Annotated in this window: 54 protein-coding genes, 1 tRNA gene and 1 pseudogene (1 of these 56 cut by a window edge); 27 read left to right on the top strand and 29 right to left on the bottom strand. The window is 71.6% G+C overall.

Annotated elements, in window-relative coordinates; all coding sequences use genetic code 11:
• The 3 genes from ABD286_RS01255 to ABD286_RS01245 all read left to right on the top strand — a co-directional run.
• Nucleotides 1-108 carry the end of an alpha/beta fold hydrolase gene (locus ABD286_RS01255; RefSeq protein ID WP_344189484.1) on the top strand. 813 nt of this gene lie to the left of the window's left edge, so only the last 108 of its 921 coding nucleotides appear in the window; its start codon lies off the left edge, out of view; it ends in the stop codon at nt 106-108.
• Nucleotides 109-159: 51 nt separating this feature from the next.
• Complete coding sequence (locus ABD286_RS01250) at nt 160-795, top strand: peroxiredoxin (RefSeq protein WP_344189482.1); 636 nt, start codon at nt 160-162, stop codon at nt 793-795.
• A 169-nt stretch (nt 796-964) separates the two neighbouring features.
• On the top strand, nt 965-1636 hold the full coding sequence (locus ABD286_RS01245; protein ID WP_344189480.1) for a dienelactone hydrolase family protein: 672 nt from the start codon (nt 965-967) through the stop codon (nt 1634-1636).
• A gap of 79 nt (nt 1637-1715) precedes the next feature.
• On the opposite strand, the gene prcA is transcribed toward ABD286_RS01245, so the two are convergent.
• From prcA to dop, 4 genes are all read right to left on the bottom strand, one after another.
• Entirely contained in the window at nt 1716-2534 is an 819-nt protein-coding gene (gene prcA, locus ABD286_RS01240; RefSeq protein ID WP_344189478.1) for a proteasome subunit alpha, read from the bottom strand.
• The gene (gene prcB / locus ABD286_RS01235) at nt 2531-3358 is read right to left on the bottom strand and encodes a proteasome subunit beta (RefSeq protein ID WP_344189476.1); all 828 of its coding nucleotides are present in this window, start codon (nt 3356-3358) and stop codon (nt 2531-2533) included. The genes prcA and prcB overlap by 4 nt, the downstream gene beginning before the upstream one ends.
• Nucleotides 3355-3561: a ubiquitin-like protein Pup gene (locus ABD286_RS01230; RefSeq protein WP_344189474.1), complete on the bottom strand. Its 207-nt coding sequence runs from the start codon at nt 3559-3561 to the stop codon at nt 3355-3357. Before ABD286_RS01230 ends, prcB begins: the two co-directional genes overlap by 4 nt.
• A gap of 79 nt (nt 3562-3640) precedes the next feature.
• Nucleotides 3641-5158 (bottom strand): depupylase/deamidase Dop, encoded by a 1518-nt coding sequence (gene dop / locus ABD286_RS01225; protein ID WP_344189472.1) that lies wholly within the window; start codon nt 5156-5158, stop codon nt 3641-3643.
• Nucleotides 5159-5233: 75 nt separating this feature from the next.
• Here dop and ABD286_RS01220 point away from each other — a divergent pair, with 75 nt between their 5' ends.
• Genes ABD286_RS01220 through ABD286_RS18860 form a run of 4 tightly spaced genes read left to right on the top strand, consistent with a single transcriptional unit; the run spans nt 5234 to nt 10600 of the window.
• The gene (locus ABD286_RS01220; RefSeq protein ID WP_344189470.1) at nt 5234-6244 is read left to right on the top strand and encodes an alpha/beta hydrolase; all 1011 of its coding nucleotides are present in this window, start codon (nt 5234-5236) and stop codon (nt 6242-6244) included.
• A 36-nt stretch (nt 6245-6280) separates the two neighbouring features.
• A complete protein-coding gene (locus ABD286_RS01215; RefSeq protein ID WP_344189468.1) occupies nt 6281-7270 on the top strand; it encodes a ribose-phosphate diphosphokinase in 990 nt (329 codons plus the stop codon).
• Complete coding sequence (locus ABD286_RS01210) at nt 7267-7713, top strand: DUF3054 domain-containing protein (RefSeq protein WP_344189466.1); 447 nt, start codon at nt 7267-7269, stop codon at nt 7711-7713. The genes ABD286_RS01215 and ABD286_RS01210 overlap by 4 nt, the downstream gene beginning before the upstream one ends.
• Before the next feature lie 58 nt (nt 7714-7771).
• Nucleotides 7772-10600 carry an AMP-binding protein gene (locus ABD286_RS18860; RefSeq protein ID WP_425565299.1) on the top strand — a complete coding sequence of 943 codons (2829 nt, stop codon included), beginning with the start codon at nt 7772-7774 and terminating at the stop codon, nt 10598-10600.
• Between the two features lie 38 nt (nt 10601-10638).
• Here ABD286_RS18860 and ABD286_RS01200 read toward each other — a convergent pair.
• The 5 genes and pseudogenes from ABD286_RS01200 to ABD286_RS01180 all read right to left on the bottom strand — a co-directional run.
• Nucleotides 10639-11706: pseudogene (locus ABD286_RS01200) on the bottom strand (MFS transporter); the annotation flags it as partial.
• Between the two features lie 134 nt (nt 11707-11840).
• Nucleotides 11841-13586, bottom strand: a complete 1746-nt coding sequence (gene arc, locus ABD286_RS01195) for a proteasome ATPase (RefSeq protein WP_344189462.1) — start codon at nt 13584-13586, stop codon at nt 11841-11843.
• Nucleotides 13587-13657: 71 nt separating this feature from the next.
• Nucleotides 13658-14695 (bottom strand): tRNA (adenine-N1)-methyltransferase, encoded by a 1038-nt coding sequence (locus ABD286_RS01190; protein ID WP_344189460.1) that lies wholly within the window; start codon nt 14693-14695, stop codon nt 13658-13660.
• A gap of 45 nt (nt 14696-14740) precedes the next feature.
• A complete protein-coding gene (locus tag ABD286_RS01185; protein WP_344189458.1) occupies nt 14741-16186 on the bottom strand; it encodes an SGNH/GDSL hydrolase family protein in 1446 nt (481 codons plus the stop codon).
• Nucleotides 16187-16247: 61 nt separating this feature from the next.
• On the bottom strand, nt 16248-17375 hold the full coding sequence (locus ABD286_RS01180; protein WP_344189455.1) for a site-2 protease family protein: 1128 nt from the start codon (nt 17373-17375) through the stop codon (nt 16248-16250).
• A 134-nt stretch (nt 17376-17509) separates the two neighbouring features.
• Here ABD286_RS01180 and metH point away from each other — a divergent pair, with 134 nt between their 5' ends.
• Both metH and ABD286_RS01170 read left to right on the top strand, forming a co-directional pair.
• A complete protein-coding gene (gene metH, locus ABD286_RS01175; RefSeq protein WP_344193201.1) occupies nt 17510-21232 on the top strand; it encodes a methionine synthase in 3723 nt (1240 codons plus the stop codon).
• A gap of 119 nt (nt 21233-21351) precedes the next feature.
• Entirely contained in the window at nt 21352-22197 is an 846-nt protein-coding gene (locus ABD286_RS01170; protein WP_344189453.1) for a RecB family exonuclease, read from the top strand.
• Between the two features lie 4 nt (nt 22198-22201).
• Here the strand turns inward: ABD286_RS01170 and ABD286_RS01165 are convergent, their stop codons facing one another.
• The gene (locus ABD286_RS01165) at nt 22202-22900 is read right to left on the bottom strand and encodes an HAD family hydrolase (protein WP_344189451.1); all 699 of its coding nucleotides are present in this window, start codon (nt 22898-22900) and stop codon (nt 22202-22204) included.
• A 147-nt stretch (nt 22901-23047) separates the two neighbouring features.
• Between ABD286_RS01165 and ABD286_RS01160 the strand changes: the two genes are divergently transcribed.
• On the top strand, nt 23048-23899 hold the full coding sequence (locus ABD286_RS01160; RefSeq protein WP_344189449.1) for a PAC2 family protein: 852 nt from the start codon (nt 23048-23050) through the stop codon (nt 23897-23899).
• 9 nt (nt 23900-23908) lie between these two features.
• Here ABD286_RS01160 and mshC read toward each other — a convergent pair whose 3' ends face one another.
• From mshC to ABD286_RS01140, 4 genes are read right to left on the bottom strand one after another with little or no spacing between them, the layout of a single operon-like run.
• On the bottom strand, nt 23909-25156 hold the full coding sequence (mshC, locus tag ABD286_RS01155) for a cysteine--1-D-myo-inosityl 2-amino-2-deoxy-alpha-D-glucopyranoside ligase (protein ID WP_344189447.1): 1248 nt from the start codon (nt 25154-25156) through the stop codon (nt 23909-23911).
• Nucleotides 25157-25178: 22 nt separating this feature from the next.
• Nucleotides 25179-25946 carry an SCO1664 family protein gene (locus ABD286_RS01150; RefSeq protein WP_344193200.1) on the bottom strand — a complete coding sequence of 256 codons (768 nt, stop codon included), beginning with the start codon at nt 25944-25946 and terminating at the stop codon, nt 25179-25181.
• A 38-nt stretch (nt 25947-25984) separates the two neighbouring features.
• On the bottom strand, nt 25985-26521 hold the full coding sequence (locus ABD286_RS01145) for a DUF3090 domain-containing protein (RefSeq protein ID WP_344189445.1): 537 nt from the start codon (nt 26519-26521) through the stop codon (nt 25985-25987).
• 10 nt (nt 26522-26531) lie between these two features.
• Nucleotides 26532-27230 (bottom strand): MSMEG_4193 family putative phosphomutase, encoded by a 699-nt coding sequence (locus ABD286_RS01140; protein WP_344189443.1) that lies wholly within the window; start codon nt 27228-27230, stop codon nt 26532-26534.
• A 60-nt stretch (nt 27231-27290) separates the two neighbouring features.
• Between ABD286_RS01140 and corA the strand changes: the two genes are divergently transcribed.
• Nucleotides 27291-28271: a magnesium/cobalt transporter CorA gene (gene corA / locus ABD286_RS01135; RefSeq protein WP_344189441.1), complete on the top strand. Its 981-nt coding sequence runs from the start codon at nt 27291-27293 to the stop codon at nt 28269-28271.
• Between the two features lie 67 nt (nt 28272-28338).
• Here corA and ABD286_RS01130 read toward each other — a convergent pair whose 3' ends face one another.
• The gene (locus tag ABD286_RS01130; RefSeq protein ID WP_344189439.1) at nt 28339-29196 is read right to left on the bottom strand and encodes an undecaprenyl-diphosphate phosphatase; all 858 of its coding nucleotides are present in this window, start codon (nt 29194-29196) and stop codon (nt 28339-28341) included.
• A 90-nt stretch (nt 29197-29286) separates the two neighbouring features.
• Nucleotides 29287-30345, bottom strand: a complete 1059-nt coding sequence (locus ABD286_RS01125; RefSeq protein WP_344189436.1) for an LLM class F420-dependent oxidoreductase — start codon at nt 30343-30345, stop codon at nt 29287-29289.
• A gap of 77 nt (nt 30346-30422) precedes the next feature.
• Here ABD286_RS01125 and ABD286_RS01120 point away from each other — a divergent pair, with 77 nt between their 5' ends.
• Entirely contained in the window at nt 30423-31361 is a 939-nt protein-coding gene (locus ABD286_RS01120; protein ID WP_344189434.1) for an aldo/keto reductase, read from the top strand.
• A gap of 19 nt (nt 31362-31380) precedes the next feature.
• On the opposite strand, the gene ABD286_RS01115 is transcribed toward ABD286_RS01120, so the two are convergent.
• Nucleotides 31381-31716 carry a primosomal protein gene (locus ABD286_RS01115; protein ID WP_344189432.1) on the bottom strand — a complete coding sequence of 112 codons (336 nt, stop codon included), beginning with the start codon at nt 31714-31716 and terminating at the stop codon, nt 31381-31383.
• Between the two features lie 38 nt (nt 31717-31754).
• Here ABD286_RS01115 and ABD286_RS01110 point away from each other — a divergent pair, with 38 nt between their 5' ends.
• Nucleotides 31755-31940: a DUF5703 family protein gene (locus ABD286_RS01110; RefSeq protein ID WP_344189430.1), complete on the top strand. Its 186-nt coding sequence runs from the start codon at nt 31755-31757 to the stop codon at nt 31938-31940.
• On the opposite strand, the gene ABD286_RS01105 is transcribed toward ABD286_RS01110, so the two are convergent.
• The 3 genes from ABD286_RS01105 to ABD286_RS01095 form a co-directional block, all read right to left on the bottom strand.
• Nucleotides 31915-32868, bottom strand: a complete 954-nt coding sequence (locus ABD286_RS01105) for a hypothetical protein (RefSeq protein WP_344189428.1) — start codon at nt 32866-32868, stop codon at nt 31915-31917. The two genes, ABD286_RS01110 and ABD286_RS01105, sit on opposite strands and share 26 nt — an antisense overlap.
• A gap of 133 nt (nt 32869-33001) precedes the next feature.
• Entirely contained in the window at nt 33002-34357 is a 1356-nt protein-coding gene (locus ABD286_RS01100; protein ID WP_344189426.1) for a M20/M25/M40 family metallo-hydrolase, read from the bottom strand.
• Between the two features lie 182 nt (nt 34358-34539).
• Nucleotides 34540-34627, bottom strand: a tRNA-Leu gene (locus tag ABD286_RS01095).
• Nucleotides 34628-34928: 301 nt separating this feature from the next.
• Here ABD286_RS01095 and ABD286_RS01090 point away from each other — a divergent pair.
• The 3 genes from ABD286_RS01090 to ABD286_RS01080 all read left to right on the top strand — a co-directional run bounded on the left by ABD286_RS01090 (nt 34929) and on the right by ABD286_RS01080 (nt 38026).
• On the top strand, nt 34929-35114 hold the full coding sequence (locus ABD286_RS01090; RefSeq protein ID WP_344189424.1) for a hypothetical protein: 186 nt from the start codon (nt 34929-34931) through the stop codon (nt 35112-35114).
• A gap of 138 nt (nt 35115-35252) precedes the next feature.
• Complete coding sequence (gene ald / locus ABD286_RS01085; protein ID WP_344189421.1) at nt 35253-36371, top strand: alanine dehydrogenase; 1119 nt, start codon at nt 35253-35255, stop codon at nt 36369-36371.
• A gap of 122 nt (nt 36372-36493) precedes the next feature.
• A complete protein-coding gene (locus ABD286_RS01080) occupies nt 36494-38026 on the top strand; it encodes an ATP-dependent DNA ligase (RefSeq protein ID WP_344189419.1) in 1533 nt (510 codons plus the stop codon).
• Between the two features lie 35 nt (nt 38027-38061).
• Here ABD286_RS01080 and ABD286_RS01075 read toward each other — a convergent pair whose 3' ends face one another.
• Nucleotides 38062-38526: a peroxiredoxin gene (locus ABD286_RS01075; RefSeq protein WP_344189417.1), complete on the bottom strand. Its 465-nt coding sequence runs from the start codon at nt 38524-38526 to the stop codon at nt 38062-38064.
• Nucleotides 38527-38655: 129 nt separating this feature from the next.
• Between ABD286_RS01075 and ABD286_RS01070 the strand changes: the two genes are divergently transcribed.
• The 5 genes from ABD286_RS01070 to ABD286_RS01050 are packed head-to-tail and all read left to right on the top strand — an operon-like array spanning nt 38656 to nt 42110.
• Nucleotides 38656-39096 (top strand): MarR family winged helix-turn-helix transcriptional regulator, encoded by a 441-nt coding sequence (locus tag ABD286_RS01070; RefSeq protein WP_344189415.1) that lies wholly within the window; start codon nt 38656-38658, stop codon nt 39094-39096.
• Between the two features lie 16 nt (nt 39097-39112).
• Complete coding sequence (locus ABD286_RS01065) at nt 39113-40336, top strand: MFS transporter (RefSeq protein ID WP_344189413.1); 1224 nt, start codon at nt 39113-39115, stop codon at nt 40334-40336.
• A gap of 35 nt (nt 40337-40371) precedes the next feature.
• Nucleotides 40372-41139: a HipA family kinase gene (locus ABD286_RS01060; RefSeq protein ID WP_344189411.1), complete on the top strand. Its 768-nt coding sequence runs from the start codon at nt 40372-40374 to the stop codon at nt 41137-41139.
• Entirely contained in the window at nt 41136-41525 is a 390-nt protein-coding gene (locus ABD286_RS01055) for a DUF3037 domain-containing protein (RefSeq protein ID WP_344189409.1), read from the top strand. The genes ABD286_RS01060 and ABD286_RS01055 overlap by 4 nt, the downstream gene beginning before the upstream one ends.
• A 36-nt stretch (nt 41526-41561) precedes the next feature.
• Complete coding sequence (locus ABD286_RS01050; protein ID WP_344189406.1) at nt 41562-42110, top strand: YbhB/YbcL family Raf kinase inhibitor-like protein; 549 nt, start codon at nt 41562-41564, stop codon at nt 42108-42110.
• A 41-nt stretch (nt 42111-42151) separates the two neighbouring features.
• On the opposite strand, the gene ABD286_RS01045 is transcribed toward ABD286_RS01050, so the two are convergent.
• From ABD286_RS01045 to ABD286_RS01020, 6 genes are all read right to left on the bottom strand, one after another.
• The gene (locus tag ABD286_RS01045) at nt 42152-42961 is read right to left on the bottom strand and encodes a TrmH family RNA methyltransferase (protein WP_344189404.1); all 810 of its coding nucleotides are present in this window, start codon (nt 42959-42961) and stop codon (nt 42152-42154) included.
• A gap of 10 nt (nt 42962-42971) precedes the next feature.
• Entirely contained in the window at nt 42972-43691 is a 720-nt protein-coding gene (locus tag ABD286_RS01040; protein WP_344189402.1) for a sulfite exporter TauE/SafE family protein, read from the bottom strand.
• Nucleotides 43691-44467 (bottom strand): sulfite exporter TauE/SafE family protein, encoded by a 777-nt coding sequence (locus ABD286_RS01035; RefSeq protein WP_344189400.1) that lies wholly within the window; start codon nt 44465-44467, stop codon nt 43691-43693. Before ABD286_RS01035 ends, ABD286_RS01040 begins: the two co-directional genes overlap by 1 nt.
• 109 nt (nt 44468-44576) lie before the next feature.
• Nucleotides 44577-45791: an SPFH domain-containing protein gene (locus ABD286_RS01030; protein ID WP_344193199.1), complete on the bottom strand. Its 1215-nt coding sequence runs from the start codon at nt 45789-45791 to the stop codon at nt 44577-44579.
• A 9-nt stretch (nt 45792-45800) separates the two neighbouring features.
• The gene (locus ABD286_RS01025; protein WP_344189398.1) at nt 45801-46268 is read right to left on the bottom strand and encodes an NfeD family protein; all 468 of its coding nucleotides are present in this window, start codon (nt 46266-46268) and stop codon (nt 45801-45803) included.
• 29 nt (nt 46269-46297) lie between these two features.
• On the bottom strand, nt 46298-47116 hold the full coding sequence (locus tag ABD286_RS01020; protein ID WP_344189396.1) for an ABC transporter ATP-binding protein: 819 nt from the start codon (nt 47114-47116) through the stop codon (nt 46298-46300).
• A 32-nt stretch (nt 47117-47148) separates the two neighbouring features.
• Here ABD286_RS01020 and ABD286_RS01015 point away from each other — a divergent pair, with 32 nt between their 5' ends.
• Nucleotides 47149-47916, top strand: a complete 768-nt coding sequence (locus tag ABD286_RS01015; protein WP_344189394.1) for a hypothetical protein — start codon at nt 47149-47151, stop codon at nt 47914-47916.
• Between the two features lie 4 nt (nt 47917-47920).
• On the opposite strand, the gene ABD286_RS01010 is transcribed toward ABD286_RS01015, so the two are convergent.
• Together ABD286_RS01010 and glgA are read right to left on the bottom strand one after the other, a co-directional pair.
• Complete coding sequence (locus ABD286_RS01010; RefSeq protein ID WP_344189391.1) at nt 47921-48385, bottom strand: CYTH domain-containing protein; 465 nt, start codon at nt 48383-48385, stop codon at nt 47921-47923.
• A gap of 10 nt (nt 48386-48395) precedes the next feature.
• Entirely contained in the window at nt 48396-49607 is a 1212-nt protein-coding gene (glgA, locus tag ABD286_RS01005) for a glycogen synthase (protein ID WP_344189389.1), read from the bottom strand.
• Nucleotides 49608-49683: 76 nt separating this feature from the next.
• On the opposite strand from glgA, the gene glgC reads away from it, so the two are divergent.
• The 5 genes from glgC to cphA are packed head-to-tail and all read left to right on the top strand — an operon-like array spanning nt 49684 to nt 56820.
• Nucleotides 49684-50937, top strand: coding sequence for a glucose-1-phosphate adenylyltransferase (glgC, locus tag ABD286_RS01000; RefSeq protein ID WP_344189387.1), 1254 nt, complete (start codon nt 49684-49686; stop codon nt 50935-50937).
• Nucleotides 50934-51752, top strand: a complete 819-nt coding sequence (locus tag ABD286_RS00995; protein ID WP_344189385.1) for an LLM class F420-dependent oxidoreductase — start codon at nt 50934-50936, stop codon at nt 51750-51752. The genes glgC and ABD286_RS00995 overlap by 4 nt, the downstream gene beginning before the upstream one ends.
• Nucleotides 51753-51774: 22 nt before the next feature.
• On the top strand, nt 51775-52998 hold the full coding sequence (serB, locus tag ABD286_RS00990; RefSeq protein ID WP_425565296.1) for a phosphoserine phosphatase SerB: 1224 nt from the start codon (nt 51775-51777) through the stop codon (nt 52996-52998).
• A 16-nt stretch (nt 52999-53014) separates the two neighbouring features.
• Complete coding sequence (locus tag ABD286_RS00985) at nt 53015-53875, top strand: cyanophycinase (protein WP_344189383.1); 861 nt, start codon at nt 53015-53017, stop codon at nt 53873-53875.
• Between the two features lie 59 nt (nt 53876-53934).
• Nucleotides 53935-56820, top strand: coding sequence for a cyanophycin synthetase (gene cphA / locus ABD286_RS00980; RefSeq protein WP_344189381.1), 2886 nt, complete (start codon nt 53935-53937; stop codon nt 56818-56820).
• Nucleotides 56821-56915: the final 95 nt, after the last annotated feature.

Below are 56915 nucleotides of genomic sequence, written 5' to 3'. Positions count from 1 at the left end.
CACTACGGCGCGCTCCTCGACCCGGTCGCCGTCGACGCCGTCGCCGCTGCGCTCGTGCTCCCCGCAGGTCCAACATCCGGACGAGGGGTCCACACCTCGGTCAAGTAACGGCATGTTTGGTCTCGACAAACATCGCGTTACCTTCGAGAAGGAGCCGTCATGGCCACGCTGCGACTGGGCGACGACGCCCCTGACTTCACCGCCGAGACCACCGAGGGCGAGCTGTCCTTCCACGACTGGAAGGGCGACGGCTGGGCCGTGCTGTTCAGCCACCCGGCAGACTTCACGCCGGTCTGCACCACCGAGCTCGGTCGTGTCGCGCAGCTCAAGGACGAGTGGGCGCAGCGCAACACCAAGGTGCTCGCGGTGTCGGTCGACGGGCTCGACGACCACCAGTCATGGAAGGCCGACATCGAGGAGGTGTCCGGCGCCGCGGTGACCTACCCGATCGTCGCAGACAAGGACCGCAACGTCGCCGAGCTGTACGACATGATCCACCCCGGCGCGGGCGACACCTCCCCCGTCCGCTCGGTCTTCCTCATCGACCCGGCCGGCAAGGTGCGCCTCTCGCTGACCTACCCCAAGAGCGCCGGCCGCAACTTCGACGAGATCCTCCGGGCGCTGGATGCGCTGCAGGTCAACGACTCCGGCCCCTTCTCGACGCCTGCCGACTGGAAGGTCGGCGAGCGCGTCATCGTCGCCCCGACCGTCTCCACCGAGGACGCCCAGGAGCGCTTCCAGGGTGTCGAGGTCGTGAAGCCCTACCTCCGCTACGCCGACGCGCCCAGCGCCTGACCCTCACAGTCCCGTCCCGACCACCGAAGGGTGGGAGACGGCCCCTCGGCACCGGCTGAGTGGTCGTCCTCCCACCCTTCGCTGCGCTGCCGGCGGACTGCGCCTACGTTGGGTCCATGGCAGACCTGAGCACTTCGGAGTCGTGTCCATCCGCGTCGACGGGGCCACCATGCCCGCCGACCTCTACCTGCCCGAGTCCGGCGAAGGACCCGGCATGGTCGTCTACCAGGAGATCTTCGGGGTCACCGACTACATCTCCTCGCGGGCCAGGGACCTGGCGGCCCTCGGCTACGTCGTCCTCGTCCCGCACCTCTACCACCGCCTCGGTGACGAGGTCGTGCAGGAGGGTGGCGAGGGCCTGCCGCGGGCGATGGAGCTGATGAACGAGTTCGACTGGGAGCAGGGCGTCAAGGACGGTGTCGCGGCCCTCGCCGCGGTCCGCGCCCGCGACGAGGTGCGCGGACCGGCAGGGGTGATCGGCTTCTGCTTCGGTGGCGGTATGGCGTTCAACGTCGCCGCCGCGGCGAAGGCCGACCGTGCGGCGCCCGACGCGCTCGTCAGCTACTACGGCTCCGCCCTGCCGAACCTGCTGGAGCTGGCACCCGAGGTCACCTCGCCGAGCCTGCACCACTTCGGCACGGCGGACGACTACATCCCCATGGACAAGGTCGAGGAGATCGAGGCGGCGGTCACCGCCGGCAACGACGACGTCAGCTTCCTGACCTACGAGGGTGCCGGGCACGCGTTCGACAACCCGTCGCCGATGTTCCACCACGAAGCCGCCTCCAGCCAGGCCTGGGTGGCGACCGAGAGCTTCCTGCTCGAGAAGCTCCCCGTCTGAGCTGACGTCCGACCGCACGCAACAGGCCGCCCCGACCCGGGGCGGCCTGTCGCGTGACCGGGTCCGAGTCCGGGTCCGGCTACTCGGTGGGGCGCTGGGTCTGCGGGTTGGTCGACTCGTCGCGCGGGGACTCCCCGGTGAGGGTGTCGTGGCGACCCGGGGTGGGGTCGTCCTCGGCGGGAGCGTCGTGCATCGGGTCGTCGGTGCTCAGCAGGGCGTCGAGCAGGCCGCCACCGATCCGGCGGAACGTCCGCCGCGGACGCTCTCGGTCGAGAACGGCCACCTCGAGCTGCCCGGCACCCAGCGTCCTGGCCGGTCCCCCGGCAGGGTCCTTGGCCAGCAGTTCGACGGCCAGGCGCAGGGCGTCGGCCAGGGACAGGCCGGGCTCCCACCGCTCCTTGAGCCCGGTCTCGATCGGCTCGGCGGCACCACCCATGGCGACGAAGCCGCGCTCGTCGGCGACCGACCCGTCGTAGGTCAGCCGGTAGATCTGGTCGTCGTCGGCCGTGCTGCCCACCTCGGCGACGACGATCTCGACCTCGTAGGGCTTGGACTCCTGGGTGAAGACCGTGCCGAGCGTCTGGGCGTACGCGTTGGCCAGACCACGGGCCGTGACGTCGGTGCGGTCGTAGGAGTAGCCGCGAAGGTCGGCGTAGCGGACACCGGCGACGCGCAGGTTCTCGAACTCGTTGTACTTGCCCACCGCGGCGAACGCGATGCGGTCGTAGATCTCCGAGACCTTGTGCAGGGCCCGCGACGGGTTCTCCGCGACGAACGCGATGCCCTTGTCGTAGCCGAGGACGACGACCGAGCGACCGCGCGCAATTCCCTTGCGAGCGTAGTCAGCCCGGTCCTTCATCAGCTGCTCGGGCGAGACGTAGAACGGCATGCTGCTCATCGCGCACCTCCCGGGTTGCCCTGGCGGGCCGCGATGACGGCCTCCACGGTGGTCCGCAGCTCGTCGTCGGACCGGAACACCACACCGGCGTCCCCCACGACCGCGACGGTCGGCCAGATGCGGCGGCCCACGTCGGGACCGCCGGTCGCGGAGTCGTCGTCGGCCGCGTCGTAGAGGGCCTCGACGGCGACCGAGACGGCGCCGTCGGCCGACAGTCCGGGGCGCCAGAGCTTCTTCATCGCACCGCGCGCGAACAACGAGCCCGACCCCACGCTGTGGTGGTCGTGCTCCTCGTAGCAGCCGCCGGTCACGTCGTAGGAGAAGATCCGACCCGCGCGCTTGTCGAGGTCGTAGCCGGCGAACAGCGGCACGACGGCCAGTCCCTGCATCGCCATGCCGAGGTTGGCGCGGATCATCGAGGCGAGGCGGTTCGCCTTGCCCTCCAACGAGAGCAGCGTGCCCTCGATCTTCTCGTAGTGCTCGAGCTCGACCTGGAACAGCTTGACCAGCTCGATGGCGATGCCCGCCGTGCCGGCGATGCCGACCGCGGAGTACTCGTCACCGGCGAAGACCTTCTCCATGTCGCGGTTGGCGATGAGGTTGCCCATCGTCGCGCGCCGGTCGCCGGCCATGACCACACCGCCGTCGTAGGTGACCGTGACGATCGTCGTGCCGTGCGGTGCCTCCATGGTGCTCCCGACGGGCAGGGCCCTGCGGGAGGGCAGGAGGTGCGGGGCGTGCGCCCCGACGAAGTCGGTGAAGGACGAGGAGCCCGTGGACAGGTATGCCGCGGGGAGCCTCCCCGCGTCGGCGCCTGTGGTCACTGGCCACCCTTCTGGACGAACCCCCGGACGAACTCCTCGGCGTTCGACTCGAGGACGCCGTCGATCTCGTCGAGGACGCTGTCGATGTCGGAGTCGAGGTTCTCCTTGCGGACGGTGGCCTCCGGCGCGGCCGGGGTGGGCTCGGGCGCCTCGTCGGGCGCGTCGTCCCTGCGCTGTGGGCGGCTCTGCTCCTGGCTCGGCATGTCCGTGACCTCTCGCTCGGTGCTGCGTGTCGCGACGCGGGCGGCGGTGCGCCCGTCCTGCGTCGACCCTAGTCCGAACCTAACCCGATGCCGAGGCCAACTCGCGCAGCAGGGTGGCGGCGTCCGGACTCCGGTCGAGCAACGATCCGACGCTGGCCCTGGTGCCCCGCAACGGTTCCAGCATCGGCACCCGCTGCAGCGAGGCGTGGCCGGGGACGTCGAAGATGACCGAGTCCCACGACGCCGCCGCGATCTGGTCCGGGTACTTCTCGAGGCACTTGCCTCGGAAGTAGGCCCGGGTGTCCTCCGGGGGTTCGCGCACCGCCTCCAGGACAGCCGCGTCCGGCACGAGCTCCTCGAAGCGACCGGAGCGGCGCAGCCGGTGGAACAGCCCCTTGTCGGGACGCACGTCGGACCACTGGATGTCGATGGCGCGCAGCCGCGGGTCCGACCAGTCGAGGCCGTCGCGGTCGATGTACCCCTGGAGCACCTGCTGCTTGCCGACCCAGTCGACCTCGCGGGCCGCCTCGGACGGGTCGCGCTCGAGCTTGTCGAGCACCACCGCCCACCAGTGCATGACCTCGGTGGTGTCGCTGTCCCGCTCGGCGCCGTACCGGTCCTGGAGGTAGCGCTCGGCGGCGTCGTGGTAGCGCCACAGGAGCTGCACCGCGGTGAGCTTGGTGCCGTCGCGCAGCTCGACGAGCTGGCGGCAGGTGGGGTCGTGACTGACGGCCTGGAGGGTCGCGACGGGGCGTGCGACGGTGAGGTCCTCGCTGATCGCGCGGTCCTCGATCATGGCCAGCACCAGGGACGTGGTGCCGAGCTTGAGCAGGTTGGCGACGTCGCAGTGGTTCGCGTCGCCGAGGATGACGTGCAGCCGGCGGTACAGGTCGGCCACCGCGTGCGGCTCGTCGCGGGTGTTGATGATGGGCCGCTTGAGCGTCGTCTCGAGGCCGACCTCGACCTCGAAGAAGTCGGCGCGCTGGCTCAGCTGGAACCCGTCGCGGCGCGAGTCCACCCCGATGCCCACGCGGCCCGAGCCCGTGAACACCTGCCGGGCCACGAAGAAGGGGACGAGGTGGCGCACGATGTCGGAGAACGGCGTCTCGCGGCGCATGAGGTAGTTCTCGTGGGTGCCGTAGGACTGGCCCTTGCCGTCGGTGTTGTTCTTGTAGAGGTTGACCCCCGGCGGGACCTGTGAGAGGCGACGCACCGACTCGGCCATGATCAGCTCGCCGGCGCGGTCCCAGGCCACGGCGGCCCGCGGGGTCGTCACCTCGGGCGAGGAGTACTCCGGGTGCGCGTGGTCGACGTAGAGCCGCGCGCCGTTGGTGAGGACGACGTTGGCCAGCGTCGGGTCCTCCTCGTCGGTGAGCTGGCTGGGGTCGGCGACGCCGCGACCCATCTCGAACCCGCGGGCGTCGCGCAGCGGTGCCTCGTCGGCGTAGTCCCACGAGGCGTGCGCCGCCCGGATGCCCTGGGCGGACGCATACGCGTTGACCACCTGGCCGGACAGGATCATCGGGTTGGCCGCGGGGTCGCCCGGCACGGAGATGCCGTACTCCGTCTCGATCCCCATCACCCGGCGGACCGTCATGGACGTGACCCCGCGAGCTGTCCGTGCCCTGCGTGCTGACTCATGTCCTCACCCTAGGTGAGTTAGTTTCTGGTCATGCGTCACTCCCCCCGAGCGTTGTACCCGCGGACCGCCGCCCTGACCGCCCTGCTGGACAACGGGCTCCGGCCCCCGGTGGAGCGGCGCACCGTCGAGCAGATCCAGGCCGAGCGGGGCGCGGTCACCCCCGACCGCCCGCCGTTCTCGTGGATCACCGGTGCGGTGGACCGGTCCGTGGGCATCACCTACGGGACCGCCCCCGCTCGTGACGGCCACTCGATCCCCCTGCGGCTGTACCGCCCGCGGGCCGTGCGCGACACCCAGACCGACGTCCCGGTCATCGTCTTCCTCCACGGCGGCGGCTTCGTCCAGGGCAACGTCGTCATGTACGACCCCCTGTGCAGCCACCTCGCCGCCCGGGTGCGCGCCGTGGTCGTCAGCGTGGACTACCGCCTGGCCCCGGAGCACCGGGCGCCGACCGCCGCCCACGACTGCGTCGACGCGACGACCTGGGTGGCGGCGCAGGGCGACGTGCTGCGGGCCGACACCTCCCGCATCGGACTGTGCGGCGACAGCGCCGGCGGCAATCTCGCCGCGGTCACCGCCCAGGTGCTGCGCGACCGCGGCGACTCCCCGGTGCGGCACCAGGCGCTCATCTACCCCGCGACAGACATGACGCTCGCCTCCCCGTCGATCCACGAGCTCGCCGGTGCGCCGATGCTGACCCGGTCGAGCATCGTGGCCTTCCGGAACCACTACGCCCCCGAGGGCGCCGACCACCGTGACCCACTCATCTCCCCCCTGTTCGGCCGCCTCGACGGGCTGCCGCCGGCCCTCATCCAGACGGCCGACCGTGACCCGCTGCGCGACGACGGGTCCCGTTACGCGACCGCGCTGAGGGAGGCCGGGGTCCCCGTCCGGCTCACCAACTACGTGCGGGTGCCGCACGGGTTCGCCTCGATCCCCGGCGTCGTGCCGACGGCGGCCCAGCACCGGGCCGAGCTCGTGGGCGAGATGCAGTCCCACCTGTGGGACGGGGAGGTCCCACGAGTGCCCTCTGCCGGTTAGTCTCGACCTGCATCACCGGTCGACCGAGGAGCAGCAGTGCGGGACATCGTCGTTTTCTCCGGGAGCGCCCACCGCGACCTGGCCCGACGCATCTGCGACGCCCTGGGGGTCGACCTCTCCCCGGCCGACATCACGCGGTTCAGCAACGACTGCCTCCAGGCCCAGCTGCTGGCCAACTGCCGCCAGCGCGACGTCTACATCGTGCAGCCGCTCGTGCCGCCGACGCAGGAGCACCTCATGGAGCTGCTGCTCATGGTCGACGCGGCGAGGGGCGCCTCCGCGGCCCAGATCACTGCCGTCATCCCGCACTACGCCTACGCCCGCTCCGACAAGAAGGATGCCTCCCGCATCTCCCTCGGCGGGCGCCTCGTCGCCGACATGCTGGTCGCGGCTGGGGTCGACCGGGTGCTCACGATGACGCTGCACGCGCCGCAGGTGCACGGCTTCTTCTCGGTGCCGGTCGACCACCTCACCGCGATCGGGGTCCTGGCCGACCACTTCCGGGCCGGTGACCTCACGAACTCGGTGGTCGTCTCCCCCGACCTCGGCAACGCCAAGACGGCCACGCAGTTCGCCCGGCTCCTCGGCCTGCCGGTGGCGGCCGGCTCCAAGCAGCGCCTCGCCGACGACCGCGTCATCATCGACTCGATCGTCGGTGACGTCACCGGGAAGCGGGCCATCGTCCTCGACGACGAGATCGCCACGGGAGGCTCCATCGTCGAGCTCCTCGAGCGGCTGCGCGACCTCGGCTGCACCGGTGCCGACGTCGCGTGCACCCACGGCCTGTTCGCCGGCAAGGCGGTCGAGCGGTTGCGCGACCACCCGATGATCGGCGAGGTCGTCACCACCGACACCGTGCCCGCGCCCGCGCACTGGCCCGAGCTCCAGGTGCGGTCGGTGGCCCAGCTCTTCGCCGAGGCCATCAAGCGGATCCACGCCGGCGAGTCGGTGAGCAGCCTGTTCGACGGCGTCGACCCCACCCTGTCGCCGCCGCAGGCCACCCTCTTCGACAAGGTGCGCGCGTGAGGCGTGCCGTCGGCGCCTTCCTGGTCGACGTCGCGGGCGTCCTGCTGTTCGCCTCCTTGGGACGCGCCACCCACGCAGACGGCGTCACGGTGGGCGGGGTGCTGCTCGTCGCCTGGCCCTTCGTCGTCGCGCTGGCGCTGGGCTGGGGGCTGGCTCGCACCCGTGGCTCGTGGCCGGTCGGCGTCGCCGGCTCCCCCGTCGTGTGGCTGACCACCGTGGTGCTCGGCCTGGCCCTGCGGGTGGCCACGGGCGGAGGCTTCGCGTGGAGCTTCGCCGTGGTGACGCTCGTGGTGCTCGGCGTGTTCGTCGTCGGCTGGCGGTGCGCCCGCGAGGTCGTGCGGTTCGCGGTCGAGGGCCTGGCCCGGTGGTCCCACGACCGCGGAGCCGACCGCGCCCGTGCAGATCGCGCTCGGGCGGACCACCGCGAGCACTCGCCGCGGTAGCACCCCACCCCGGGCAGGGCATTTGAGTTTGGTAAGCCTTACCTAATACTCTCACCGGGTGGTCGTGTCCCCCGTCGTCTCCCCCGACCGCGAGTCCGTCGTTCCCGCGCCTGCGTCCGTGGCCTTCGTGACCTCGCTGCGGGCTCGTGGCGCTGCCACTGCCGTGCACACCGGGTCCGTGACCCTCACGTATGCCGCGCTGGCCGACCTCGTCGATGCCGCCGCGGCGTCGTTGGGCACTGGGCGTCGCCTCGTGCTGCTCGCCGCCGACAACTCCCTGGACTCCTTGGTCACCTACCTCGGCGCCTTGTCCGGCGGGCACGTGCCGCTGCTCGCGCCTGGCGACCGCGTGCAGCACCTCGACCGCCTCGTCGACGCCTACGACCCCGACGTCGTGGCCGGGGCCGGCGACGGAGGCTGGCAGGTCGTGGCCCGCCACGACGACCCGGCCCACCAGCTTCACCCCGACCTCGCCCTGCTGCTGCCCACCTCGGGCTCGACCGGCTCGCCCAAGGTCGTGCGCCTGTCGCACACCAACCTCGACAGCAACGCCAGGTCCATCGCCGAGGCCCTGTCGATCCGTTCCACCGACCGCGCCGTCACGAGTCTTCCCCTGCACTACTGCTACGGGCTGTCGGTCGTGCACAGCCACCTCGCCGTCGGCGCGAGCCTGGTCCTGACCGACCTCTCCGTGGTGGACCCCTGCTTCTGGGAGCTCTTCGACACCACGGCCGCCACCACGCTCGCAGGTGTCCCCCACAGCTTCGACCTGTTGGAGCGCAGTGGCTTCGCCGACCGTGACCACCCCTCGCTGCGCGTCGTCACGCAGGCGGGTGGGCGGCTGGACCCGGCGACCGTCCAGCGGTTCGCCGCCCTCGGGCGTGAGCGCGGGTGGGACCTGTTCGTCATGTACGGCCAGACCGAGGCGACGGCCCGGATGGCGGTCCTGGCCCCGGAACTCGTCGAGAGCCGCGCGAGCTCCGTCGGTGCCCCCGTGCCCGGCGGCACCTTCCGCATCGAGCCGCTCGGGGAGATCGACTGCGGTTTCGGCGAGCTCGTCTACTCCGGCCCCAACGTGATGCTCGGCTACGCCGAGCACGCCGCCGACCTGGCCCGGGGGCGCGACGTCCACGAGCTGCGCACCGGCGACCTCGCACGCTTCGGTGCGGACGGCCTGGTCGAGATCGTCGGCCGCCGCAGCAGGTTCGCCAAGGTCGTGGGCCTGCGGATCGACCTCGACCAGGTCGAGCGGGACCTGTGGCAGGCTGGGCACCCCTCGCACTGCGTCGACCTCGGCGACGCGGTGGGGGTCCTGACCGAGCGACCGGGAGCAGGCACCTCGGTGACCGACACGGTCCGCCGGCTGCACGGCATACCGGCCTCGGCGGTCGTGGTCCTCGACGGGCTGGAGGCACCGCGCCTGGCCACAGGGAAGCCCGACTACCCCGGGGTGAAGGAGATCCTCGGGGCGCACCGGGCGAGCCGTCCCGCAACGACGGGACAGATGGAGACCACAGCCGCCGGGGAGGGTGATCGCGTCGTGGCGGTCGTCGCGCTCTACCGCGAGCTGCTGGACGCTCCGCACGCCACCGCGGACACCAGCTTCGTCGACCTCGGCGGTGACTCGCTCTCCTACGTCGAGGTGTCGCTGCGCCTCGAGCGCGTCCTGGACGCCCTGCCCGGCGGCTGGCACCTGTTCCCACCGCGGGACCTCGTGGTGGCCCCCTCGGCCGCGCGTCCCTCGCGTTCGTGGCTGCAGCGGGTCGAGACGAGCGTCGTGCTGCGGGCCGTCGCGGTCCTGCTCATCCTGGCCAACCACACCCACCTGTCGTTCGTCCCCGGCGGCGCCCACACCCTGCTGGCCCTGGCCGGCTTCAACCTCGCGCGGTTCCAGCTGACGCACCGGTCGCGGGGCGACCGTGCGAAGGGGGTGGCCCGCAGCGCCCTGCGCATCTGGGCGCCCAGCGCGGCGTGGATCAGCGTGGTGGCCGTCGTCGCGGGCACCTACGACTGGCGCAACGTGCTCCTGCTCAACCAGGTGCTCGGCGACTGGGCCAGGTGGTCCGACCACTGGCACTACTGGTTCGTCGAGGCCGTCGTCGCGCTCCTGCTCGGCACCGCGGCCCTCATGGCGATCCCGGCCGTGGACCGCTGGGAGCGTCGGTGGCCGTTCGCGTTCCCGCTCGCCCTCGTGGGGTTCGGCCTGCTCACGAGGTATGCCGTCGTCGTCCCCGACGCGGGCCCCTACCGGGGCGCCAACGCCTACGTCCTCATCTGGCTGTTCGCGACCGGGTGGGCCGCAGCCCGGGCGACGACCACCGCGCAGCGGCTCCTGGTCTCGGCGATCCCGGTCCTCACCGTGCCGGGGTTCTGGCCGTCCATGCCGATGCGCGAGGTCACGATCATCGTCGGGCTGCTGGTGCTCATCTGGGTGCCCACGGTGGTGGTACCCGCCGTGCTCGGTCGGGCCGCGGCGGTCGTGGCCAGCGCGAGCCTCTTCGTCTACCTCACGCACTTCGTCGTCTACCCGCACCTCATGGCCACGAGCTCGGTGCTCGCCATGGCAGCCTCGGTCGCCGTCGGTGTCGCCTACTGGCGGCTGTGGCTGCGGGTCGAGTCGCTGTCCGCCACGGTGGCCGCCGGGGTGTCCGCTCGTGTGGCCGGTTCGTCGGTGGCCGCTTCGTCGCTGGCGGGTTCGTCGGCGACCGGGCTCCGGAGGTGGAGCAGGGCCAGGCCCGCGAGGAGCACCGCGCCCAGGCCGGTGGCGGACAGCGCGACGACGACCGCGATGTTCCACCCCGAGACGAGTGCAGCCGATCCGTCCCCGGAGCCCGCGTGCGTCGCGACCACGACGAACATCGTGATGCCGCAGGCGGCACCCAGGTAGCGCGCCGTCTGGTTGGCGCCGCTGCCCATCGCGGCGCGGGACGCCGGCACGCTGGCGACCGCCTCCCGACCGAGCAGCGCGTTGAGCAGCCCGGTGGCGACACCGCACACGACCATCGCCGGGGCGATCCGCCAGGGGGATGACCCGGCCTCGAGTCCGAGGGCGAGCGACAGTCCTCCCGTCACGACGACGAGGCAGGCGGCCAGCGGCCCCGGACCCGTCAACGGGCGGTGGACGAGCCGCAGGGCGAGCGAGGAGGCCACGCTCGCCCCGGACCAGCAGGTGATCAGCAGGCTGCCCGCCCAGAGGCCGTGCCCCAGCCCGGCCTGCACGACCGTGGGGACGAACGACGTCGTGCCGACCATGCCGATGCCCAGCACCATGGCGCCGAGCGTCGCGCCGAGGAACCGCGGCTCACGGAACAGCGCGGGCTCGAGCAGCGGCGACGAGACCTGGGTCTCCACCCACCCGAACACCGCCAGCAGCAGCACGGCGGCACCACCGATGGCCACGGTGGCACCGGTGACGCCCGACCGACCCTGCGTCAGGGCGCTGACGAGCAGGGTCAGCGCCGCACTGAGCAGGACCAGACCGGGCAGGTCGACGCGACGGCGCACGACGGGGCGGGTGGGGGCGACCCAGCGGGTCGTCGCCGGGACCAGGACCAGCGCGACGGCACCCACGACGCCATACACCTCGCGCCACCCGGTCCCGATGTCCAGGGCGGCTGCGAGCAACGCCCCGACCGAGATGCCCAGGGCGACGCTGGCGCCCCAGACCGCCGTGGCGTGCCCGCGTTCGCGGCCGGCAGGATAGGCCTCGGTGAGCAGGGCCAGCCCGCACGCGAGCACCGCCGCTCCCCCGGCTCCCTCGACGAGCCGCCCGGCGACGAAGACCGCGACGGAGGGAGCCGCTGCGCAGGCCAGCGAGCCGAGGCCCATCGCGGCGAGGCCCAGGACGTAGGCGCGTCGCCGCCCGAGGCTGTCGCCGAGGACCCCGGCCGCGAGCAGGACGGCCGCGAGGCCGACGCTCATCGAGCTGAGCACCCAGGCCCGGCCGACCGGGCCGACGTCGAGGTCGGCGGCGGTGGCCGGCACGCTCACCATCGGCGTGACGTAGGTGACGAGGACGAGCGCCGTCCCCCACGAGACCAGCTGGAGGGGACGGTGGCGGGCCCGCGCGAGCCCACCACCGCGGACGGGTGGAGGGCCCGGGAGGGGTCCGGGTGTCGACGGGCGGGTCAGAGGTACTGGCCCGTGTTGGCGACGTTGTCGATCGAGCGGCCCGGCTCCGTGCCGCTCTTGCCGGTGACGAGCGTGCGGATGTAGACGATCCGCTCGCCCTTCTTGCCGGAGATGCGGGCCCAGTCGTCGGGGTTGGTCGTGTTGGGCAGGTCCTCGTTCTCCTTGAACTCGTCGACGCAGCTCGCGAGCAGGTGGTCGACCCGGATGCCCTTGGCCCCGACGGTGAGGAAGTCCTTGATCGCCATCTTCTTCGCTCGGTCGACGATGTTCTGGATCATCGCGCCGGAGTTGAAGTCCTTGAAGTAGAGGACCTCCTTGTCGCCGTTGGCGTAGGTGACCTCGAGGAAGCGATTCTCCTCGATCTCGGAGTACATCCGCTCGACCGTGGCGGTGATCATCGCGTCGACCGTGGCCTGGGCCGAGCCGTCGTGCTCCGAGAGGTCGTGCGGGTGCAGCGGCAGGTCCGCGGTGAGGTACTTCGTGAAGATGTCGCGCGCGCTCTCGGCGTCGGGGCGCTCGATCTTGATCTTCACGTCGAGGCGACCCGGGCGCAGGATGGCCGGGTCGATCATGTCCTCACGGTTCGAGGCCCCGATGACGATGACGTTCTCGAGCCGCTCGACACCGTCGATCTCGGACAGCAGCTGCGGCACGATCGTCGTCTCGACGTCGGAGGAGACGCCGGAGCCGCGCGTGCGGAACAGGCTGTCCATCTCGTCGAAGAACACGACCACGGGCGTGCCGCCGGAGGCCTTCTCACGGGCCCGCTGGAAGATCAGGCGGATGTGGCGCTCGGTCTCGCCGACGTACTTGTTGAGCAGCTCCGGGCCCTTGATGTTGAGGAAGAACGACTTGCCGACGGGCTTGCCCTCCTTCTCCGCGACCTTGCGGGCCAGCGACGACGCCACCGCCTTGGCGATGAGTGTCTTGCCGCAGCCGGGCGGGCCGTAGAGCAGCACGCCCTTCGGGGGCTTGAGCTGGTGCTCGGTGAACAGGTCGGGGTGCAGGTAGGGCAGCTCGACGGCGTCGCGGATGGCCTCGATCTGGCCGGCCAGGCCGCCGATGTCCTCGTAGTCGATGTCGGGGACCTCTTCGAGGACCAGCTCGGACACCTCGGCCTTGGGGATCCGCTCGTAGACGAAGCCGGAGCGCGACTCGAGCATGAGGGCGTCGCCGACACGGATCGGCTCGCCCTCGAGGGAGTCGGCCATGCGGACGACGCGCTCCTCGTCGGCGTGCGAGACGACCAGGACCCGGCCCTCGCCGAGCAGCTCCTTGATCATGACGACCTCGCCGATGCGCTCGTAGCCGCAGGTGGCCACGACGTTCATCGCCTCGTTGAGCCGGACCTCGCGGCCGCTGGACAGCTCTGCCGGGTCGACCGCGGGGCTGACGGCGACGTGCATCTTGCGGCCACCGGTGAGGATGTCGACGGTCGCGTCGTCGTACGACTCGAGGATCACGCCGTACGCAGCAGGCGGCTGGGCCAGCCGGTCGACCTCGGACTTCAGCGTGACGATCTGCTCCCGCGCCTCCTTGAGGGTGCGCACGAGGCGCTCGTTCTGCGAGGAGATCGTGGCGAGGTTGGACTGCAGCTGCAGCACCTTGGTCTCGAGCTCACGCGAACGCACCGGGGCGTCGGCGAGGCGCTGCCGCAGGGCGGCGACCTCCTCGGCGAGGAGCTCGGCCTGGCGGCGCTCGTCACTGTTGTCGGGGCGGTGGGGCTGGCTGTGGTCGGTCATGTCGACTCCCTCGGTGGCGAACCTCGGTCATCGACCGTGCGGGACGGCCGATAAGCAAACCTAACCCCGAACTACTCCGCGGTCTCGGAGGTTTGGGTCACAGAACGGCGAACCCGCCGGATCTTCTTGTCTGATGGGACGCGCTCGCCGATGTCCTCGGGGGTGAACTCGCCCTCGCGGCCGAAGCCCGAGTCCTGCACGGGGGCGCCGTCCTCGTCGATCGAGCCCTTGCCGGGGCGGCGCTTGCGCAGCGGCGGGGTGACCCCGGGGGCGAGGCGGCGGGTGGTGATGAGGAAGCCGGTGTGGCCGTGCATCCGGTGCTGCGGACGCACTGCGAGGCCCTCGAGGTGCCAGCCGCGGACGAGCGACTCCCACGCCTCGGGCTCGGTGTAGCCGCCGTGCTCGCGGACGCCCTCGGCGACGCGCGACAGCTGGGTGGCGGTGGCGACGTAGCAGATGAGGACGCCACCGGGCAGGAGTGCGTCGGCGACGGCGTCGAGGCACTCCCAGGGAGCGAGCATGTCCAGCACGACGCGGTCGACGCTGCCGGGCTCGACGTGCTGCGGCAGCTCCTCGACGAGGTCACCGACGGTGACCTGCCAGGCCGGGTGGTCCTGGCCGAAGAAGGCGCGGGCGTTGCCCTTGGCGATGTCGGCGAAGTCCTCGCGGCGCTCGAACGAGTGCACGTGACCGGTCTCCCCCACGGCCCGCAGCAGGCTCATCGACAGGGCGCCGGAGCCGACGCCGGCCTCGACGACCCGGGCGCCCGGGAAGATGTCGGCCATGGTGACGATCTGGCCGGCGTCCTTGGGGTAGACCACCGCGGCACCGCGCGGCATCGACATGACGTAGTCGGACAGCAGCGGGCGGAGTGCGAGGTACTCGACGCCGGCGGTGTTCTTGACGACGGACCCGTCAGGGCTGCCGATGAGGTCGTCGTGGGCCAGGCGACCGCGGTGGGTGTGGAACTCGCGTCCCGCCTCGAGGGTGATGGTGTGCAGGCGCCCCTTCGGGTCGGTCAGCTGCACCCGCTCGCCCTCGGAGAAGGTGCCACGGCGCAGGTCTGCTCCCGTGGCGGCGGGCGGGGTCTGGTCGGGGGTGCTGCTCATGGCGGCGAAGTCTAGTTCTCCCGCGGGGGTGCCCCGGACCCGCCGTCAGCGCCCCGGGTTCCGCAGCAGGCGCAGGTCGACCGAGGCCGCCATCGCGGCATACCCCGCGTCGCTCGGGTGGAGGTGGTCGCCGCTGTCGTAGCCGGCGCGCAGGCGGGTGGGCCGGTCGGGGTCGCGCAGCACCGCGTCGAGGTCGAGGACGGCATCAGGCTCGCCGGACGTGCGGATCCACGCGTTGACGGCGACGCGGACCTGCTCGCGTTCCGGGGTCCACCGGGGCCAGCCCTCGAACGGTGCGAGCGTGCCCACGACCACCCGCAGCCCCCGCGCGTGCGAGCGCTCGAGGACCTGCCGGTAGCCGTCGATGATGGCGCGGGGGTCGTGCTCCGACGGGTCCTGCTGGATGTCGTTGATGCCCTCGAGCAGCACCACGGTCCGGACCCCGGTCTGGGTCAGCACGTCGCGGTTGAGGCGGTCGAGCGCCTTGGGGCCCTGTCCGGGGCCGGCGGCGTCGCGCAGCACCCGGTTGCCCCCGATGCCCGCGTTGAGCACCCCGAACCGCTGCGGCGTGGGCAGCGACCTGGCCCGGTCGGCGAGCAGGTCCGGCCAGCGGTGGTCGGCGTCCGTGGTCGAGCCGGACCCGTCGGTGATCGAGTCGCCGAGGAAGACCACGGATCCCCCGACGCGGGACCGCACGTCGAGCCCGTCGAGGAACCAGAACGACGTCGTCCGTCGCGGGAACGCCGCCACCGAGACGGCAGACGTCTGGTCGCCGTCGGCGACGAACCCCGTCGTGTGCGCCGCCCCGTGGTACGTCGCCGGGCCGGTCGGGCCGGGCACGTGCAGGCTCACGAGGAGGTCGCCGCCGTCCGGGACGGCCAGCGCCACAGGGTCGGACGCCAGCTCCGCGCCCACCGGTACGGCGACCTGCCGGCTCCCCGCGAACGTCACCGGGACGAGGGTGCCCGGGTCGACGTCCCCCGCGGCGGCGCCGGCGCGCGTGGAGGGCCGGGCGAGGGTGGCGGTCACGACGAGTGGCCTTGTGCCGTGGACGTTGGTGAGCCGCAGCCGGACCACCTGTCCCCCGACGGAGACGTGCATCCGCTGGCGCAGCGTCGTGTCGGTGAAGCCCTGGGCCGGTGGACCGGCCTGGGGGACGGCGACCGCGGTGGCCCACGTGCCGACCCACGGTCCCCGGGCCCGTGACGACGCCGGCTCCGACCTCGACGCCGACGCAGACCGGGGGGCCGGCGCCGACGGCGACGAACCGGCTGGCACCTGTGCCGCAGCGGCGGCCGGCGCAGGTGCTGGCACCCCGCCCGCGCGCGGTGCTCCCACGGCCACGACGGCGGCTTGCGCTCCTCCCGCCGACGCGGTGCGCGCGTCGAGCGCGAACCCCACCGCACCGACGGCGAGGACCGTGCTCGCAGCCAGACCGGCGACGACCCTGCGGCGCAGCCGGGGTCGGTGCGCGGTGCCGCGGGAGGTCATGGGCGGACTGTAGGCGGCGTCCCCACTCCGTTCAAGACACCTCGGCCGCAGGCGGCACCGTTCAGGCGTTGAGCGCCCGGCCCACGTCCGCGGCGTGGACGACGCCGACGACCCGGCCCTGGTGCACGACCGCGCCGACGGTGATCCCGAACTCCTGCAGGGCCGCGAGGGCCGGCATGACATCGCCCGCGGGGTCGGCGTCGATGACCCAGCCGGGGTCCTGCTGGCTGGCGACCGCGCTGACCGGGGTGTGCGGCCGGGCGTCCGGCGGGACCGACGAGAGGTGGGCCGAGTCGACGTAGGCGGAGGGACGACCGTGGCCGTCGACGACGACCAGCTCGCCCCCCGGCGTGGCGGGCAGGTCCCCGACACGGGCCGTGTCGGGGACGGCGACGGCAGCGCGCATCACCGAGCGCAGGGTGATGCGGCCGATGGTGGCCAGGGCCTTGCCGCGCCGGATCGACTCCGTCGCCCCGGCCCAGAGGATCGAGCCGATGAACAGCACCCAGATCTGGCCGAACCCGAGGTCCTGCGTCATGACGAGGGGCCGGACGAAGAACCAGAGCACGACTCCGACGGCCAGCACGCGGCCGCTCCAGCCGGCGACCACCGACCCCTTGTTGCGGTCGCCGGTCACCTTCCAGACGAGGCACTCCAGGACCTGGCCGCCGTCGAGCGGCATGCCGGGGAGGATGTTGAGGACGGCCAGCGAGCCGTTGATGATGACCAGGCCCTCGACGAGGCGGCTCGACACGTCGCCGGTGACCGACGGCAGGGCCAGCCAGGCGAGCGCGGCGAAGACGGCGTTGGACGCCGGTCCGGCGGCGGCGACGAGCGCCATCCGTCCCGGGGTGGTGTGGCCGGCCTCCATCGAGGTGTGTCCGCCCCAGAGGTTGGCCACGATCCGGACCACGGGCATGCCGAAGCCTCGGGCGGTCGCGGCGTGCGCGGCCTCGTGGACGAGGACGCAGACGAGCAGCACGAGCGCCTGGGCGAAGCCGACCCCGATGCCGACCAGCGGGCGCGTGGACAGCAGCGGCGCGGCGACGATCGCGGTGATGACGGCGGCGATGAGGAACCAGCTCGGGGCGAGGTACACGGGGATGCCTGCCACCCGGGCGATGCGGACGCCGAGCCCGCGTTCCTGCTCGCCCTCGGGAGCGTGGTGCCCACGGGCAGCTGTCGTCATGCCCTGACAGTACGTGAACCCGAAGGACGCCCGAGCACGCACCGGTCCATACTTGACCGGTGCCCGACTCACCCGCATTCCAGCCCGACGCAACCGACGACCTGAGGTCCGCCCTCACGACGCGGATCCTCGTGATGGACGGCGCCATGGGCACGATGATCCAGCGAGAGGGCCTGGGCGAGGACGACTACCGCGGCGAGCGCTTCGCCGACTGGGAGAGCGACCTCAAGGGCAACAACGACCTCCTGTCGCTCACCCAGCCGGAGATCATCGCCGGCATCCACACGGCATACCTCGAGGCGGGCGCCGACCTCGTCGAGACCAACACCTTCAACGCGCAGAAGATCTCCCTCGCCGACTACGGCATGGAGGACCTCGCCTACGAGATCAACCTCGAGTCCGCGCGCCTCGCCCGTCGCGCCTGCGACGCCATGACGGAGAAGACGCCGGACAAGCCGCGCTGGGTGCTCGGCGCACTCGGCCCGACGAACCGCACCGCGTCGATCTCCCCCGACGTCAACGACCCCGGCAAGCGCAACGTCACCTTCGACGAGCTCGTCGACGCCTACACCGAGCAGGCTCGCGGCCTCGTCGACGGTGGGGCCGACGTCCTGATCGTCGAGACGATCTTCGACACGCTCAACGCCAAGGCCGCGATCTTCGCGCTCGAGACGTTGTTCGAGGAGCACGACCGCCGCTGGCCCGTCATCATCTCCGGCACGATCACCGACGCCTCCGGGCGCACGCTGTCGGGGCAGGTCACGGAGGCCTTCTGGAACTCCGTGCGCCACGCCCGCCCCATCGCGGTCGGGCTCAACTGCGCCCTCGGTGCCGAGGAGATGCGCCCGTATGCCGCGGAGCTCGCCCGCGTCGCCGACACCTTCGTGTCGTGCTACCCGAACGCCGGTCTCCCCAACGCCTTCGGCGAGTACGACGAGCTGCCCGACCAGATGGCTGCGGTCGTGGGCGAGTTCGCGCAGGCCGGGCTCGTCAACCTGCTCGGAGGCTGCTGCGGCACGACGCCGGACCACATCGCCGCCATCGCCAAGGCGGCCAGCGACCAGTCGCCCCGCGTGGTCCCCGAGGTGGCACCCGCCCTGCGGCTCTCGGGCCTGGAGCCGGTGACGGTCACCGAGGACACGTTGTTCGTCAACGTCGGTGAGCGCACCAACATCACCGGGTCGGCACGCTTCCGCAAGCTCATCCAGGCCGAGGACTACGGCACGGCGCTCAACGTCGCCCGCCAGCAGGTCGAGGCCGGTGCGCAGGTCATCGACATCAACATGGACGAGGGGATGATCGACGGCGTCGCGGCTATGGACCGCTTCGTCAAGCTCGTCGCGAGCGAGCCCGACATCTCCCGGGTGCCGCTGATGGTCGACTCCTCGAAGTGGGAGGTCATCGAGGCCGGGCTGAAGTGCGTGCAGGGCAAGCCGATCGTCAACTCCATCTCGATGAAGGAGGGCGTCGAGCCGTTCGTCGAGCACGCCCGGCTGTGCCGCAAGTACGGCGCCGCCATCGTCGTCATGGCGTTCGACGAGGAGGGCCAGGCCGACTCCCTCGAGCGGCGCAAGGTGATCTGCCGGCGGGCGTACGACATCCTCACCCAGGAGGTCGGCTTCCCCGCCGAGGACATCATCTTCGATCCCAACATCTTCGCGGTGGCCACGGGCATCGAGGAGCACGCCGCCTACGGCACCGACTTCATCGAGGCCACCCGCTGGATCAAGGAGAACCTCCCCGGCGCCCTCGTCTCCGGCGGTGTCTCCAACGTGTCCTTCTCGTTCCGCGGCAACAACGCCGTGCGCGAGGCGATCCACGCGGTCTTCCTGTTCCACGCGATCCAGGCCGGCATGGACATGGGCATCGTCAACGCCGGCGCCCTCGTCGTCTACGACCAGGTCGACGAGCGACTCCGTGAGCGGATCGAGGACGTCGTCCTCAACCGTCGGCCGGACTCCACCGAGCGGCTGCTCGAGATCGCCGACTCCTTCAACACCGGCGACACCAAACAGGAGGCCATCGCCGAGGAGTGGCGCAGCCTGCCCGTCGGCGAACGCATCACCTACGCGCTCGTCAAGGGCATCGACGAGCACGCCGAGTCCGACACCGAGGAGCTCCGCCAGGAGATCAGCGACCGCGGTGGCAGGCCCATCGAGGTCATCGAGGGTCCGCTGATGGACGGCATGAACGTCGTCGGCGACCTGTTCGGCAGCGGCAAGATGTTCCTGCCGCAGGTCGTGAAGTCGGCCCGCGTCATGAAGAAGGCCGTCGCGTACCTCATCCCCTTCATCGAGGCGGAGAAGACCGAGGCCGAGGTCGCGGAGAACCGCAGCAAGGGCAAGATCGTCCTCGCGACCGTCAAGGGCGACGTCCACGACATCGGCAAGAACATCGTCGGCGTCGTGCTCCAGTGCAACAACTACGACGTCGTCGACCTCGGCGTCATGGTGCCGGCGCAGAAGATCATCGACGCCGCCAAGGCGGAGAAGGCCGACGTCATCGGGCTCTCCGGCCTCATCACGCCGAGCCTGGACGAGATGGTCAACTTCGCCTCGGAGATGGAGCGCCAGGGCCTCGACCTGCCGCTGCTCATCGGCGGGGCGACGACGTCACGGGCGCACACCGCCGTCAAGGTCGACCAGCAGTACCACGGCCCGGTCGTGTGGGTGAAGGACGCGTCGCGCTCGGTGCCCGTCGTGTCCAAGCTGCTCGCCGACGACCAGCGCGAGACGCTGATGGCCGACGTCAAGGCGGACTTCGACGCGCTGCGGGCCCGGCACGCCGCCAAGTCGACCGAGCGCCCGCTGGTCCCGCTCGAGGTGGCCCGCGAGAAGGCGACCCCGATCGAGTGGGCGGGCTACCGGCCGCCGGTCCCCCACCTCGTCGCGGCCCAGGAGAAGGAGCTGCTGCGTCGTCAGTCGGGCAGCGAGCGGCCGACCGTCACGCAGTTCGTCAAGACCTTCACCGACTACCCGATCGACGAGCTGCGCCGCTACATCGACTGGGGTCCGTTCTTCCTCGCCTGGGAGATGAAGGGCCGCTTCCCCGACATCCTGCACAACCCGGCCACCGGCGAGGCCGCGACCCGGTTGTACGAGGACGCCCAGCGGATGCTCGACCGCATCATCGACGAGAAGTGGCTGCGCGCCAGTGGCGTGTTCGGCCTCTTCCCGGCGAGCTCGGTGGGCGACGACATCGAGGTCTACACGGACTCGGCGCGCCAGACCGTGGCGACCACGCTCCATACGCTGCGCCAGCAGGGCCAGCACCGACAGGGCGTGCCCAACCGCGCGATGTCGGACTTCGTGGCGCCCAAGGACACCGGGCTGCGCGACCACGTGGGTGCGTTCGCCGTCACGGCGGGCCTGGGGTCGGCCGACCGGGTGGCGGAGTTCAAGGCGGCCAACGACGACTACTCGGCGATCCTGCTCGAGTCGCTCGCCGACCGGCTCGCCGAGGCGTTCGCCGAGCGGCTGCACGAGCGGGTGCGCCACGACTTCTGGGGGTACGCCCCGGACGAGCACCTGCCCAACGACCAGCTGATCGCCGAGAAGTACGTCGGCATCCGACCCGCGCCGGGCTACCCCGCCTGCCCCGACCACACCGAGAAGGAGCTCCTGTGGGAGCTCCTGGACGTCAGGGAGCGCACGGGGATCGAGCTCACCGAGTCGATGGCCATGTGGCCGGGTGCCGCGGTGTCCGGCTGGTACTTCTCGCACCCGCAGTCGCAGTACTTCGTCGTCGGCCGCCTCGGCCGCGACCAGGTGGAGGAGTACGCCGAGCGCAAGGGCTGGACGCTGCGCGAGGCCGAGCGCTGGCTCGGCCCCAACCTCGGCTACCAGCCCGAGGACTGAGGCCGGGTCGATGTGAACGCGCCGGGAGTTCCGGGCGCGTCCACATCGACCCACCGCGTGGTCCACAGGTATGGCGCGGGGTCACGGTCGTGTCGGTCGTGGCACCTAGAGTTCGGGTCATGGTTCCCGCTCTCTCGCCGAGCCGTGCATCCGACTTCAAGCAGTGCCCGCTGCTCTATCGGTTCCGCACGATCGACAAGCTGCCCTCGCCGCCCAGCCCCGCTGCGGCGCGCGGAACGCTCGTGCACGCCGTCCTGGAGCGGCTCTTCGACCTCCCTGCCGACGAGCGGACCCCGGCTGCGGCTCAGGCCCTGCTGGGCCCCCAGTGGAGCGCGCTGGTCGAGGAGGAGCCCGAGCTCGCAGCGATGATCGCCGACGACGCGAAGCTCACCGAGGACGGCTGGTTCAGCGATGCCCAGGCGCTCATCGAGACGTGGTTCACCCTCGAGGACCCGACCCGCCTCGAGCCCGCCGAGCGCGAGCTCTACGTCGAGACCGATGTCGACGGACTCGTCCTGCGCGGGTACGTCGACCGCCTCGACGTCGCCCCCGACGGCGCCATGCGGGTCGTCGACTACAAGACCGGCCGGTCCCCGAGCGAGCTGTTCGAGGGCAAGGCGTTGTTCCAGATGAAGTTCTACGCGCTGGTGCTCTGGCGGCTGCGCGGCGAGATCCCGCGCCTGCTCCAGCTCGTCTACCTCGGCAACGGCGAGGTCGTCCGCTACGCGCCGGACGAGCACGACCTGCTCAGCCTCGAGCGCAACCTCAAGGCCGTCTGGGTCGCGATCGAGCGAGCTGCCACGACCGGTGACTGGCGACCGAAGACCTCGAAGCTGTGCGACTGGTGCGACTTCCGCGAGTTCTGTCCGGCCTGGGGCGGCACTCCCCCGCCCCTGCCGGAGAACGCGGCCCTCATCGCCCTCAACCCCGCCGTCTCGGGTCAGGTCGCGCCGACCGACGAGTGAGGGCCTACCGCCGCGAGCCGTCGAAGAGGCTGACGAGGTCGGTGGGCGTGATCCCGCGCAGGCTCGGCACCTGCACGGCACCGACGGTGACCGGCACGGGCACCACGTGCGGCACGGCGATCGTCGGCACCCCTGCCGCGACGGCCGAGCGCACGCCCGTGGGCGAGTCCTCGATGGCGACGCAGTCGGCCACCTCGACCCCGAGCGCGCGGGCGGCGGCGAGGTAGGGCTCGGGGTGCGGCTTGCCGTGCTCGACCTCGTCGCCGGTGATGACGGCGGCGAAGGTGCCCTCGGGCAGGGACGACACCACGCTGTCCGCCAGCGACCGCCACGACATGGTCACCAACGCGTTCGGCACACCGGCGGCGCCGAGGGCCTCGAGCAGCTCGACGGCACCGGGACGCCACGGCACGTGCTCGCGGACCTGGACGACCACCCGGCGCAGAAGCTCCTCGACGATCTCCACCGGGTCGAGCTCGACCGGGCTGTTGTCGCGGATGAACTCCGCCGAGACCATGAGGTCGTTGCCGACGAGCTGGTGGGCGTACTCGTCGTTCCAGACTCCCCCGGCCTCCTCGACGATCGCGTGCTCGGCCGTGATCCAGTACGGCTCGGTGTCGACGAGGGTCCCGTCCATGTCCCAGAACACCGCGGCGGGCAGTCCCGATCCGGGGGTGGCGGGCGGCGTGCTGGTCGAGGACATGGGTGGCAGGGCTCCGCGCGGTCGGTGGGGTGGCTGGACGGCGCGCCCGACTATACGCAGCCTCTCCCGTGCGGCCGGACCGTGGACCGTAGGCTGGGCGGAAGAGGTGGCGCGCCGGCATCGGGCCGGCGCGGGCGAGGAGGAACAGTGATCGAGCTCGAGGACGTGCCGGAGCTGAACAACCCGGTCGTCATCGCCGCGTTCGAGGGCTGGAACGACGCCGGCGAGGCCGCCACCGCGGCGATCGACCACCTCATCGACGTCTGGGACGCCGAGGCGATCGCGGCCCTCGACCCCGAGGAGTACTACGACTTCCAGGTCAACCGGCCCCGGGTCGTCCTCGACGACGGCCGCCGCCGGATCCACTGGCGCACCACCCGCATCCTCGTGGCGAGCAGCGAGACCCTCGAGCGCGACATCGTCCTCGTCCAGGGCATCGAGCCGTCCTTCCGCTGGCGGGCCTTCACCATCGAGCTGATGGAGTTCGCGCAGCAGGTCGGTGCGACGACCGTCTTCACCCTCGGTGCGCTCATGGCCGACGTCGCGCACACCCGGCCGATCCCGGTCACCGCCACCTCCGACGACGACGACGTGCTGCACCGCTTCGACCTCGAGCCCAGCCGGTACGAGGGACCGACCGGCATCGTCGGCGTCCTGGCCGACGCCGCCACCCAGTCCGGCCTGCAGTCCATCTCCTGCTGGGCCGCGGTCCCGCACTACGCCGGGCACTCACCATCGCCGAAGGCGACCCTGGCACTCGTCTCCCGCCTCGAGGAGCTGCTCGACGCGCCCATCCCCCACGGCGACCTCGACGACGGCGCCAAGGCGTGGGAGCGCGGCATCAACGAGCTCGCCGAGACCGACGACGAGGTCGCGGAGTACGTCCAGTCCCTCGAGGAGGCCCAGGACACCGCCGACCTCCCGGAGGCCAGCGGCGACGCCATCGCCCGCGAGTTCGAGCGCTACCTCCGTCGTCGCGGCCAGGACGGCCCCGGCTGACGTCTGGTGTCAGACGCGGACGCCGAGGACGGCGTCCAGGGCCCGCGCCAGCACACCCGCCGAGGTGGCGTCGCGTCCTCCCCGGGTGAGGCACTCCTTGGCCCAGCGGTCGACGGCAGCGAGGGCACCGGGGGTGTCGAGGTCGTCGGCGACGTGGCGGCGGACCTGCTCGATGACCTCGTCGGTGGCCGGCGCGGCGTTGACCGACAGCGCCGAGCGCCACGCCTCGAGCCGGGCCTGCGCCTGGGCCAGGAGGTCGTCGGTCCAGGACCACTCGGTCCGGTAGTGCTGCGACAGCAACGCCAGCCGGATCGCCATGGGGTCCACGCCGTCGGCGCGCAGCCTGGAGACCAGGACGAGGTTCCCCTTGGACTTGCTCATCTTCTCGCCGTCGAGGCCTACCATCGCCTGGTGGGCGTAGGTGCGGGCGAACGGCCGCTCCTTGGTGAGGACGACGGCCTGCGTCGCGCTCATCTCGTGGTGCGGGAAGACGAGGTCGGTGCCGCCGCCCTGGACGTCGAAGGTCATGCCCAGGTGCTCCAGCGCGATGGCGGTGCACTCGATGTGCCAGCCGGGGCGTCCGGTCGGCAGCCCGTCGACCTGCCACGAGGGCTCGCCGTCACGGGCCGAGCGCCACAGCAGCGGGTCGAGCGCGTCGCGCTTGCCCGCGCGGTCCGGGTCGCCGCCGCGCTCGGCGAACACCTCGATCATCTGGTCGCGCGTCCAGTTGGACACCGAACCGAAGCCTTCGTCGCTGGCCAGGTCGAGGTAGAGGTCGTTGCCCTCCGACTCCGCCGTCTCGACCTCGTAGGCCGCACCGGTGGTGAGCAGCCCGCGGACGGCTGCGGCGACGGGCTCGATGCTCTCGACGACCCCGACGTAGTGGTCCGGGGGGATGACGGCCAGTGCGGTCATGTCCTCGCGGAAGAGCGCGATCTCACGGGTGGCGAGGTCCTGCCAGCGCACACCGTCGCGCTCGGCCCGCTCGATGAGCGGGTCGTCGACGTCGGTGATGTTCTGGACGTACTCCACCGTGTGGCCCGCGTCCCGCAGCGCCCGGCCGAGGACGTCGAACGTCACGTAGGTCGCGGCGTGCCCCATGTGGGTGGCGTCGTACGGCGTGATGCCACAGACGTACATCCGCGCCGTCGGGCCCGGGGTGAGGGGACGGACCTCACCGCTCGCGGTGTCGAAGACCTGGACCGGGTGTCCGGTGCCGGGGACGGCGGGGAGGAACGGCGTGGGCCAGGAGATCACAGCGGAACTCTACGATGACCGCTCACAGCGGCGGCCACGGGATGGCCGGCCACTGCCCGGACGGCACCGGGTATGCCGCGCGGTCGAGCAGTCGTCGACCCCTCCCCAGGAGGGCTGCGACCTCGTTGATGGTCAGGAGCGCGTCGAGGTCGGCCCGCAGCGCGGAGTCCTCGTCCTCGACAAGGGCGCAGACGGTCGCGATGCGGGAGAGCTCGACCTCCGGGAGCGGGTCGCCGGCGAAGCCCCAGAGCACGGTGCGCAGCTTGGGCTCGACGTGCAGGCTGACCCCGTGGTCGAAGCCCCGCAGCCGCCCGCCGTCGCGGACGAGGTGCGAGCCCTTGCGGTCGGAGTTGTTGATCAGTGCGTCGAAGGCAGCGACCGAGCGGGCCGACTCGGAGTCCTCGTGGACGACGACGACCGGCTGGCCCAGCTCGTTCTCACCACGCAGCACGGGCAGCCACCCCTGCGGAACCTCTTTCGGGGCAACGAGATCCACGGGGTGCTCCGGCTCCTCGCCCGGGTCGCCCACCCACTGCTGCACCGAGCCCAGGCCGTTCGGCCCGGACCGCAGCACCGTCGGGGGCACGACGTCCCAGCCACCTGCGGCGCTGATGAGGTAGCAGGCGACCTCGCGCCCGGCGAGCGTGCCGTCAGGGAAGTCCCACAGCGGCCGCTCCCCCTGGACCGGCTTGTAGATGGCCCACGGTCCGTCGACCCCCACCCGCACCAGGACGGCGAAGTTGGAGGCGTCCGACAGCCGACCGACGACCTCGAGGTCCTCCCGGGACAGGACGTCGAGGAGTGCCGCGTCAGCGGACTGGCTCGGGCTCAGCGCTTGTAGCCGTTCGCGCGAGGACAGATGTGGCCCTCGGTCTCCAGCGGCCCACCGCAGAACGGGCAGGGCGGACGGCCGGCGGCGACGATGGACTGGGCCCGACGCGCGAACGCCCGTGCCCGGGCCGGGGTCAGGACGACGCGGATCTGGCGCGGCTCGGAGGCGAGCACCTCCGGGTCGCCTGCCTCCGGCTCGTCGGGGTCCCGGTCGAGCGCCTCGATGACGACGACCCGGCGGTCCTCGTCCCACGCCAGGGCGAGGGTGTTGACGCGGAAGTCGTCCTCGATCGGGGTGTCCAGCGGAGCATTGTCGACGACCTCGGCCGCGGCGTGGTCGCCGCCACTGCCACCGGCATAGCTGTCGAGCAGGTCGTTGATCCGCGTCGCGAGGACGAGGACCTGCTCCTTCTCGAGGGACACGCTGCTGATGCGGCGCCCCTCGCTGGCCTGGAGGAAGAAGGTCCGCTGGCCGGGGGGTCCGACGGTCCCGGCGACGAACCGGTCCGGCGGGTCGAACTCGAGCAGCGACATGGACAAAACTCTAACCGGCTCCCCCACCGACCTGCGCATCACCCGTCGGCGGGGCGTCGGGGGCGGGGACGAAGCGCGTGAGGTCGGGCGTGGTCTCGTTGGCCGCGAGGAGGAAGGTGTGGCGGCCGCCGTACCGGATCGCGGAGACCGAGGCCGGGTCGGCGGTGTAGCGCTGGAAGTGGCCCAGGCCCGAGCCGGTGGCGTCGGCGAGCAGCGCCTTGACGAGGTCCCCGTGGGACAGCGCCACCCAGACGGCCTTGTCGCCGTGCTCGGCCGCGACCTCCGCGTCGATGCGGCGCACCGCGGCCACCACCCGGTCGCTCATCTCCTGCAGGCTCTCGGCCGCATACGTCTCGTGGTCGGGGAAGCGCGCCGCGGTGGGCTCGTCCTGCACCGTCGACCACAGCGGCTCCTTGGCGAGCTCGGCGAGCTTGCGACCGCTCCATGCGCCGTACGCGCACTCCTGGAGGTCGTCCTCGACCTGCACCGGCACCCCCACGACCTCTGCGAGCGGGGCCGCCGTCTCCAGGCAGCGCTCCAGCGGACTGCTCACGACACGGACGACGGACACGTCCGCGAACCGCTCCCCGAGCCGTTGCGCCTGCTCGCGGCCGCGGTCGGTGAGGTGGATGCCGGGCAGCCGTCCGGCGAGGATCCCCTCGCCGTTCGCGCTGGAGTGGCCGTGGCGGACGAGCAGCAGGGTGGGCACCCGGGAACTCTACGTCCGACCTGCTCGCACCGTGCGCACGGACGTGGTGGAGTAGCCCCCGTGATCGTCGACCAAGCCATCTACCGCCACGGCGTCCGTCAGCAGTGCGGCGACCTCAGCGACGCCCTGGACGCCCTGCGCACCGGGGACGACCCGCACGCCTTCCTCTGGATCGGGCTCAAGGACCCGACCGACGCCGAGTTCGAGCTCGTCAACGACGAGCTCAAGCTGCACCCCCTCGCGGTCGAGGACGCCGTCAAGGGCAACCAGCGCGCCAAGGTCGAGCTCTACGACAACACGATCTTCGTGGTGCTCAAGACCCTGCGCTACGTCGAGGCCACGAGCGACGTGGAGACCGGCGAGGTGATGCTCTTCGTCGGCGACCGCTTCGTCGTCACGGTCCGGTACGGCGAGCTCAGCCCCCTGGCGACCGTGCGCAAGCGTCTCGAGGCCAAGCCGGAGATGCTGCGGCACGGAGAGATCTCCGTGCTGCACGCCGTCATGGACGCGATCGTCGACAACTACGTCGAGATCGACGCCGAGCTGCAGACCGACCTCGAGCAGATCGAGGCTGCCGTGTTCGGAGGGCGAGGACACGCCGACTCAGAGCAGATCTACAGCCTCAAGCGCGAGGTCGTCGAGTTCCGCCGGGCGGCGACGCCGCTCGCCGCCCCGCTCAACATGCTCCATGACGGGTCGCGCAGCCCGGTCCCCGTCAAGGAGATGCGGCTGCTGTTCCGGGACGTCGCCGACCACCTGCTGCGCGTCATCGACCACGTCGAGTCGTACGACCGCCTGCTCACCGACGTGCTCAACGCCCACCTCGCGCAGATCACCGTCCAGCAGAACAGCGACATGCGCAAGATCTCGGCCTGGGTCGCGATCGCCGCGGTGCCCACGATGATCGCCGGCATCTACGGCATGAACTTCGAGAACATGCCCGAGCTCAAGTGGCAGTACGGCTACTTCGCCGTGCTGGCCGTCATGGCCGGGGTCTGCTCCCTGCTGTATCGGGCGTTCCGCCGCTCCGGCTGGCTCTGACGACGAGGGACGGGCCGGGTCACCCCACCCCGCCCCTCGGGTCCCTCGGGTCCCTCAGGTCGCTGACTCAGCTCGCGCTCATCCAGCCGGCCGAGAGCACGACGAGCAGGACGATGCCGAGGACGACGCGGTACCAGACGAAGGCCGTGATCTTGTTGGTGCTGACGAACTTCAGCAGCCACGCGATCGAGGCGTAGGCGACGGCGAACGAGACGACGACCCCGACGGCCATCTGGCCGACGCCGAGCAGCCTCAGGTGGTCGGTCTCGCTGACCATCTCGAACAAGCCCGCCGCGGTGAGCGCAGGGATGGCCATGAAGAACGACAGCCGCGTCGCGGTGAGGCGGTCGATCCCGCGGAACAGACCGGCCGAGATCGTCGCACCCGAACGCGAGACACCGGGGACCAGGGAGGCGCACTGCACGAGACCGATGATCAGCCCGTCCTTGAGCGTGACCTCACCCTCGCCGCGCTCCTCGCCCCGCTTGGCCAGCGCTGCGTGCCGGGTCTCCGCGAGGTACATCACCGCGCTCCACAGGATGAGGGCCCCGGCCACGACCCAGAGGCTGCGCAGCGGACCGCCGATGAGGTCCTTGGCGGCGAAGCCGACGATGCCCACCGGGATCGAGCCGACGATGACCGCCCAGGCGAGCTGGTAGTCGTGGTGGGCGCGCGCCTCGGCGCTGCGCAGGCCGTCGGCCCAGGCCATGAGCAGGCGGACGATGTCCTTGCGGAAGTAGAGCAGCGTCGCGAGGATCGCCCCGAGCTGGATGACGGCCGTGTAGGCGGTGACACCGGGATCGTCGATCGGGAGGCCGAGCAGTTTCTCGGTGATCGTCAGGTGTCCGGTCGAGGAGACGGGGAGGAACTCGGTGAGTCCTTCGACGATGCCGAGGATGACGGCGTCGAGGTAGCTGAGGGTCACAGATCTGCTCTTTCGAGGGCGGGGACGAGGACGGCGGCATTCGCGGGGCGGGACGACAGGGGTCGTCGTCCGCGGTGCCGGGCGTCGGGGTCAGGCCCCAGTCTCTCCCATCACCTCGGCCATGGTCCGCACGACATGCAGCCGGGCGTCGAGGCCACCGGCGAAGGGGGCGACCGACAGCGTGCCCACGCCCGCGGCGGCATACCGGCCGATGCGCTCGGCGATGCGCTCCCGCGGGCCGATGAGCGAGGTGGCGTCGATGAACTCGAACGGCACGGCCGCCGCCGCGTCGCGGTGCTGCTTGGCCAGGTAGAGGTCCTGCACCTTCGCCGCGGCGTCCTCGAACCCCATGCGGCAGGCGAGCTGGTTGTAGAAGTTCTGCTCCCGGGACCCCATGCCGCCGATGTAGAGCGCGGCGTACGGGCGGATCGCGTCGGCGGCGGCCTCGACGTCGTCGGCCACGACCACGGGGACCGACGGCGCGATGTCGAAGCCCTCCAACGGGTTCTCCTCGGTGCCCCGCCCCGCGCGTCGGCGGCCGGCGGCCACGCTGGCGACCTGGTCCCCCGAGTGCTCCGGGCTGAAGAAGATCGCGTGCCAGCCGTCGGCGACCTCACCGGCGAGCTCGAGGTTCTTCGGCCCGACGGCAGCGAGGTAGATCGGCAGGTCCGGGCGTGGCGGGTGGATGGTGAGCTTGAGGGCCTTGCCGGGGCCGTCGGGCAGCGGCAGCGTGAAGTGCTTGCCGGAGTAGGCCACCGTCTCGCGGCGCAGCGCCATCCGGACGATGTCGACGTACTCGCGGGTGCGGCCCAGTGGGGCGGCGAACGGCACCCCGTGCCAGCCCTCGCTCACCTGTGGTCCGCTGACGCCGAGGCCCAGCCGGAACCGACCACCCGAGAGGGTGTCGAGCGTCGCGGCGGTCATCGCCGTCATGGCGGGGGTGCGCGCCGGGATCTGCATGACCGCCGCGCCGAGGTGGATCTGCTCGGTGAGCGCCCCGATCCAGGACAGCACCGTCGGGACGTCCGAGCCGTAGGCCTCTGCCACCCAGGCGACGGCGTAGCCGAGGCGGTCGGCCTCCTGCGCCACAGCGACGTTGTCCTGGTCCATGCCCATGCCGAAGTAGCCGAGGTTCACACCGAGTTCCATGGGCCGAGGCTATCGGCGGGTCCGGCCGCGCGTGCCGAGGCGGGCCGTCCCGACTGCTGCGACTACGGTGAGGAACCATGCGCCAGCGACGAATGGGGACCTCCGGCCTGTCGGTGTCACGGCTCGCCCTGGGGACGATGACCTGGGGTCGGACCACCGACGTGGAGGGCGCCCGCGACCAGCTCCGGATGTTCCTCGATGCCGGCGGCAACTTCGTGGACACCGCCCACGGCTACTCCGACGGCGCCTCCGAGGAGATCATCGGCCGCCTGCTGGACGACGGCGTGGACCGCGAGGACGTGGTCATCTGCACCAAGTCGGGCATCTCGCGCCGCTCGGGCCAGCGGGTCGTCGACACCTCGCGCCACAGCCTCCTGCGCCAGCTGGACACCTCGCTGGAACGCCTCGGCACCGACCACGTCGACCTCTGGCTCGTCCACACCTGGTCGGACGAGTCGCCGCTGGCCGAGACGCTCTCGGCGCTCGAGTGGGCTGTCGCCACCGGTCGGGCGAGGTACGTCGGGGTCTCCAACTTCAGCGGGTGGCAGAGCGCGCGGGCGTTCTCGCTGCTTGAGCAGTCGCGAGTTCCGTTGGTGGCCAACGAGGTCGAGTACTCCCTCGTGCACCGACACCCGGAGCCCGACCTGCTCGACGCGGCGCAGGCGCTGGGCTTCGGGATCCTGCCCTGGTCGCCGCTGGGGCGCGGCGTGCTCACCGGCAAGTACCGTCACGGCGTCCCGGCCGACTCCCGCGCCGCATCGCGGGACTTCCCGCGGTTCACGGCCCGCTACCTCGACGACCGCAGCACCGCCGTCGTCGAGGCGCTGGCCATCGCCGCCAGGGGGCTGGAGGTCAGCGCCGCCGAGGTCGCCCTGGCCTGGGTGCGAGACCGCCCGGGTGTGGTGAGCCCGGTCGTCGGGGCCCGCACCACCGCGCAGCTGCGCACGTCCCTGGCCAGTGAGGACCTCGAGCTGCCGGCCGAGCTCGTGGCCGCGCTCGACGAGGTGTCCGACTGACGGCTGGGGTCAGCACGCCTCAGCGGCGGTCGTCGGCCTCGTCGTCGTCATCCGTGTCGTCGTCGTAGTCGGCGTCGTCGAGGCCCGAGTAGACCGCCCCGTCGCCGTCCTCGTCGGAGTGGTCGTCCAGCTCTTCGTCGTCGTCCTCGTCGTCACCGTCGTAGATGTCCAGGGGCGTCATCTCGCCGTAGGCCTGGAGGAGGGCGTCGTCGTAGGAGGCGAAGGCGTCGGCGAGGTCGTCGTACGACGCGATGACCGTGGGGTCGTCCTCCCCGCGCTTGGAGGCCGAGGCCTCGAGGTGCCGCTCGAAAGCGGCCACGAGGTCGGCCAGCGCGCCACGCGGGTCTGCGGTCATGTGCCGACCGTAGCGGGTTCTGGGTGACAATGGCGTCGATGGTTGAGTACGAGTACCGCGTGGTGAGCTTCACGCGAGGAGATTCCCGGTCCGACATCCGACGCGCCCTGGTGGAGCACGCCGAGTACGGCCACTGGGAGCTGCACCGAACCCGGATCTACCTCGGCGGGGTCCAGCGGACCTGGCTGCGCCGCAAGATCATCCGCGTCCCTCGTCAGTACTGAACGCGGCCCGGGCGCGTCGCGTCAGCAGGACGCCGAGCCACAGAAGCCCCGCGCCGACCATGGCCAGCGGCACCGAGTCGCTGCCGGTGAAGGCCAGCCCGGCGGGCAGCGCCGAGGCCTGTGCCGGGCGGGAGCTCGCCGCCGGTCGACCGGGGTCCGCTTCCGTCGGTGCGTCGGCCGTGGGCGGCGCGGTGGCCTCTCGGGGGCACGGGACGACCAGGCGGTCGAGGGGGACGCCGGCCTTGGTCAGCTCGGTGATCAGATCGCGGTCGAGCACCACCAGGGTCGTCTGCACCGGGACCACCTGACGCGTCACGCGCACGCAGGCGCCGAGCAGGCCCTTGATGGCGGCGTCGACCGACAGCACGTGGTCGCCGGCGGGGACCGCACCCCTCGGGCAGCGGGCGAGGGCCTGGGGGAACTGCTTGACCAGTGGTGAGGAGAGGTCGACCCCGGCCGCCTCGAGGTCCACCTCGACCGCGGGCGAGGACGTCCCCGTGGGGATGAGGCAGACCGTCGCCGCCGGCGAGTCGACAACGGCGCCGTTGCCGGTGCCCGGTGCCGGCGATGCGCCCGATCCCGGTCGGGGGGACGTCGTGGAGCTGGACGGGGTGCCGCCCGCGTTCCCGGGCCGGGCGGTGCCGGTGGACGACGGGCCGCTGGTCGCGGTCGTGGACCCGGCGCCCGTGGGCAGTGTGCCCGTGGGCAGCCGCGTCGTGGGCACCGTGGTCGGGGCGCTGGGGACGGGCAGGCCCAACCCGCCCGTGGCCCCCTTGACGGCCGACGTGGCACTGCCGACGGCAGTGCTCACGGGCTCGGGCAGGCCGCCGGCGTGCGACATCGGGGCCGTCAGCGCGGCGAGGGTGGCAGCCACCCCGAGCGCGGCGACCGAGCGCAGGGCGAGCAGGTGGGGGCGACGCCGGGTCATGGTGGCTCCTTTGCCGGACAAGCGGGGTCTGTATCCGGTCAAACGAGACACGCGCGCGAAGGCTACGGGTGAGTAGGAAACCCGTGACCGAGGTCGGTATGGCGCGGGGCCGGGCCCCGCGCCATACCGAACCTCAGCAGGTCGCGATGAAGCGCTGGAGCACCTTGGCGCCGAACTCCAGGGCCGACACCGGCACCCGCTCGTCGATGCCGTGGAACATCGGGGCGAAGTCGAGGTCCGCGGGGAGCTGGAGCGGCGCGAAGCCGTAGCCGGTGATGCCGAGGGTGCTCAGGGCCTTGTTGTCGGTGCCGCCGGAGAGGCAGTACGGCAGGACCTGGGCGCCGGGGTCCTCGGCGAGCAGGGCCGCGGTCATCGCGTCGACCAGGGCACCCTCGAACGGCGAGTCCAGCGCGATGTCGCGGTGGACGACCTGCACCTCGACCTTGTCGCCCGCGAGCTCACGGATCGTGGCGAGCAGGTCCTCGTCGTGGCCCGGCAGGAAGCGGCAGTCCAGCGCCGCGCTGGCGCCCTGCGGGATGACGTTGTGCTTGTAGCCGGCCTCGGTCATCGTGAAGTTCGCGGTGTCCTGGAGCGTCCCGCGCACGAAGCCCTGCGCGCCCCCGAGGTGGTCGAGGAGCTCGTCGAGGTCCTCGTCGGAGTAGCTCGTGCCGGTGAGGTCGCTGAGCCCGTCGAGGAGCTCGCGGACCGAGGCGATGTACTCGCGCGGCCACTTGTGGGCGTTGATCCGGCTGATGGCCTCGGCCAGGTGGACGATCGCGTTGTCGGGGTTCGGCACCGAGCCATGGCCGGCGCGCCCGGTGGCGACGAGGCGCAGCCAGAGGATGCCCTTCTCGGCGGTCTGCACGAGGTAGGCGCGGGTCTGCTCGCCGTCCTTGGTCGGGACGGTGACGCTGTAGCCGCCGACCTCGCTGACCGCCTCGGTGACGCCGTCGAACAGCTCGGGACGGGTCTTGACGACGTGGTGCGAGCCCTTGACTCCCCCGGCCTCCTCGTCGGCGAAGAAGGCGAACACCACGTCGCGCGGCGGCTTGGCGCCACGTCGGGCGAGGTCGCGGATGTTGGCCAGGATCATGGCGTCCATGTCCTTCATGTCGACGGCGCCGCGACCCCAGACGCAGCCGTCACGCAGCTCGGCGCTCAGCGGGTCGACCTGCCAGTCGGCCGCGTTCGCCGGCACGACGTCGAGGTGGCCGTGGATGCACAGGGCGGGCCGGTCCCGGTCCCGCCCCTCGACCCGGACGATGACGCTGACCCGGCCGGGGTCGCTCTCGACGACCGTGGGCTCGAGGCCGACCTCGCGCAGCTGCGCGACGACGTACTCCGCCGCCTCCCGCTCCCCCGGGCCGCTGCCGTCGCCGTAGTTCGTGGAGTCGATCCGGATGAGGTCCCGGCAGATCCGCACGACCTCGTCGACCGGACCTTCGACGGGGCCGTCGACGGAAGGGGCAGGGCTGGTGGCATCGCTCATGCCGTCCACCCTAGGCGCGTCGGGGAAACGAAGAGGACCCCCACGTCTGTGGGGGTCCTCTTCGCATTGGTGTCCGGAGGGGGAGCCGCCCGTCCTCGCTCCGCTGCGGCGGGCTCCCAAGTCCACCTGCTGGCTTCAATGCGAAGAGGACCCCCGGTGAAGCATGGGGGTCCTCTTCGCATTGGTGTCCGGAGGGGGACTTGAACCCCCACGCCCGATAAAGGGCACTAGCACCTCAAGCTAGCGCGTCTGCCATTCCGCCACCCGGACAAGGTGTTTCACATGCCCTCCAGAGGAGCGCCTGCTGCGACCCGGAACGATACACGTCAGCGGGCACAACTCCCAAACCGCCTCGGTGCCAAGGGAAAACCACCCCGTCAGGACGTCGCCGGACGACCCCGATGGACCTCTCCACGCCCCCGTCCCGGACACCCGACGGTCCGTGCGGTGACGAGGGGTGGCGACAACGCCCCATACCCGTCTCGTCCGTTCGGCCGGGATGCCTCGTGAGGGTGGCCGACCTGCGGCGCGGCGCCCGGTGGGCGTGCTCGCCCAGTCCTACCTTCGAGAGATGAACAGCCGCACGGCCCACCGGTCCTCAGCCCTCCACCATCCTCGCGTCCAGCGCTCCAGCCTCGGTGGCTGGGTCTGGATGTGCTCCTGCGGCGGCGCGTCCTGCCGCACGAGCCGCGAGGCCACCCCGTGGCGGGTCGCCCTGATCGGTGCGCTCAACCACTCCTCCGCAGTCGCCCCCTGAGTCGACCGCTCCCCCGCCCCGGCCCGGTGCCGAGGCGCCCGCCGCGCTCCCCTGAGCACGGTCCTCTGCGTCGAGGTTGGCAGCACGCGCCATCTCCGCCATTGTTCGAGGACCACGCCTAGCCCTGAGGAGCGCCACATGAAGGTCGGGATCCCCCGCGAGGTCAAGAACAACGAGTACCGCGTCGCCATCACGCCGTCGGGGGTGCACGAGCTCGTCGTCCACGGCCACGAGGTGTACGTCGAGAAGGACGCCGGTGTCGGCTCCTCCATCCTCGACGAGGACTACGTCGCCGCCGGGGCGACGATCCTCGACACCGCCGACGACGTCTGGGGCACCGGTGACCTGATCCTCAAGGTCAAGGAGCCGATCGAGGCGGAGTACCACCGCATGCGCGAGGGCCAGACCCTCTTCACCTACCTCCACCTCGCCGCCGACCGCCCCCTCACGGAGGAGCTGGTCAAGCGCAAGGTGACCGGCATCGCCTACGAGACCGTCGAGCTGCCCGACCGCTCCCTGCCGCTGCTCGCGCCCATGTCCGAGGTCGCAGGCCGGCTCGCGCCCCAGGTCGGGGCCCACACCCTGATGCGCGCCCAGGGCGGCCGCGGCGTCCTCATGGGTGGCGTGAGCGGGGTGTATGCCGCGAAGGTGGTCGTCATCGGCGCCGGGGTCTCCGGCATGAACGCCGCCGCCATCGCGCTGGGCATGCAGGCCGAGGTCCTCCTGCTCGACCGCGACATCAGCAAGCTGCGCCACGCGGACGCGATCTACCAGGGCCACTGCCAGACCGTCGCCTCCAACGCCTACGAGGTGGAGCGGGCGATCGCCGACGCCGACCTCGTCATCGGCGCGGTCCTCGTCCCCGGCGCCAAGGCGCCCAAGCTCGTCACCAACGAGCAGGTCTCGCGGATGAAGCCGGGCTCGGTGCTCGTCGACATCTCCATCGACCAGGGCGGCTGCTTCGAGGACTCCCGTCCGACGACCCACGCCGACCCCACCTACGAGGTCCACAACTCGGTCTTCTACTGCGTCGCGAACATGCCGGGGGCGGTGCCGCACACCAGCACCTACGCGCTCACCAACGTGACCCTGCCGTATGCCGTGCAGCTCGCCAACCAGGGGTGGCGCTCGGCCCTGGGTGCCAACCGTCCGCTCGCGCTCGGCCTCAACACCCACGACGGGCACGTCACCTACGCCCCCGTGGCCGAGGCACACGGTTTCGACTCCGTCGACCTCGCGGACGTGCTCGCCGGCTGAGCACCGCTGCGTCGCACCGACCGCGCCCCGTCGAGCTCCTCGGCGGGGCGCGGTCGGCGCTCGGCCTGGTCGTCGGGGCGGTCGTCGGGGCGGTTGTCGGCACCGGCGGCTAGGTTCGGAGCGTGCTCCTCGCCGATGTCGTCGCCGCGTCCCACACGGCGTCCGCGACCCGTTCCCGCCTCGCCAAGACCGCCGCCGTCGCCGACGCGCTGCGGTCCGCCGGCCCCGACGACGCGGCGACGGTCGCCGCCTACCTCTCCGGGGTCCTGCCGCAACGGCGCATCGGGGTGAGCTGGCGCGGGCTGTCCACCCTGCCCGAGCCCGCGGCCGAGCCGTCGGTGACGGTGGCCGAGGTGGACGAGGCGCTCACGACCATCGGCCACATCGGCGGCGCCGGCTCGGGCGCCACCCGGGCGGCGGCGGTGGTGGAACTGTTTGAGCGGCTGACCGCCGACGAGCAGGTCTACCTGCGGGCCCTGGTCACCGGCCAGGTGCGTCAGGGGGCGCTCGACGGCGTCATGCTGGCCGCCATCGCCTCGGCGTCCGAGGTCCCCGAGGCCGAGGTCCGTCGCGCGGTGATGCTCGCCGGCCACACCGGGCCCGTCGCGGCAGCTGCCCTCGCCGGCGGCAGTGCGGCGCTGGCCGAGATCGGGCTGGAGGTCGGTCGCCCGGTGCGGCCCATGCTGGCCGCGTCCGCCCCCGACGTCGAGGCGGCCTGGGAGCAGGTCGCCCCCGGCGACGGGAGTGCCTTCGTCGACGGCAAGCTCGACGGCATCCGCCTGCAGGCCCATCGCGACGGCGACGAGGTCCGGCTCTTCACCCGCTCCCTCGACGACATCACCGACCGCCTCCCCGAGGTGGTCGAGGCGGTGCTGGCCCTGCCGGCTCGACGCCTGGTCATCGACGGGGAGGCGATCGCGCTCGACGACGCGGGTCGGCCGAGGCCCTTCCAGGAGACGGCGTCACGCACGATGAGCAGCACCGGCGTCGACGAGCTGCGCGCCGCGGTCCCCGTGACGCCCTACTTCTTCGACCTGCTGCACGTCGACGGCGAGGACCTGCTCGACCTGCCTGCGACCGAGCGTTTCGACCGGCTCGCCGGCCTCGTCCCCGAGCCGTGGCAGGTGCCGCGAACGCTGGCGCCGTCGGCGAGCGAGGCCGCCGAGTTCTTCCACCGCCTGGTCGCCGAGGGGCACGAGGGCGTCGTCGTGAAGACGCCGTCAGCCCCGTATGCAGCCGGGCGCCGTGGTGCGGGCTGGGTCAAGGTCAAGCCCCGGCACACCCTCGACCTCGTCGTGCTGGCCGTCGAGTGGGGCAGCGGCCGTCGCGAGGGGTGGCTGTCCAACATCCACCTGGGTGCCCGCGACCCCGAGACCGGTGGCTTCGTCATGCTGGGCAAGACGTTCAAGGGGATGACCGACGAGGTCCTCACCTGGCAGACGGCGCGGTTCCTCGAGCTCGAGACCAGCCGCAAGGGCCACGTCGTGCACGTGCGGCCCGAGCAGGTCGTCGAGATCGCCTTCGACGGCATCCAGACGTCGTCGCGCTACCCCGGCGGGATGGCCCTTCGCTTCGCCCGGGTGCTCCGCTACCGCGACGACAAGACCGCCGAAGAGGCTGACACCGTCGCCACGGTGCGGTCCCTGCGTGGCTGAGGCCAGGGACCGCACCGGCTCCGGAGGGTCTGGCGTCAGCGCTTGACGGGCGCGCCGAGGACCTGCAGGGCGGTGTCCGCGTGCTTGTCCATGCTCCACTCGGACTCGATGACCTCGATGATCCGGCGGTCGGGGGCGATGACGAAGGTCGCCCGCTTCACCGGGGTGATGTACTTCCGGCGCACCCCGAAGGCGGTGGCGACGGCACCGTCCGCGTCGGACAGCAGTGGCATGCCGAGCGACTCCTTGCCGTCGAACTGCGCCTGGGCGTCGACCGTGTCCATGCTGATGCCGACGGGCTGGGCACCGGCCGCCGCAAACTCCGCCTTGAGGTTGCGGAAGTGGCAGGCCTCCTTGGTGCAGCCACCGCTGAGCGCCGCCGGGTAGAAGAAGAGGACGACGCTCCCCTCCGCGAGCAGGCTGGTCAGACTGCGCTGGGTGCCGGTCTGGTCGGGAAGGTCGAACTCCGGGGCGAGCTCTCCGATGCGAAGTGACTTCAAGGGGTGCCTCCTGCTGCGGTCGGTGGTCCGGGCACAGGAGCAGTGGGAGCCCTGCGCGTCCTGGGCGTCATTCGCGGTGGTCCCCACCCCGGATTGGATTACATAGGTCACCTATGTAAAGTGGGAGGCATGAACCCCCGGGAGACGGTCGCCAACGACCTGCTGCGTTCGGCGGCCCGGCTGTCTCGTTGGGCGTCGCGACTCGCCGCCTTCGACGTCTCCTACGCCCAGGCCCGGCTGCTCGCTCTCCTCGACGAGCTGGGCCCTGCCCGCGTGAGTGCGCTCGCCGAGGCCGACCACTGCAGCCAGCCGACGATGTCCACAGCCCTGCAGCGCCTGGAGTCCCAGGGCTGGGCGCAGCGGGTCCCCGACCCGCACGACGCCCGCGCGAGCCTGCTGTCCCTGACCCCAGCAGGACGCGACGCGCTCGAGGAGATCCGTCGGGCCCGCGCCGCTGTCCTCTCCCCCACGCTCACCACGCTGGACGACGCCGAGGTCGCGCGACTGCGCGACGCCGTCGCCGCCCTGGACGACCTGCTGCACCGGGCCGCCCGCACCATCCCCAACTGAAAGGACGTCTCGCTCCATGTGGCGCCAACCCAGGACCGTCTGGTCCGTCGCCTTCGCCTGTGTCATCGCGTTCATGGGCATCGGCCTCGTCGATCCCATCCTCAAGCCCATCGCCGACGACCTCGGGGCGAGTGCCTCCCAGGTCTCCCTGCTGTTCACGAGCTACATGGCCGTGATGGGGGTCGCCATGCTCGGCACCGGCTGGGTCTCCAGCCGCGTCGGTGCCAAGCGCACCCTGCTCGTCGGCCTGCTCGTCATCATCGTGGGTGCGGGCCTCGCCGGGGCGCAGGACTCCGTCGGCGGCATCGTCGCCTTCCGCGCCGTCTGGGGACTGGGCAACGCGCTGTTCATCGCCACCGCGCTGGCCACGATCGTCAGCGCCGCTCGTGGGTCCGTCGGCCAGGCGATCATCTTGTACGAAGCCGCGCTGGGTGTCGGGATCGCGACCGGGCCGCTGCTGGGTGGCTGGCTCGGCGAGCACTCGTGGCGCTGGCCCTTCTGGGGTGTCTCCGCGCTCATGGCCGTCGCCTTCATCGGCATCGTCACGACCCTTCCCGCGACGAAGCCGACCGGTCGGGGCACCAGCCTCGCCGCGCCGCTCAAGGCCCTGTCGCACCGCGGGCTGCTGACCGTCGGCATCACCGCCCTGCTCTACAACTTCGGCTTCTTCACGCTCCTCGCCTTCACGCCGTTCCCGCTGGCCATGGGTGCCCACGAGGTCGGCCTGATCTTCTTCGGCTGGGGAGTCCTGCTGGCCTTCACGTCGGTGGTCGTCGCACCCCGGCTGCAGCGCAGGTTCGGCACCCTTCCCGGCATCGTCGGCGCCCTCGTCGGGTTCGCGATCGTGTTGGCAGCCATGGCGATCGGCACGGAGCACAAGCCGGTCCTCGTCGTCGGCGTCATCGTCGCGGGAGCGTTCCTCGGCATCAACAACACGCTCATCACCGAGACCGTCATGAAGGTCTCGCCGGTCGAGCGCGGTGTCGCCTCGGCGGCCTACAGCTTCGTCCGGTTCGGCGGCGGCGCCGTCGCGCCATACCTCGCCGGGAAGCTCGGTGAGCGCTCGGTGCACATCCCCTTCTGGGTGGGCTCCGGTGCCGTGGTGCTGGCCGTCCTCGTCCTGCTCACCGCACGCCGCGAGGTGATGGCGACCGACGAGGTGGCCGGTCACGACTCGGCCGAGAGGACCGTGGAGGAGCGCGACCTCGAGGCCGAGGCCGTCACCGTCGGGGACGCCTGACCCGGCGACCCGCCCCGACCCCTAGGCTGGCGCCCGTGCTCGAACAGATTACGGCGACCCGGTACGTGACCCCCCTCAAGGAGGGCGGGTCACTTCCCGGCATCATCGAGGCCGACGACCTCGGCACCTACGTGCTGAAGTTCCGCGGCGCCGGCCAGGGGCTCAAGGTCCTCGTCGCCGAGGTGCTCGTCGGCGAGCTGGCCCGGGCGCTGGGGCTCGCCGTCCCGCGGCTGACGGTGGTCGACCTCCAGGCCCCGATCGCGAAGTACGAGGCGGACGAAGAGGTCCAGGACCTGCTCACCGCCAGCCTCGGTCTGAACCTCGGCATCGACTTCCTCCCCGGCTCGTTCGGGTACGACGGCTCACGCCCGCCGAGCCCCGAGGTGGCGGCCCAGGTGCTGTGGCTGGACGCCCTCACCGCGAACGTCGACCGCACCTGGAGCAACCCGAACCTGCTGGTCTGGCACCGGGAGCCGTGGCTCATCGACCACGGTGCCGCGCTCTACTTCCACCACGGCTGGCCGAGCCGGGGCGCCAACCCGGAGCGCTTCGCGGCCCAGCCCTTCGACGCGAGCACCCACGTGCTGCGGGACGTCGCCGCCGACCCGGCCGGCGCCCACGAACGGCTGGCCCCGCTGCTGACGCCCGAGCTGCTCGACTCGGTCACCGCCCTCGTCCCCGACGAGTGGCTCGAACCGGCCCCGGGCCTGGACTCCCCCGACGCGCTGCGTGCCGCCTACCGCGAGCACTTCCAGGCCCGCGTCGCCAACCCCTCGGCGTGGCTGCCGGGCGGTGCGTCATGACCGCCCCCACCCGCCACGGGTACCAGTACGTCACCCTGCGTTGCGTCCCCCGCGTCGAGCGCGAGGAGTTCGTCAACGTCGGCGTCATCCTCTACTCCCAGGGCGCGGAGTTCTTGGAGGCCGCCTACCGGGTCGACGAGGCGCGGCTGCGCACCCTGTTCGACGGCGTCGACACCGGCGCCGTCGGCGACGCCCTCGAGACGGTGTGCCAGGTGTGCCGCGGGGTCACCGGCGGCGGGCTGCCCACCCTCGGTGGACTCGGCAGACGCTTCGGCTGGCTCAGCGCCCCGCGCAGCACGGTGGTCCAGCCGGGTCCGATCCACGGCGGGCTGACGGACGACCCCTCCGCCGCCCTGGCCAGCCTCGTGGAGCGCCTCGTCGGCTGAGTGGTCGCTCCAGGTGGGCCGGGTTAGGTTCGGTCCATGACTCTCGAACGCCCTCTCGCCCCCAACCCCTACGACCTGCTCCCCCAGGTCCCCGCCCTCACGGTCACCAGCAGCACCTTCGAGGACGGTGGCACCCTCCCGGACGCCCAGGTGTTCGACGACTGGGGCTTCAGCGGCGGCAACACCTCCCCCCAGCTGTCGTGGAGCGGAGCGCCCGAGGGCACCAAGTCGTACGTCGTCACCTGCTTCGACCCCGACGCCCCGACCCCGTCCGGATTCTGGCACTGGGTGGTCGTCGGCATCCCCGCCGACACGACCGAGCTCCCCGAGGGTGCCGGCGCCGAAGGTGGCGGCTCGCTGCCCGAGGGTGCGTTCCAGGTGTCGACCGACTACGGCACCAAGGCCTTCGGCGGCGCCGCTCCGCCGGAGGGTGACCGGGCGCACCGCTACCTGTTCGCCGTGAGCGCGCTCGACACCGACGACCTCGGCATCGACGACTCCGTCACGGCGGCCGTGGCCGCGTTCAACACGGGGTTCCACACCCTGGCCCGCGGCGTCATCACCGCGACGTACAAGAACGGCTGAGCTCGGCGGTCGTCGCTGCGCGTCCGCGGCGACGACCGTCCTCAGCGGACCCGCAACGACCAGGCCGCGACGGCCCCGGCCGCCGCGACGTTGAGGGAGTCCACTCCCCCGGCCATCGGGATGGTCACGGTGAGGTCGGCCGCTTCCAGGGTGCGGCGGGACAACCCGTCGCCCTCGGTGCCGAGCACCAGCGCGAGGCGGTGGGGCGGGTCGGCCGCCAGGTCGTCGAGGCTGACCGCGTCGTCGGCCAGGGCGAGGGTGGCCACGGTGAAGCCGAGCGCGCGAAGCTCGTCGATCCCGCCCGGCCACGGGTCGATCCGGGTCCACGGGACCTGGAAGACGGTGCCCATCGAGACGCGGATCGCCCTGCGGTACAACGGGTCTGCGCACCTCGGCGTCACCAGCACCGCATCGACACCGAGAGCGGCTGCCGACCGGAAGACGGCGCCCACGTTGGTGTGGTCGACGATGTCCTCCAGGACCACGACACGGCGGGCGTCGCGCACGACCTCCGCGACCGAGGGGAGCACCGGACGCTGCATCGAGGCCAGCGCGCCCCGGTGCAGGTGGAAACCCGTCAGCTGCTCGATGACGTCGTGCTCGCCGACGAAGACCGGGATGCCGTCCGCCTCGGCCTGCTCGACGAGGTCGGCGAGGTCGGTCAGCCAGCGCTGCGCCATGAGGTAGCTGCGGGGGCGGTGGCCCGCGGCCAGCGCCCGGCGGATGACCTTCTCCGACTCGGCGATGTAGAGGCCGCGCTCGGGCTCGGTGCGACGGCGCAGGGCCACGTCGGTCAGCGAGACGTAGTCGGCCAGCCGGTCGTCGTCGGGGGTCGTGATGGCGATGGGCACGGCCAGCAGGCTAGGACACCAGGGCACGCACGATCACACTGGCGCCGGCGACGACGCAGAACGCGAGGACGACGCGCCGCAACCGCTCACGGTCCAGTCGTGCCCTCGCGGGCGTCGCGGCGGCATACCCGAGGGCGGTGAAGGGGACCCACACGAGGCCGGAGAGCAGCTGCTCGCGGGTGAACTCCCCCGCGGCCGTCAGACCCACGATCGCCATGGCGGTGCCGACGAGGAAGAAGGCCGCCATCGTCGCGCGCAGCCGCTCGGGTCGTTCGTGCTGCAGCACCAGGGCGAGGTACGGGCCGCCGATGCTCGCGGCCGTTCCGGCCACGCCGGCGATCGCCCCCGCGGCAGCGGCGTTGCGCGCGGTGGGCCTCAGGTCAAGCGTGGACACGGACGCCGCGACCGTGGCGAGGATGAGCACCCCGACCACGACGGAGACGGCCCGCACCGACAGCACGGCCACGATGACGACCCCCACCGGGGTGAGGACCAGCCGCGCTGCAAGCGCCCACCCGAGTGGCCGCCAGGCGATGTCACGGGCGCCGTGCAGCAGCTGCACCACCGGCAGCCCGAAGCTCGCGACGAGCAGCGCACCGGGCATCAGCTCCGGGGTGGCGACGACGAGGAAGGGTGCTGCCACGACGGCCATGCCGAAGCCGATCGACGACTGCACGAAGGCACCGACGAGGAGGGCGAGGCCGAGCAGGAGGACGGTCCCCCACTCCATCAGCTGAACCAGATGATCTTCACGATCCCCACGATGCCGACCACGAGGATGACCCCGCGCAGGACCGCCGGCGGCAGCCGTCGGCCGATCTTCCCGCCGACCCAGCCACCGGCGAACGCCCCGATCGCGATGAGCCCGGCGGCGGCCCAGCTGATCTGGTCCCACGCCACGACCATGAACGTCACCGCGGCGACGGCGTTGACGATCGTGGCCAGGACGTTCTTGTAGCCGTTGAGCCGCTGGATCGGGTCGGTGGTCAGGGCGCTCATCATCCCCATGAGGATGACGCCCTGTGCGGCACCGAAGTACCCACCGTAGATCCCTCCGACCAGCACGCCCGCGACCAGGACGGGCCCGTGCCAGGCGACCTGGGCGCTGACCCCGCGCTCACGACGCTCGGCGGCACGGCGGTTGAGCCACGGCCCCAGCAGGACGAGCAGCAGCCCGATCCCGATGAGGACCGGGACGATCGCCGTGAACGCCTCGGGCGGCAGGACGAGGAGCAGGACCGCGCCGATGACGCCGCCGACGAGCGACGCCGGCGCGAGCCGCTTGAGGGTGGGCCCGGCGCCCTTGAGCTCGTGGCGGTAGCCGTGGACCCCGGTGATGCCGCCGGCGACCAGGCCGACGGTGTTGGACACGTTGGCGACGACGGGCGGGAACCCGAAGAACAGCAGCGTCGGGAACGTGATCAGCGTGCCCGACCCCACGACGGTGTTGATGGCCCCGGCACCGAGGCCAGCGAGCAGGATCCCGAGGGCTTCGATGACGGACACCCGAGCACCCTAGCGACGGGTCCGTGCCCGTTTCGTCCGCGGTCCACGACGAGAGAGTGCGCCGCCCCCTCTCCGGGGACGACGCACTCTCGTCGGGTATGCCGCGTGGTCAGGCGCCGGGGGCGCGCGGACCGTCCTGCGGGTCGGTCGGCGTCTGCTCGGGCATCGCCGGCTGGATGGGCTCCCGCTCCGGCTCGATCGCCGTCGGGGCGGCGGGCGGCGGGGCCGGAGGATCGAACGGCGGCACGGCGTCTGCCGAGGGGGCGATGGGCGGCTGCACCCGCTGGACCGGGTTGGCGTGCTCGGTCGCCTCACGGCTGGCCCGACCGGCCTGGCCCCGCGCCTCGGCCAGGGCCTGCATGGGGTCCTCCAGCGTCGTCTCGTCGAAGGCGTCCTGCATCGGGCCGGGGTCGACCCACTCGCCGTCGTCGCCGCTGTCGTCGGGGCGGGGGGCATCGGCCTGGCCCAGGGCGCCACCGATGCCGCGCAGGGCATCGGTGAGCTCGCTGGGGATGATCCACATCTTGTTGGAGTCGCCGCGGGCGAGCTGCGGCAGCACCTGGAGGTACTGGTAGGCGAGCAGCTTCTGGGTCGGCTTGCCCCGGTGGATGGCGTCGAAGACCTGCTGGATGGCGCGGGCCTGGCCCTGGGCCTCGAGGATGCGCGCCTGCGCCGAACCCTCGGCGCGCAGGATCTGGCTCTGCTTCTCGCCCTCGGCGGTGAGGATGGCGGACTGCTTGGTGCCCTCGGCGTACAGGATCTGGGCGCGGCGCTCACGCTCGGCCTTCATCTGCTTCTCCATCGACTCCTGCACCGACATGGGCGGGTCGATCGCCTTGAGCTCCACGCGGTTGACGCGGATGCCCCACTTGCCGGTGGCCTCGTCGAGGACGCCGCGCAGCTGCGCGTTGATCTGGTCACGGCTGGTCAGCGTCTGCTCGAGGTCGAGCGAGCCGATGACGTTGCGCAGCGTGGTGACGGTGAGCTGCTCGATGCCTTGGATGAAGTTGGCGATCTCGTAGACCGCGGACTTGGCGTCGATCACCGAGTAGTAGATGACGGTGTCGATGTTGACGACGAGGTTGTCGGACGTGATGACGGGCTGCGGCGGGAACGAGACGACCTGCTCACGCAGGTCGACGTTGGCGCGGACCTTGTCGACGAAGGGCACCAGGATGTGGATGCCTCCCTCGAGGGTGCGCGAGTAGCGACCGAGCCGTTCGATGATCAGGGCGGTCTGCTGCGGGACGATGCGCACCGTGCGGAAGAGCACGATGAGCGCGAACGCCACCAGGATCAGCAGCACCACGAATCCAGGACTGATGTCCACGACTTACTCCGATTTCTGACCCGCCGTGGCGTCGGTGACGATCACGGTGGCCCCCTCGATGGAAACGACCCGGACCTCTTGGCCGGGCTGGCACGCTGCACTGTCACGGACGGTGCGGGCCGACCACGTCTCGCCCGCCACCTTGACCCGGCCGTCGGTGGCGGTCACGGTCTGGAGCACGTGACCGTGCCGACCGACCAGGCTGGCCGCACCGATCTCGTGGCTGGCCTCGGCCACCATGAACTTCTTCTTGATCAGCGGCCGGACCACGCCCAGCAGGAGCAGGGCGACGACGATGGCGACGACCACCTGCAGGGGGAACGGCACCCCCATCGCCGAGGCCGCGGAAGCGGCCAGGGCCCCACCGGCCAGCATCAGGAACACGAAGTCGACGGTCGCGACCTCGATCGCCGCCAGGATCAAGGCGATCCCCAGCCACGCAAGCCATGGGTTGTCTGCGAAGACGTCCATGCTCCCCCTCCTTCTCGTGTGCGGTAACTCTAGGACGAGGGGGAAGCCCCGGTCGTTCCTGTGCCGACCCTGAGTCGGGCCGACCAGCGCTCCCCACGGCGCTCGAGCTCCAGCGGCATGCCGAACGTCGCCGACAGGTTCTCCTCGGTCAGCGTGAGCTCGACCGGCCCCTGGGCGACGATGCGGCCCTCGCGCAGCAGCAGGACGTCGGTGAAGTTCGGAGGGATCTCCTCGACGTGGTGGGTGACCAGGACCAGGGCCGGGGCCTCGACGTCACCGGCGAGCTCGCCGAGCCGGCGCACGAGGTCCTCGCGGCCACCGAGGTCGAGCCCGGCGGCGGGCTCGTCGAGGAGCATCAGCTCGGGGTCGGTCATCAGTGCCCGGGCGATCTGGACCCGCTTGCGCTCGCCTTCGGACAGCGTGCCGTAGGTGCGGTCGGCGAGGTGGTCGGCGCCGAGCGCCTGCAGCAGCTCGAAGGCCCGCGCGTGGTCGAAGGTCTCGTAGGTCTCGCGCCAACGCCCGACCACGCCGTACGACGCCGTGACGACGACGTTGTGGACGACCTCGTCGCCCGGGATCCGCTCCGCGAGGGCGGCCGACGCGAGGCCGATCCGGGGGCGCAACTCGAAGACGTCCACTGCCCCGAGCACCTCTCCGAGGACTCCGGCGACGCCACGCGTGGGGTGCATCCGGCCGGAGGCCAGCTGGAGGAGCGTGGTCTTGCCCGCCCCGTTGGGTCCGAGGACCACCCAGCGCTGGCCCTCCTCGACCTCCCAGGTGAGGTCGTCGAGAAGGGTCGTGTGGCCGCGGACCACACTCACCCCGGCGAACTCAAGGACGTCACTCATGGCACCGGACCCTATCGGCTTAGCATGATCGGGTGCCCGAACTGCCTGCCTCCGTGCGCCTTTCGCTGTGGACCACCCACGCCTGGGCGACCGGCTCACCCCTCGAGGCCGCGGTGCGCCGGGCCCTGCCCGACATCGACCACGTCGACGGTGACCTCGACCGCCTCTCCGTATGGCGCGACCTCGGTGAGCAGGCCCTCCTCGTCTCCCTGCCCGCTCCGGGCGACCTCGCCGGACTCCCCCGCGCGAGCGCCGAGGCCCTGGGCGCGGCTGCGGACGGCGGCGAGGCGGTCTTCGTCCCCGCCCTGGGCGGCATGCTGGTCCCCTCGATCTCGTCCTTCGGGAACGAGACCCGCGGAGGTCTCGACGTGGGCACGCGGGTGGACTGGACGGCCTACGACTCCGAACCGGTCCCCCGCCACAGGGTCGAGGCGCTCGAGGCCTCCCAGCTCGAACGCCACCTGCGCGAGGAGCTGAGGGTCGCCACCGAGCACCTCGACGCCCTCGGTGGTCAACCCTTCGCGGTCTCGGCCGCCCGCGAGCTGGCCGACGCAGCGCTGGGCGGACGGTGGGGACTGCCCTCGGGGCTGCCGGCCCGGGCGGCCCAGGTCATCGCGCTCGCCGGGACGGTCGGCCACGTCGTCGACGTGGCCATCGCTGCCGGCGACGGGGCGCTGAACGCCTCGACGGCGGCGGCGCGGCACTCGCTGCTGCTGCGGCTGCAACGCGCCGCCGACCACGCCCTCGCGGATGCGACCAACGCCGCCTGCGCGGTGCTGGCCGGCTGGCGTCCGGCCTGACCCTCTAGGTGGCCAGACGAGCCCCGGTCCAATGCTCGTCGCGCGTCACGTCCCGCAGGACCTCGAGCCACTCGGGCACCTCGCTCGAGGGCTCGTCGTGGTCGTCGATCTCTGCGACCAGGGTGCCGTCGTCGTGCTCGTCGACCGCGACGACCCAGCCGTCGCGACGCACCAGGTGCCGCCGCTTGTGCAGTGACCGGCCGGGCAGGGCCGACAGCAGAGCCCATTCCGCGCCATCGAGGTAGACGTTGGTGCAGGCGATCTCGGACGCGTCGTCGGACAGCCGCACCTTGTGGCTGAGCTTGCGGACGACCGTGCCGTCCTGCTCGCGCACCTCCCGCAGGCGCAACCGGGTGCCGGTGACGTAGCGGTCGTCGATCTCCCGCGTCGTGGTGTCCCCATCAGGGATGCGCGCCACGAGGAAACGACGTTCGCGTTCGACCACGGCGTACTTGAGGGGATGCACCACGCCGGCGAGGTTAGCCCGCCGTCTCGCTGCGCCGGTGGAGGACGTCCTCGTAGACGCGCAGCGTCTGCTCGCCGATGCTCGCCCAGGAGAACGACTCGACGGCGCGCGCCCGGCCGGCCCGACCCATCTGTTCCGCGCGGGCAGGGTCGCTCACCGCATCCGTGAGCGCGGCGGCGAGGTCGTCGACGAACTTCTGCGGGTCCAGCGGGATGCCGCTGCCGTCCTGGTGCTGCTCGATCGGGACCAGCCACCCCGTCTCGCCGTGGACGACGACCTCAGGGATGCCGCCGGTCGCGGTGGCGACGACGGCGAGCTCGCAGGCCATCGCCTCGAGGTTGACGATGCCGAGCGGCTCGTAGATCGAGGGGCACGCGAAGACCGTGGCGGACGAGAGAAGGGCGACCACCTCGGCGCGGGGAAGCATCTCAGCGATCCAGACGACCCCGTCGCGGCCGGCCTTGAGCTCGTCCATCAGCCCTTCGACCTCGGCGAGGATCTCCGGGGTGTCCGGCGCACCGGCGCACAGGACCAGCTGGACGTCCGGGGGCAGCTGGGCCGCCGCGCGCAGGAGGTAGGGCAGGCCCTTCTGGCGGGTGATGCGGCCGACGAAGACGACCGACGGCTTGTCGGGGTCGACCCCGTGCCGCCGGACCACGTCGAGGTCCTCCCTGCGCTGCCACAGCTCGGAGTCGATCCCGTTGTGCACCACCTTGACCTTGTCGGGGTCGATGCCGGGGTAGCTGCGCAGGACGTCCTGGCGCATCCCTTCGCTGACCGCGATCACGGCGTCGGCCCCCTCGTAGGCGGTGCGCTCCATGAACGACGACAACCGGTAGCCGCCACCGAGCTGCTCGGCCTTCCACGGACGCATGGGCTCGAGGCTGTGGGCCGTCACGACGTGCGGCATCCCGCCGAGCAGCGAGGCGACGTGGCCGGCGAAGTTCGCGTACCAGGTGTGGGAGTGCACGAGGTCGGCACCCACGCAGTCACCGGCCATCGCGATGTCGACACCCATCGTCCGGACCGCCGGGTTCGCGGCGGCGAGGTCCGGCAGGTCGCCATACCCGCTCGTGCCCTCCTCGACCACGGGCGAACCGAAGGCGCGCACCCTCGTGTCGATGTCGCCGCGGTCGCGCAGCGCCCGCACGAGCTCGGCGACGTGGACCCCCGCTCCGCCGTAGATGTTGGGCGGGTACTCCTTGGACAGGATGTCGACTCTCACGCTGGCGAGCGTAGTAGCGGGACGGGTTCGCGGACAGGGGTCGCCACGGGCGCGGCCATTCCCTAGGGTCAGCGGTATGCCGTACCGCCGCGGAGTGCCCAAGGTCCTTGCCATCGTCCTGGCGGGCGGTGAGGGGAAGCGGCTGATGCCGCTGACCGCCGACCGCGCCAAACCTGCGGTGCCGTTCGGGGGGATCTACCGCCTCATCGACTTCGCGCTGAGCAACATCGTCAACAGCGGCTACCTCAAGGTCGTCGTGCTGACGCAGTACAAGTCGCACAGCCTCGACCGCCACGTCACGAAGACCTGGCGCATGTCGACGATGCTGGGCAACTACATCGCCCCGGTGCCCGCGCAGCAGCGCATCGACAAGAACTGGTACCTCGGCTCGGCGAACGCGATCTTCCAGAGCCTCAACCTCGTCCACGACGAGAAGCCCGACATCGTCGTCGTCGTCGGGGCGGACCACGTCTACCGCATGGACTTCTCGCAGATGGTGGCCCAGCACATCGAGACCGGCGCCGGCGTGACCGTCGCCGCGATCCGCCAGCCGATCTCGCTGGCCGACCAGTTCGGCGTCATCGAGGTCGACGGCGAGGACCACCGCAAGATCGGGGCGTTCCTCGAGAAGCCGACCGACGCCAAGGGCCTGCCCGACTCGCCCGACGAGGTGCTCGCCTCCATGGGCAACTACGTCTTCGACGCCGACGTCCTCATCGACGCGGTGACCCGTGACAACGACCGCGAGGGCAGCCGGCACGACATGGGCGGCGACATCGTCCCGGCCTTCGTCGAGGAGGGGCGCGGCTACGTCTACGACTTCAAGGACAACGTCATCCCCGGGGCAACCCCTCGTGACCAGGCCTACTGGCGCGACGTCGGGACGATGGACTCGTACTGGGACGCGCACATGGACCTCGTGTCCATCCATCCGGTCTTCAACCTCTACAACTACGACTGGCCGATCTACACCGACTACGGCCCGTTCCCGCCGGCCAAGCTCGTGCACGGCGCGATGGGCAAGTTCGGTGAGGCCCACAACTCGGCCGTCTCCCCCGGCGTCGTCATCTCCGGTGCGACGGTGACCAACTCCGTGCTCTCGCCGCGCTGCCACATCCACAGCGGCACGACCATCGACGACAGCGTCCTGCTCGACGGGGTCGAGGTCGGCCGCAACTGCGTCATCAAGAAGGCCATCATCGACAAGGGAGTCACCGTGCCCGAGGACACCAGCATCGGGGTCGACCACGACCACGACAGGGAACGTGGCTTCATGGTCACCGAGTCCGGACTGGTCGTGGTCGCGAAGTTCCAGACGGTGGTCGCATGACCGGCGAGGGACGTCCGATCCGCATCGGGGTGCAGCTCCAGCCCCAGCACGCCGACTACGCCGCGATCCGCCGCGCCTGCGCCGAGGCCGAGGAGATCGGCGCGGACGTCATCTTCAACTGGGACCACTTCTTCCCGTTGTACGGCGAGGCCGACGGTGCGCACTTCGAGTGCTGGACGATGCTCGGCGCGTGGGCCGAGGCGACCGAACGCGTCGAGATCGGCGCGCTCGTCACCTGCAACAGCTACCGCAACCCCCAGCTGCTCGCCGACATGGCCCGCACCGTCGACCACATCAGCGACGGGCGGCTCATCCTCGGCATCGGCTCGGGGTGGTTCGAGAAGGACTACGACGAGTACGGGTACGAGTTCGGGACCGCCGGTGGTCGCCTCGACGCCCTCGCCCGCGACCTGCCGCTCATCCGCGACCGCTGGTCGAAGCTCAACCCGGCGCCGACCCGCGACATCCCCGTGCTCATCGGTGGTGGTGGTGAGAAGAAGACGCTGAAGATCGTCGCCCAGCACGCCTCGATCTGGCACGGCTTCGGCGACCCCGAGACGGTGGCGCACAAGCACGCGGTGCTCGACGAGTGGTGCGCGAAGGTGGGTCGCGACCCCGCCGAGATCGAGCGCTCGGCCGGGGTCTCCCCCAAGCCGGGACGCCTCCCCGAGGACGTCGGTGACTACGCCGCCGGCGCCCAGGCCCTCCACGACGTCGGCACCCGGTTGTTCACCGTCGGTGTCGGCGGACCGTCCTACGACCTCGGTCCCCTGCGGGACCTGGTCGCATGGCGAGACTCGCACGTCGAGGGCTGAGACAGGTCGGTATCGTCCGAGGGTGCCCGACGTGATGCCCAAGACCCTCCTCGTGACCATCTCGGGCGAGGACCGGCCGGGCGTGACGAGCACCTTCTTCGACGCCATCGCCGACGTCGGGGCCGAGGTGCTCGACCTCGAGCAGGTCGTGGTCCGCGGACACCTGACGCTCGCCATGCTCCTCGACTCCGGCGACGCCGACGAGCGGCTGCGCACCGTGATCTACGACGTCGGCGACACCCTCGACCTCAAGGTCAAGATCAAGAAGGGCACCGGCGACAGCCGGCGCGCGCGCACCGGCCGCGCCGCCGTCGTCGTCCTGGGCGCACCCCTGCGGGCCAGTGGTGTCGCGGCCATCACGGCACGGATCGCCTCGCACGGCGCCAACATCGACCGCATACGCAGGCTCTCCCGGTATCCCGTGACCACGGTGGAGTTCGACGTGTCCGGTGCGGACGTGGACCGGCTGCGTCGCGAGCTGGCCCTGGAGTCCAGCGTGCACGGACTCGACATCGCCGTCGCGGCGGGCGGCTTGGCCCGCCGGGGTCGGCGACTGGTCGTCATGGACGTCGACTCCACCCTCATCCAGGACGAGGTGATCGAGCTGCTCGCCTCCCACGCGGGGCGCGAGAAGGAGGTGGCCGCGGTCACCGAAGCCGCGATGCGCGGCGAGCTCGACTTCGCGGACAGCCTGCGCGAGCGGGTCGCCGCCCTCGCCGGGCTGCCGGTGTCGGTCCTCGACGAGGTGCGCGACGCCGTCCAGTTCACCCCCGGTGCCCGGACCCTCGTCCGCACCCTCAAGCGGCTCGGCTTCACCGTCGCCGTGGTGTCCGGCGGCTTCATCGAGATCGTCGAGGAGCTCGCCAAGGAGCTCGACATCGACCACGCCCACGCCAACCGGCTCGAGGTCCGCGACGGGCTGCTCACCGGGAAGGTGGTCGGCCAGATCGTCGACCGCGCCGAGAAGGCCGCCGCCCTGCGGCGTTTCGCTGCCGCCGAGGGACTGCCGCTGTCCCGGACCGTGGCGATCGGCGACGGTGCCAACGACCTCGACATGCTGGAGGCGGCAGGCCTCGGGGTGGCCTTCAACGCCAAGCCCGTCGTGCGCGAACAGGCCGACACCGCGGTCAACGTTCCCTACCTCGACGCGGTCCTCTACCTCCTCGGGATCACCCGCGAGGAGATCGAGGAAGCAGACGAGGCGGACGGCACGCCGACCCCCGCTCCGCCCATCCCCCACCCCTGACTCCTAGGCTGGTGCGATGTCCCCGTCCAAACGTCGTGCGACACCGACACTCCTCATCATCGGCGGTGCCGAGGACCGCGTCGGCAAGGCCACCGTCCTTCGTCGCTTCGTGCGCCTCGCCGGGGGCCGCAAGGCCAAGATCGTCCTGATCCCCACGGCGTCCTCGTTCCAGGACGAGGTGACCGAGGCGTACACCGAGGTCTTCACCCGGCTCGGCGCCCCCGCCCCCTCCGTGGTCAACCCGCAGTCCCGCCAGGAGTCCCACGACGAGGCGCTGGTCGCCCTCGTCGACGAGGCCACCGGGGTCTTCATGAGCGGTGGCAGCCAGCTCAAGCTGAGCCAGCGCTTCCCCGGCACCCCGCTCGGCGACGCCCTGCACCGGGCGCACGACCGTGGTGCGGTCGTCGGCGGGACGTCGGCCGGTGCCTCGATCATGAGCCAGTTCATGATCTCCATGGGCGACGAGGGCATCACGCCCCGCCAGCGGCACAGCCAGCTGAGCGCCGGCCTCGGCCTGCTCCAGGGCGTCATCATCGACCAGCACTTCGCCCAGCGGTCCCGCTACGGCCGCCTCATGTCCATGGTCGCCGCCTCGCCGAGCCTGATCGGCATCGGCATCGACGAGGACACCGCCATCGAGGTCCGCGACCGGTCCGGCTTCACGGTCCACGGCGCCGGCGCGGTGTTCGTCCTGGACTGCCGCGAAGCGGTCTCCGACGCCCCCGACGCCCGTCGCGGAGCACCCCTCATGGTCTCCGGAGCGGTCGTGCACTCACTGCCCGCAGGCGCTACGTTCGACCTCTCCGAGGTGCACCTCGTCGACTTCGTCGAGAAGCACGCGGACGCCGCCGTGGCCCTGGCCTCGGCGAAGGCCTGACCGGCCCCCTACCGGCTCCCCCCACCGGTGACCCCCTGCCCGACCCGCTAGGAGATCCCATGGCCGATCGCCCCACGCCCACCGGGCCCGCAGCCCCCGAGCTGTCGATCATCGAGTCCCGCGTCTACCGCGGCGGCAACATCTGGTCCTACAGTCCCGCCATCCACCTGGTCGTCGACCTCGGTGTGCTCGAGGGCTACCCGACCGACACGATCGAGGGCTTCACCGACCATCTCGTCGAGCTGCTGCCCCGCCTGGAGAACCACACCTGCTCGCGGGGCGTGAAGGGCGGCTTCATCGAGCGGCTGCGCGAGGGCACCTGGGTCGGCCACGTCGCCGAGCACGTGGCGCTCCAGCTGCAGCAGGAGGCCGGCCACGACCTGCGTCGCGGCAAGACGCGTGCGGTCAAGGGCCAGCCCGGTCGCTACAACGTCATCTACGACTACGCCGACGAGACCGTCGGCCTGGCGGCCGGCACCCTCGCCGTGCGCCTGGTCAACCACCTCGTCGAGCCCGAGGCCGACTTCGACTTCGCCGAGGAGCTCGACCTCTTCCTGCGGCGCGCCCAGCGGTCGGCGTTCGGTCCCTCCACCGGCGCCATCGTCGAGGAGGCCGTCGCGCGCGACATCCCCTACATCCGGCTCAACAGCCAGTCGTTCGTCCAGCTCGGTCAGGGCGTCCACGCCCAGCGCATCCGGGCGACCATGACGTCCAAGACCGGCGCGCTGGCCGTCGACATCGCCAGCGACAAGGACATGACGACCCGCCTGCTCGCCTCGGCCGGGCTCCCCGTGCCCAAGCAGGAGACCGTGCGCACGGCGGACGCCGCCGTGGCGGCCGCGCGACGCATCGGCTTCCCTGTCGTGGTCAAGCCGCTCGACGGCAACCACGGCCGCGGCGTGTGCCTCGACCTGCAGTCCGACGAGGAGGTGCGGGCCGGGTTCGTCACCGCCGAGGGCGAGTCGCGACGCGGCTACGTCATCGTCGAGTCCCTCGTCGTCGGCCGCGACTACCGGTGCCTCATCGTCGGCGGCAAGATGCAGGCGATCGCCGAGCGCGTCCCCGCCCACGTCATCGGCGACGGCACCCACACGGTGGCCGAGCTCGTCGAGACCACCAACGCCGACCCGCGCCGCGGCGTCGGCCACGAGAAGGTGCTCACCCGCATCAAGGTGGACGAGGCCGCGATCGCGCTGGTCCGCGACCAGGGCTACGAGCTCGACGGCGTCCCGCCTGAGGGCCAGATGGTCAAGCTGGCGCTCACCGGCAACATGTCGACCGGTGGCATCTCGGTCGACCGCACCTTCGACGCGCACCCCGACAACGTGGAGATCGCCGAGGAGGCGGCCCGGATGATCGGGCTCGACGTCGCCGGCATCGACTTCATCTGTCCCGACATCGCCTCGCCCGTGCGCGAGACGGGTGGCGCCATCTGCGAGGTCAACGCGGCCCCCGGGTTCCGGATGCACACCCACCCCACGGTGGGTGAGCCGCAGTTCATCGCCAAGCCGGTCGTCGACCTGCTCTTCCCGCCCGGCTCACCGTCGCGTGTGCCGATCGTCGCGGTCACCGGCACCAACGGCAAGACGACGACGTCGCGCATGATCGCCCACATCTTCAAGGGCATCGGCCACAAGGTCGGCATGACCTCGACCGACGGCATCGTCATCGACGAGCGCCTCGTCTACAAGGCCGACGCCTCCGGCCCGCGTTCGGCGCGGATGGTCCTGCAGAACCCGCGCGTCGACTTCGCCGTCATGGAGGTCGCTCGCGGCGGCATCCTGCGCGAGGGCCTGGGCTACGACCGCAACGACGTGGCGGTCGTGACCAACGTCGCGCCCGACCACCTCGGCATGAAGGGCATCGACACCCTCGAGCAGCTCGCGGACGTCAAGGCCGTCATCGTGGAAGCGGTGCCCCGCAACGGTTTTGCCGTCCTCAACGCCGACGACGACCTCGTCCGCAAGATGCGTCGCCGGTGCTCCGGCGGCATCGTGTGGTTCTCGCTGCAGCCGCCCGGCAGCAAGGTGCGCGAGTTCATCGAGGACTACTGCCGTCGCGGAGGGCGCGCCGTGGTCCTCGACCACACCGACCGTGGCGACATGATCGTCATCAAGCACGGTCGCCGTTCGATGCAGCTCGCCTGGACCCACCTGCTGCCTGCGACCTTCGGTGGCACGGCGAAGTTCAACGTCGCCAACGCGATGGCCGCAGCAGGCGCAGCCTTCGCCGCGGGCGCCGGGCTGCACGAGATCCGCCAGGGCCTGCGGACCTTCACGACGAGCTACTACCTCTCCCCCGGCCGCATGAACCTCGTCAACGTGCACAACGTCGACGTCTTCGTCGACTACTGCCACAACGCCCCCGGCATGCGGGTGCTCGGTGAGTTCGTCGAGGGGTATGCCGCGCAGAAGGCCGGCCAGTCCGACCTCGGCAAGGTCTCGCGCATCGGCATGGTGTCCACCGCCGGTGACCGTCGCGACGACGACATGCGCGAGCTCGGTGCCATCGCCGCCCGCCACTTCGACGTCGTCGTGGTGCGCGAGGACGAGCGCAAGCGGGGCCGTCCCGCGGGCGAGACCGCGGCCCTCATCGCCGAGGGAGCCAAGGGTGAGATCGGCAAGGAGGGCGTGCGCTGCCGCCAGGTCGAGACCGTCCTCAACGAGGTCGACGCCGTGCGCCACTGCATGGCCCGGGCCAACCCCGGCGACGTCGTGGTCCTGTGCGTCGACCAGCACGCCGAGGTGCTTGGCGAGCTCGAGCAGATGACCAAGCACGCGCAGGCCGGCGCCCACACCCGTGAGGGTCTGGGCGACCCCGACCTCGACCCCGTGGAGATGCAGGTGGAGGCCACGGCGTCCGGTGACGAGGCCGCTGCGGCCGAGGCGGCGGAGATCGAGCCCGTCGAGGCCGAGCGGGTCGCGGGCCAGCCCAGCACGAGCTGACGTCCGCCCCGTCGGCCGGCGCCGGGGGTTTGGCGTTCTGAGGGGTTGTCGGGCACTACGTCACTGAACGCGCTGTGCGGTCAGTGACGTAGTGC

Origin of the sequence: Pedococcus aerophilus, assembly GCF_039532215.1 — a bacterium.
GTDB classification, from domain to species: domain Bacteria; phylum Actinomycetota; class Actinomycetes; order Actinomycetales; family Dermatophilaceae; genus Pedococcus; species Pedococcus aerophilus.
Note: the sequence above shows the minus strand (reverse complement) of the source record. Positions and strands in the feature narration are given on the sequence as shown.

Coding starts and splice junctions, on each gene's coding strand:
- ABD286_RS01185 (WP_344189458.1), bottom strand. CDS start 16,186: ATGACCTCCCGCGGCACCGCGCACCGACCCCGGCTGCGCCGCAGGGTC.
- metH (WP_344193201.1), top strand. CDS start 17,510: ATGGACGGCGCCATGGGCACGATGATCCAGCGAGAGGGCCTGGGCGAG.
- ABD286_RS01065 (WP_344189413.1), top strand. CDS start 39,113: ATGTGGCGCCAACCCAGGACCGTCTGGTCCGTCGCCTTCGCCTGTGTC.
- ABD286_RS01230 (WP_344189474.1), bottom strand. CDS start 3,561: ATGCCGAGCCAGGAGCAGAGCCGCCCACAGCGCAGGGACGACGCGCCC.
- ABD286_RS01250 (WP_344189482.1), top strand. CDS start 160: ATGGCCACGCTGCGACTGGGCGACGACGCCCCTGACTTCACCGCCGAG.
- cphA (WP_344189381.1), top strand. CDS start 53,935: ATGGCCGATCGCCCCACGCCCACCGGGCCCGCAGCCCCCGAGCTGTCG.
- arc (WP_344189462.1), bottom strand. CDS start 13,586: ATGACCGACCACAGCCAGCCCCACCGCCCCGACAACAGTGACGAGCGC.
- ABD286_RS01180 (WP_344189455.1), bottom strand. CDS start 17,375: ATGACGACAGCTGCCCGTGGGCACCACGCTCCCGAGGGCGAGCAGGAA.
- ABD286_RS01245 (WP_344189480.1), top strand. CDS start 965: ATGCCCGCCGACCTCTACCTGCCCGAGTCCGGCGAAGGACCCGGCATG.
- ABD286_RS01055 (WP_344189409.1), top strand. CDS start 41,136: ATGACCGCCCCCACCCGCCACGGGTACCAGTACGTCACCCTGCGTTGC.
- ABD286_RS01025 (WP_344189398.1), bottom strand. CDS start 46,268: ATGGACGTCTTCGCAGACAACCCATGGCTTGCGTGGCTGGGGATCGCC.
- ABD286_RS01105 (WP_344189428.1), bottom strand. CDS start 32,868: ATGACCCGGCGTCGCCCCCACCTGCTCGCCCTGCGCTCGGTCGCCGCG.
- ABD286_RS01220 (WP_344189470.1), top strand. CDS start 5,234: ATGCGTCACTCCCCCCGAGCGTTGTACCCGCGGACCGCCGCCCTGACC.
- prcA (WP_344189478.1), bottom strand. CDS start 2,534: ATGAGCAGCATGCCGTTCTACGTCTCGCCCGAGCAGCTGATGAAGGAC.
- ald (WP_344189421.1), top strand. CDS start 35,253: ATGAAGGTCGGGATCCCCCGCGAGGTCAAGAACAACGAGTACCGCGTC.
- ABD286_RS01050 (WP_344189406.1), top strand. CDS start 41,562: ATGACTCTCGAACGCCCTCTCGCCCCCAACCCCTACGACCTGCTCCCC.
- ABD286_RS01090 (WP_344189424.1), top strand. CDS start 34,929: ATGAACAGCCGCACGGCCCACCGGTCCTCAGCCCTCCACCATCCTCGC.
- ABD286_RS01110 (WP_344189430.1), top strand. CDS start 31,755: ATGGTTGAGTACGAGTACCGCGTGGTGAGCTTCACGCGAGGAGATTCC.
- dop (WP_344189472.1), bottom strand. CDS start 5,158: ATGACGGTCCGCCGGGTGATGGGGATCGAGACGGAGTACGGCATCTCC.
- ABD286_RS01040 (WP_344189402.1), bottom strand. CDS start 43,691: ATGGAGTGGGGGACCGTCCTCCTGCTCGGCCTCGCCCTCCTCGTCGGT.
- ABD286_RS00985 (WP_344189383.1), top strand. CDS start 53,015: ATGTCCCCGTCCAAACGTCGTGCGACACCGACACTCCTCATCATCGGC.
- glgC (WP_344189387.1), top strand. CDS start 49,684: ATGCCGTACCGCCGCGGAGTGCCCAAGGTCCTTGCCATCGTCCTGGCG.
- ABD286_RS01115 (WP_344189432.1), bottom strand. CDS start 31,716: ATGACCGCAGACCCGCGTGGCGCGCTGGCCGACCTCGTGGCCGCTTTC.
- ABD286_RS01145 (WP_344189445.1), bottom strand. CDS start 26,521: ATGTCGCTGCTCGAGTTCGACCCGCCGGACCGGTTCGTCGCCGGGACC.
- ABD286_RS01020 (WP_344189396.1), bottom strand. CDS start 47,116: ATGAGTGACGTCCTTGAGTTCGCCGGGGTGAGTGTGGTCCGCGGCCAC.
- ABD286_RS01190 (WP_344189460.1), bottom strand. CDS start 14,695: ATGAGCAGCACCCCCGACCAGACCCCGCCCGCCGCCACGGGAGCAGAC.
- ABD286_RS00995 (WP_344189385.1), top strand. CDS start 50,934: ATGACCGGCGAGGGACGTCCGATCCGCATCGGGGTGCAGCTCCAGCCC.
- ABD286_RS01070 (WP_344189415.1), top strand. CDS start 38,656: ATGAACCCCCGGGAGACGGTCGCCAACGACCTGCTGCGTTCGGCGGCC.
- ABD286_RS01165 (WP_344189451.1), bottom strand. CDS start 22,900: ATGTCCTCGACCAGCACGCCGCCCGCCACCCCCGGATCGGGACTGCCC.
- ABD286_RS01170 (WP_344189453.1), top strand. CDS start 21,352: ATGGTTCCCGCTCTCTCGCCGAGCCGTGCATCCGACTTCAAGCAGTGC.
- ABD286_RS01125 (WP_344189436.1), bottom strand. CDS start 30,345: ATGGAACTCGGTGTGAACCTCGGCTACTTCGGCATGGGCATGGACCAG.
- ABD286_RS01120 (WP_344189434.1), top strand. CDS start 30,423: ATGCGCCAGCGACGAATGGGGACCTCCGGCCTGTCGGTGTCACGGCTC.
- ABD286_RS01100 (WP_344189426.1), bottom strand. CDS start 34,357: ATGAGCGATGCCACCAGCCCTGCCCCTTCCGTCGACGGCCCCGTCGAA.